Origin of the sequence: Stenotrophomonas humi, from assembly GCF_001431415.1 — a bacterium.
GTDB classification, from domain to species: Bacteria; Pseudomonadota; Gammaproteobacteria; order Xanthomonadales; family Xanthomonadaceae; genus Stenotrophomonas; species Stenotrophomonas humi.
The window spans coordinates 114124-169553 of the sequence record NZ_LDJI01000004.1 but is presented as its reverse complement, the minus strand read 5'-3'; the positions used below and the strand labels follow the sequence as shown (position 1 = coordinate 169553).

The window sequence follows — 55430 nt, the reverse complement described above, 5'->3', positions numbered from 1 at the left end:
ATCGTCGATGAAGATCTTGGTTTCCTTCAGCATGCGGATGGCGCCGGTGACACGGCTCCAGTCCTCGTCTTCCAGCTGGCCGGTACGCAGGCGCTGCGCATTGATGCGGCCGTTGGAGGAGATCAGACGCATGGCCAGCTGCGAAGCAGACATTTCCATCGAGAACACCGCCACGCCCTTCTTGGACTTGATCGCGGCGTACTCGGCGATGTTCAGCGCCAACGTGGTTTTACCCATCGCAGGACGCGCGGCAAGGATGATCAGGTCGGTTGGCTGCAGACCGGCGGTCATCGCATCGAAATCGGTGTAGCCGGTTGGCAGGCCGGTGATGTTGCCGCCGTTCTCGAAGCGGTTGCGCAGCTCCTCGAAGGCGTCCTTCAACGCGCCGGGCATGGCCACGAAGTCGGTACGCCCGCGTGCGCCCTGTTCGGCGATGGCGAAGACCGACTTTTCCGCGGTCTGCAGCAGCTCGGAGCTGTCGCGACCTTCGGGCTGGAAGCCGTCGTTGACGATGTCCGTGCCCACCTGGATCAGCTGCCGCAGCACCGCCTTGTCGCGCACGATCTCCGCATAGGCGCCGATGTTGGCGGCCGATGGCGTGGTGCTGGCCAGTTCGATCAGATAGGCACCATCGCCCACCTGGTCCATCTTGCCCTGCGACTCGAACCACTCGCCGAGTGTCACCGCATCGAACGGACGGTCGCGCTCGGACAGTTCGCGGATGGCACGGTAGATGAGCTGGTGATCACGACGGTAGAAATCTTTCTCGGTCAGCGCCTCGTTGACCCGGTCATACGCCTCCGGCGCCAGCATCAAGCCACCCAGCACCGCCTGTTCGGCTTCCACCGAATGCGGGGGGACGCGCAGGGCGTCGATGCGCTGTTCACTGCGCTCGGAGCGGTCATTGCGGTCGGATCGGAAACCAGTACGAGCGGGCATGAAAAGCGTTTTTCCTACAGTAAGGCCGTGCGGCCATGGTAGGTGGGCGTCGGCCACCGGGGTACGGACAACTCTGTGGATAACCTGTCCACAACTCAAGCCCCGGACGGATGCCCGGGAGGCGCGGATTGGGTGGTCATACAGAAAGACGCGCCCGGCACCATTGCGGCACCGGGGCGCTGATTATCGCAAATGCAGGCCCCGGGGGGCGACCCCGCCGCACCGCGGACACGCCGGGGTTCAGCCCTTGTGGTGAACCTGGATCCAGTCCAGAAAGGCGTCCATGTAATCCTGCAGGAACTTGCGCGTGCCTTCGTTGCTGATCGTACCGTCGGCTTCGATCAGACCCTCCTTGTAGTGCACGAAGGCCTCCGGCTGCGCCATGACCGCCAGGTTCACGAATACCAGCACATTGCGCAGATGCTGCTGGGCCAGCGCGCTGCCGATGGCACCGATGGAACTGCCGATCACCGCCGCCGGTTTGCCTGCGAATGCATTGTCACCATAGGGGCGTGATGCGGTGTCGATGGCGTTCTTGAGCACACCGGGAATGGAGCGGTTGTACTCCGGGGTGACGAACAGCACCGCGTCGGCCGCGCGGACCTGGCCTTTCATGCGCGTGCCCTGCGCCGGAAACTGCTTGTCGTGATCCTGGTTGTAGAGCGGGATGTCGTCGATCTTGATGTATTCGAAACTGGCGCGATCACCGGCCAGCTTTTCCAGTGCATGCGCCAGCTGACGATTGATCGACTCCTTGCGCAGACTGCCGACGAATACCGCGATCTTGTAGTGGCTCATGGCGACCTCACTGCGAATGGAGCCAACAGGCTAGCCAGCGAAGGCTTTGGACGGAGTGAAGGGGTTCGCCGTTTCCGCAGCTCCCCCCCGCTCCGCCGCCTGCCGTGTGCTGTCGCAAGCGCGCCCAGTGCGCCGCAAGCCTGACCGTCGCGTGCCCGCCCGACTCCGCCCCGCGAACGAAGGCGAAGCACGCGAACCCTCCCGTCATCCCAGCTCGGCCGCCGCAGCCACCACATCGGCATCACCCGGCAGCACCAGCAATGCCGCGCCGGCCAACGGCGTATAGGTATCGGCGCCGGTCACCCGCCGCAGCGGCACATTGCCCAACCCGGCTTCGACCAGTGCAGTGATCACGCCCTCGCCCACACCGGCACTGTGGCGGCCTTCATCCACGACGATGATGCGCTTGGCGCCCCGGGCCTGTTCGGCAATCCAGGCATCGTTGAGCGGCACCAGCCAGCGCAGGTCGATCACCCGCACCTTCCATCCATGAGCCTGCTCGATGCTGCGTGCAGCACGCAGGCTCATCGGTACGCCGTTGCCATAGCTGAAGATCACCAGGTCGTCATTGCCCTCGCCGTAAACGCGTCCTTCGCCCAGCGCGATGCTCTGCCCCGGCGCTGGATACGGAAACAGCCACTGGCCATCGCCGGCTTCATGCAGATCCTTGGTCATGTACAGCGCGATGGGCTCGAGGAAGATGCACACGCGACCGTCCACCTTGGCCAACGCCGCCAGGGTACGCAGCATCGCCGCCGCATCATCGCCGCGCGATGGGCACCCCACCACCAAGCCCGGAATGTCACGGATGGCGGTGATCGAATTGTCATTGTGGAAGTGGCCGCCAAAGCCCTTCTGGTAACCCAGCCCGGCAATGCGGATCAACATCGGGTTGCGGTATTGATCATTGGAGAAGAACTGCAGCGAGCACGCCTCGCCACGCACCTGGTCCACGGCATTGTGCAGATAGGCCAGGTACTGGATTTCCGGCAGCGGCAGCAGGCCCATGTTGGCGAAACCCTGGGCCATGCCCAGGATCATGGTTTCGTCCAGCAGGGTGTTGAACACGCGACGCGGGCCAAACGCCTTCTGCAGGCCCTTGGTCACCGTGTAGACGCCGCCCTTCTGTGCCACGTCCTCGCCGAACAGCAGCGTCTCCGGGTACTTGCAGAACAGGTCGTGCAGGGCCTGGTTGATCTGGATGGCCAGATGCCTGGGCGGCTGGCTCTCCGGCAATGCCGCTTCGCTGCCAAACACCTGCAGGCGGCGCTCACTGTAGTCGGCGCGGTTGGCTTCGGCATGCACCTTGTCCGGCGTGTAGGGCGCCAGCGGCGTCACTACTTCCTGCAGGCTCTTCAGGCGCGGGCGCTGGTCGGCTGCTTCGGCTGCCTCGAAACAGCGCTTGCGCGTGTGCTCGTACAGCGCCAGCACTTCTTCCTTGTCCATCAAACCCGACGCGATGGCGATCTGCGCCGAGCGCAACAGCGGATCGCCCGCTTCCACCGCACACAGCTCTTCCAGCGCGCGCCATTCGATCTCGAAATCGGTGCCGGCATGGCCCATCAAACGCGTGGTGCGCAGGTGCAGGAAGGTGGGCCGACGCGTGCGCCGGCAATGGTCGACGGCACGCTGCACATCGGCATAACCATTGGCCAGATCCAGGCCGTCGGCCTGAAAGTAGTCCAGCCCCGGGCGATGGCGGAAGCTCTCACCGATCCAGCCTTCCGGCGTCTTCACCGAGATGCCGATGCCGTTGTCTTCGCAGACGAACAACACCGGCGCCGGCAGCTTCTGGAAGCTGCTCCATGCCGCGGCATTGAATGCCGTCTGCGCGGTGGCGTGGTTGGCCGAGGCATCACCGAAAGAGCAGATGGCGATACTGTCATCGGGTATCGGCAGGGCGGAGCCCAAGCGCTTGCCCGCTTCGATTGCCATCGCAGTGCCCAGCGCCTTGGGCAGGTGCGAGGCAATGGTCGAGGTCTGCGGCAGCACCCACAACGGCTTGCTGCCCCACACCTTGTGACGGCCGCCACTGGCCGGGTCGTCCTTGCTGGCAGCGAAGGACAATGCCGAATCCATCACCGGGTCCATGCCCGGCAGCTTGCGGAAGCGCTCGGCCATGAAGCCGCCGGAGCGGTAGTGCAGGAACGCGGGGTCGGTGTGGCGGGTGGCTCGCGCCACCATCGCATTGCCTTCGTGGCCGGAGGAGCCAATCGTGTAGAAGACCTTGTTCTGAACGCGCAGCACGCGCGCCATCAGATCCAGATGGCGGCTGATCAACTGCGACTCGAACAGTTCGCGGAATCCTTTCGCATCCAGTGCGCTGCCCGGCAGTACCGGCGCCGCATCCTGCGGGCCCGAGTCTGGCCCCTGCCCCAGGCCTTTGACGTGATCGATGAAATTGGTATCGCAGATCTCAGCGCGGTTCAGGCCCTTCATGCGGGCCGGAATGGGATTCGGTACACGAGCGAACATGCAGACAGACTCCACAAGGCAGACAGGTATTGCGGGGGATTGGGATTCAACGCGAAGCGATAAAGCGGGCCTGCACCTCCGCAGCGGGCGGGGCCATCGACACGAAACCCGGCTGCTCATGCACGCGTTGCAACCAGCGCTGCAAGGCCGGATAGGCCGACAAGACCAGTCCACCGTCCTCGGCGACCGAGGTATAGGCATACAGTGCGATATCGGCGATGCCGTAATGCGGGCCGGTGAACCAGTCATGTGCAGCCAGATGCTGCTCCATCACCGACAGCGCTTCGTGGCCGCGCTCACGCAGCCTCGGCAGATCAGTACGACGGGGTGAATCGGCCGGCGTCCAGCCGCAGATGAAACGCGCCACTGCGATGTAGGGCTCGTGGCTGTACTGCTCGAAAAACATCCATGACAACGCCTGTGCGCGCTGCCAGCCGTCGACCGGGAGGAACGGCGTACCCTCGGCCAACCAGAACAGGATGGCATTGGATTCGGTGAGCACGCGGCCATCGTTTCGCCGAACCAACGGTACTTTGCCGTTCGGGTTCATCGCCAGGAATTCCGGCGTCCGGGTCTGGCCACCGGCACTGTCCACCTCGCACCAGTCGTAGCGTGTACCCAACTGTTCCAGCAGCAATCGCACCTTGTGACAATTGCCCGACGTGGACATGCCATACACCGTCAACGCAGCCCCAGAATTACTCACTGAACCGGTTCTCCCGCCTGCCGCGATGGCAGGTGACTGCGCTCATTTGACCGGACTTCCCGCAGCGGGGTAAAGCTGCAATTGCAGCAAATGTCGCGACCTTCCGGCCACATGGCGGCGCCACACTCCACTGCACGACCTCGCCGCCGCGCACAGGCTGGCGCTAGCGGCGTTGCGCCAACCACTGCGCACGCGATTGCCCCCAGACATCCACCAGTACTTCGCTCGGCGGCGGCAGGTGCGTGCTGCGCAGGATGCTCGAGCCCAACTTGCGCGCAACCACCTGTGAGTTGGTGTTATCCGGCGCAATGGTATGGATGACCTCACTCCAGCCCAGCGTGTCGAACGCCCAGTCGATGCTTGCCCGCGCCGCCTCCGGGGCATATCCCCTGCCCCAGAACTCGGAGGCGATGCTCCAGCCCACTTCGGTGCCCGGCCACCCATACGGTTGCCACGGCCCGACGCGCCCCATCCAGCGGCCGCTGCTCTTCTCGATTACCGAGAACATCGAGTAACCCAGCAACTGCCAACTTCCCACCAGCCCGGCGAAGCTGCGCCAAGCCACCGGCTTGGCCTGCACACCACCAAGGTGCTGCATGGTGATCGGGTCGGCGCAGAACGCGGCGAAGGCTTCGAAGTCCTGCACAGTTGGCGGGCGCAACAACAGTCGTTCGGTTTCCAGGCGCAGGTCGAAGACGCTCATGGTTGTCTGCTCCGTTGATGAGTCGTCTAACGCTAGCACCCGACAGGGGAACTGCATCCCCCCGAAACGCGGAAAGCCGGCTTGCGCCGGCCTTCCACATCGTCCTTCGATCCCACGCCTTACTGGCGGTTGCTGCTGCCGTCGACGGCTGCCGTCTGGGTCACGATCTGGCCATCCAGTACCGGCAGGCGATCGCTGGCCGGACGGTTGTCCATGCGCACGGTCTTTTCCTGGCCGTCATAACGGTAGGTCACGTCATACCCGATGGTCTGGTCGGCATTGCCCAGCGACACGCGCTCACCCGGCTTGCTGTCCATGCGCATGGTCCCGGTGCTGCCATCGGGCTTGCGGTAGGTGACGTTGTAGCCGGTGACGCGGCTGGATTCCGCCGTGCGCTGCTCGGTGTGGCACTGGCGTTCGGTACGATTGACCACACGGCCGCCCACATGGCGCTTGTCGACCTGGTTGCCGATCACACCACCTGCAGCTGCACCCAACGCGGTGGCCGCCTTCTTGCCGTTGCCGCCGCCCACCTGGTTGCCCAGCAGGCCGCCGATCACCGCACCGGCAACCGTGCCACCGACATTGCCATCGCGCTCGGGCAAGCGCTCCTGCACCACCACGTCTTCGCAGACTTCATGCGGGGTGCTGGTGCTCGAGGTCTCGCGGATCGGATCGCTGCCGGTCACGGTGCCGTAGATGCGTTCTTTCTGGGTCACCGGGGCGACCTTGAGCACGTCGGCGTACTCCAGCTTGTTGCCGGTTGCCGCGAGCGCATCGGTCGCTGCATCGTCGGCCGGGAGGCTACCGTCCACCATCGGGGCCGGTGTTTCAGCCGCCGGCAGCGTGGTGGCCTTGTCGCGGCCCTGCATGAAGGCGGCGGTGGCGATACCACCGACCAGCAGTGCGCCGGTTGCCACCAGGATGGTTGTCGTAGTGCTCTTCATAGGGGGCTCCCAGCGGCTTGGCCGCGCTCTGATATGGGGCGATTCCAGCACGATCAAGCTGAACAGAGGCCGGTACCTCAGGCGGCCATCTATCGAAAACGCTGCGACCGTCGCAATATCACGGCTGTTGGTCCTCCCTACAACAGGATTTGCCATGTCGACCATGATGCTGACGCCGTTCATGAACTGGGCGCGCAAGCTGCGGTATCCCACTCTGTTCAAGATCACTGCGGCCCTGTTTGCCATCAGCATGCTGCTGCCTGATCCGCTGCCGTTCCTCGACGAGATCCTGTTCGGCCTGAGCACCGTGCTCCTGGCCAACTGGAAGCGTCGCAAGGACCCGGTGGGCGAGCCGCCCACCCTGCCCCGCAAGCCCTGAACCGTGCAGCTGGTAGACAGCCATTGCCATCTGGATGCCGACGCATTCGACAGCGACCGTGAGGCCGTGCTGGCCCGCGCCCAAGCGGCCGGGGTACGCCAGCAGGTCATCCCGGCGGTAACCGCCGCCAGCTGGCCCAAGCTGCAGCAGGTATGCGCCTCCCGGCCGGGCCTGCATCCCGCATATGGCCTGCATCCGATGTTTCTTGCCGAGCACCGGCCTGAACATCTGCCGTTGCTGCGGGAATGGATCGAACGCGAATCACCGTCTGCCATCGGCGAGTGCGGCTTGGACTTCTTCGTCGAGGACCTGGACCCCGAACGCCAACGCTTCTTCTTCCAGGGCCAACTGGAACTGGCGCACAGCTACCAGCTACCGCTGGTGGTGCATGCCCGGCGTGCGGTGGACGAGGTGATCCAGCGCATCCGCCGGACCGGGGCGCTGCGCGGGGTGGTACACAGTTTCTCGGGCAGCCCCGAGCAGGCCCGACAGCTGTGGAACCTGGGCTTCATGATCGGCCTGGGAGGGCCACTGACCTACCCGCGCGCCAATCGCCTGCGCACCCTGGTGGCACAGATGCCGCTGGAATACCTGCTGCTGGAAACCGATGCCCCGGATCAACCCGATGCCGGCATCCGTGGCCAGCGCAACGAGCCCGCACGGCTGAGCGTCATCCTTGAAACCGTGGCCGAACTTCGCGGGCAGACAGCCGAAGAAATCGCGACGCAGACCAGCGCCAATGCCCAGCGCCTGTTTGGGCTCAAACCGCTGTAGCAGCGCCTTGCGCTGGCTTGGCTTCGCGCTTCTTGAGCAGCATTTCCAGCGCCTTGCCTACCGCGACGAAAGCAAACGCACCGGTGATGTGCGTTGCCGCCCCAAGGCCTGCGCCACAGTCGAGCTTCATCGCTTCATCAGGCCCCAGGTTCGGCCGCACGCCGCAGACGCTGCCATCGGCCTGCGGGTACTTCACGTTCTCCAGCGAATACACTGCCGGCACGCCGAAATAGCGTTGCGCGTTCTTGGGGAAGTTGAATTCGCTGCGCAGCTTCTTGCGGATCAGCGCCATCATCGCGTCATGTTCGGTGCGTGACACGTCACGCACCCGCACCAGGGTCGGGTCGGTACGACCACCGGCCGCGCCCACGGTGATCAGCGGCAATTTGCGACGGCGACACCAGGCGATGGTCTCCACCTTCACCCGGAAAGCGTCACAGGCGTCGATCACCAGGTCGAAACCACGGTCCAGCAACTGCTCCATGTTGGAGCTGGTGAGAAAGGACTCCACCGCATCCACGTCCACATCCGGATTGATCGCCCGGCAGCGCTCGGCCATCGCCAACGCCTTGTTGCGCCCGTACTGGCCGGCCATCGCCGGCAACTGGCGGTTGCTGTTGGACACACAGATATCGTCGGCGTCAATCAACGTGAGGTGGCCCACGGCCGAACGCACCAGCGCCTCCACCACCCACGAACCCACACCACCCATGCCGACCACCGCCACCCTGCAGGTGGCCAGATGTTCAATGGTGCCCGCTCCGTACAGCCGGTCGACGCCGGCAAATCGCTCACGCAGTTGTTCTTTCATCGGCGCATTTTAGCCTTGGCGGCATAATGAGCGAACATCACCCCCTCACTGCAACGTAGCCTCTGGAGCCAACGCAATGACCGACCCCGTCCGCCCGCCGTCCAAAGCCTCCCGTTATTTGTTCGTGCTCATCGCCGGGTTGTTGATCGGCGCAGTGACCACGGTGATGGGCATGCGCGCCCTGCAGGCCCGCCAGGACCACTTCCCGAGCAGCCTGATGACAGTGATGTCCAAGCAGGCGCAGTTGCTCAGCGACAGCCAGAAGCAGAATCGCTGCACCATCAACGACACCACGCCGCGCCTGCAGACTCTGCGCGCGCTGTCCAATGACCTGGAGACGGCGTTCCCCAGCCTGCGCGATGACCAGCGCTTCCAGCTGCACGCCAGCCGCTTCCGTGCCACGTTGAACGATGCCCTGGCCAAGCCGCCGGCGGACTGCGCAACGCTGGCGGTGGTGGCGCAGAAGATCGGCAACGACTGCAAGGCCTGTCACCAGGATTTCAAGTAAGTACAGGTTCTGAACATGTGGTTGGCCCTCCATTCACATGGAAAACGACACGATCTTCGCGACGGATATGCCCTCATACCGTCATCCTCATCTGGCAAGGACAAACACCATGAAGATTCGACTGATCGCCGTAGGCGCAATTGCCAGCCTGGCCCTGGCCGGTTGCGCCACCTCCCCGGGTTACAGCAACGGCGGCAATTACGGCGGCAACAGCGGCGGCGGTTACGACAACGGCTACAACCAGAACCGATGCAACGACTGCGGCATCGTTACCCGCATCAACACCGTCGCCTCCGGCCGCACCGCACCGACTGCTACCGGCGCCATCCTTGGCGGGCTGGTGGGCGCCGTCGCCGGCCATGAAATCTCCGACCACACCGGCGGCAGCAAGGGCAACCAGAACATCGCTGCCGTGGCAGGCGCTGTCGGTGGCGCACTGGCCGGCAACAAGATCCAGCAGAACGTCACCGGCAACTCTTACGACATCCAGGTGCGCATGGACGACGGCCGCGTGATCATGGTCAACCAGAAGGATCTGGGTGGCATCCGCGAGAACACCTACGTCCGCGTGGTCAACGGCCGCGTCGTGCTGCGCTGAGTTGTCGGCGCTGCCTTCCGGCAAAAAGAAAGGCCCGCTTGCGCGGGCCTTTCTTCGTTCTATGTGCGGCAGGTCTCAGACCGGCTGCACGGCGTCGGCCTGCAGGCCCTTCTGGCCCTGGACGACGGTGAAGGTGACCTGCTGGCCTTCCTTCAGGCTCTTGAAGCCATCGGACTGGATGGCGCGGAAGTGCACGAACACATCCTCGCCACTTTCACGGCTGATGAAGCCGAAGCCCTTGGCATCATTGAACCACTTGACGGTACCGGTTTCGCGATCGGACATCTCACTAACTCCCTGGTGCTCTCTCTCGTTTGATGGAACGCCCCTTAAGGCGGCTGATTGCAAGGAGGAAGCGAGGTGCAACGATGCAGCAAATCATTCGATCTACCCATCAGGCCACGATTCACGGTGACCTTGCCAAGCTCAGCGGCTGCAACTTAACCCGGGGCAAATCAAATTGCAATCCTGCTGAAGCACTAAAGTCAACCCCTATTCGTCCTTCCTCAGAGTTGACATGGACTATTCATTCATCTTCTATCTGATTGCCGCCCTGCTGGTCATCGTCGGCTTGGCCGGCATCATCCTGCCCGCCCTGCCGGGCGTCCCGCTGGTGTTCATTGGCCTGCTGGTGGCCGCCTGGACCGAGGGCTTCGAACGGGTCGGCTGGCTGCCCTTGGTGGTGCTGGGGGTGCTGACCCTGATCTCGGTGGTGGTCGATGTGCTGTCCACGGTGATCGGCGCGCAGAAGGTGGGTGCCAGCCGGATGGCCCTGCTTGGTGCAGCCATCGGTACGGTGGCCGGGCTGTTTTTCATGCCCATCGGCCTGTTTGTCGGCCCGTTTGCCGGCGCCCTGATCGGCGAGTATGTACACGGGCGCCAGCTCGGCCAGGCAACCAAGGTCGGCCTGGGCACCTGGCTGGGCATCGTGTTGGGCGTGGCGCTCAAACTGGGCCTGGCCATGGCGATGATCGGCCTGTTCGCGGCTGCCTGGTTCATGTGACCTGGCAGCATCACGACTCCCCCTCCACGGGACAATCATCGACAATCCCCTCAAAGCCAATTCGTTGCCCCGGGACACCCGCGTGTCCCGGGGCAACCCGGCCCCTCGTAGCGACCGGATGCACACCATGCGAAATACGCCCCTGCACTACGCCTTGCTGATTGCCCTGGGTGGCGCCAGCACCCCCCTCTTGGCCCAGGAAGCCGCTCCTGAGCCCGCCTCGCCGGAGGCCTGCTTCGCCCTGGATTTCGATGCTGCCCGCCTGGCCTGCTACGACAAGGCATTGGGTCGCAGCCCCGCCGACACCCGTGCCGCCGATGCCGCCGCCAGTGCCGCGCTCATGGCACGCAAGGAAGCCAAGGCCAGCGCCAAGGCACTGGACGAACAGAATCCCCGCCGCAACGAATTGTTCGCCCATGACGAACTGGATTCGCTGGCCGCCAATGCCGGCCGTGGCTCGCTGCTGGACAGCCGCTGGGAGCTGGCCAAGGACTCCAAGCTGGGCCTGTTCCAACTGCGTGCCTACAAGCCGGTTTACCTGCTGCCTGCATTCTGGAGCAGCAAGCCCAACGTGATGCCGCACTCGCCCAACCCCAACAACTCCGTCACCGCGCCGGAGGAACTGGACGGTACCGAGCTGAAGTTCCAGCTCAGCTTCAAGACCAAGGTCACCGAGAACCTGTTCGGCGACAACGGCGACATCTGGGTGGGCTACACCCAGAGCTCGCGCTGGCAGGCCTACAACAGCGAACTTTCGCGGCCCTTCCGCGAGACCAATTACGAGCCCGAGGTGATGCTGACCTTCCGCAACGGCTACTCGCTGTTCGGGTGGAATGGACGCATGACCGGCATCAGCCTCAACCACCAGTCCAATGGTCGCAGCGATCCGCTGTCACGCAGCTGGAACCGGGTGATCCTCAATGTCGGCCTGGACCGTGAGAACTGGGCGATCATGCTGCGCCCCTGGTACCGGATCCCGGAAAGCCGCAGCGAGGACAACAACCCGGACATCGAGGACTACATCGGCCGTGGTGACGCCACCCTGGTCTACAACCGCAACGGGCACGAGCTGGCACTGACCGGCCGCCACTCGCTGCGCAGTGGTGACCGCGCACATGGTTCGGTGCAGCTGGACTACGGCTTCCCGATCAACAACCTGCTGCGCGGCCATGTGCAGGTGTTCGATGGTTACGGTGAAAGCATGATCGACTACAACCACCGCGCCACTTACATCGGCGTCGGTGTGTCCCTGTTGGAGTGGTTCTGAGCGCATGAAAGCAACGATCTGGCACAACAACCGCTGCTCCAACTCACGCGGCGCCCTGACCCTGCTGCAGGAGGCGGGCGCTGACATCGAGATCATCAACTACCTCGACACCCCGCCTTCGTCCGCGGAGTTGCGGACGTTGTTGGGGGAAATGCGCCTACCCGCGCGCGACCTGCTGCGCACCAAGGAAGCCGCGTATGCCGAGCTGGGGCTGGCCATGAAGCTCGACAATGAGGCGGCGCTGATCGAGGCCATGGCTGCGCACCCGACGTTGATCAATCGTCCCATCGTGCGTACCGCCAAAGGCACGGCACTGTGCCGCCCACCGGAAACCGTGCATTCGCTGCTGGATTGACGTCAGACAGCTCCACCACCGGGCACGTCATCGACGCGTCCGGTGCGTTTCAGACGGCATGGGTGACCACCGCGTTGATCCGCTCGTAGAGCTCCTCGAAACTGCTCTGCGGCGTGAATATCTCGCCATTGACGAAGAAGGTCGGTGTACCTTTGACCCCGCTGCGCACCCCGCCTTCAATATCGTTCTGGATGCGCTGCATATAGGCCGGCGTCTCCATCGCCGCCATCATCGCGTCTGCCGACAGGCCCAGTTCGCGCATCAGTTCGCGGTAGACCACCTCGCCCAGCTGCTGCTGGCTGCGGAACAGCGCATCGTGCGCCGGCCAGAACTGGCCGTGCGCGGCGGCATGCTCAGCCACGATGGCCGCCGGCAATGCCTGCGGGTGCGACTGCACCAGCGGAAAATTGCGGAACACCACGCACAACGCATCACCGAAGCGCTGTTGTAAACGCTGCACCAGCGAGAACACCTCGCCGCAATGCGGGCACTGGTAGTCGGCGTACTCCACCAGCACCACGGGGGCATCCAGGCTTCCCTGGACATGGTCATTTTTACTTGCAGCGACACTGAGGACAGCCATCTGCACACTCCGAAACGATCGAGGGGAGCGTCGGGCGTGGCCAGGACCCACCCCCGTTGCCTTTGCCCGCGGCAGCCTACGCCGATGACTGCACAGCCAGCGTGAAGTGCACCGGCGCGAGCATTCGCCACCGTGCTCCGGGGCTTTCGGAGGGCCGTTCCGACAGGCAGAATCCCCGGGTCACAGACAGGAAGTCCGCGCATGCTCCGACAACACCGTTCGTTCTTCGCCTATGGCTCGGCACTGCTGGGGCTGTTGAGCCTGATGGCCGTGGCGTGCTTCCACTTCCCGGAACTGCTCACCAGCCGCGAGTTCCGGGCGGTCTACAACGAGCACTTCGCCCGCCACCTGCTGCTGGTTGGCCTGGCAGCGGCGTTCATCATGGGCACGACGGCGATCCTGCGAGACCGCAACAAGCGCATCGCCACCATTGGCGTCGCCAGCGCGACGCTGGCGGTGCTTCTGGGCGGCACCAATGTGCAGTTCGACAGCGTAGGACAGACACCCTACTCGCTGGGGTTGGACTGGTTCGTGCTGTCGCTGTTCTTCTCGGCGCTGGTGTTCGTGCCACTGGAGCGCTACCTGGGCAAACGCATGCTGTCGCCGCTGCGCCCCGGCTGGCGCACCGACGTGGCCTACTTCTTCATGAGCCACGTGCTGGTGCAGTTCATCCTGATCCTGGTGACGGCCTCGACTTCGACCATTGCCGGATTGGCCGCATTCCCATCGCTGAAGATGGCGATCCAGTCATTGCCGGTGTGGGCGCAGTTCCTGATCGCGGTGTTCGTCGCCGACATGGCGCAGGCGCTGCTGCACCGCGCATATCACAACATTCCGTGGCTCTGGCGCTTCCACGCCGTGCACCACTCCAGCCGCCACATGGATTGGCTGGCCGGTTCGCGCATCCACCTGGTCGAGATCGTGATGACACGCAGCGCAGTGCTGCTACCACTGTTGATCCTTGGGTTCTCAACCCCGGCGGTGAACGCCTATGTGATCCTGGTCGGACTGCAGGCGGTGCTGGCACATGCCAACCTCGGCATCCGTTTCGGCTGGCTGGAATACCTGCTGGTGCTGCCGCGTTACCACCACTGGCACCACGCACGGCAGCAGGAATACGTGGATGTGAACTACGCCATCCACCTGCCGCTGGTGGACATGCTGATGGGCACCTTCAAGCTGCCGCGTGATCAAGCACAGTGGCCGCAGGAATACGGCGTGATGAAGCTGGAGACGGTGCCGAACGGGATCGTCAAGCAGCATCTGATGCCGTTCCAGGGTGGGCGCAAGTTCGAGGATTACGTGGATTGAGGGCTGGGTTGGCGGACCCGGTTGCGATGACCTGCATTGCTCCCCTATCCCCCGGCGGAAGAAGGTACCCACAGAGCGGATGAGGGCGCCCTGCTTCTGCTGGCTTGATGCATCCGTTTTCCCAAACCCCTCTCCCCCAAAAAGGGAGAGAGCCGTTGAAAGTGCAGCAACTCACGTCCAGTCAGTGATGCCTTCGCGTCGATAGACTTCGGCAAACGCCGGGCGCGCCTTCATCAGCGCCGCATGTGCAGCCAATGCCGGCCAGCGGTCACTCGGCCGCGGCATGTTGCGGCTCCAGCGCATCAGCATGGTCAGCAGGAAATCCACCACCGATATGTTCTTACCCAGTGCGTAAGGACCAGCGGCAGCAAGATGGTCAGCCATCTGCTGCCAGGCCGTTTCCAGTTGCACACGCGCACGCTCCTTGACCTCGGCGACGTTCGCCTCGCCCGCCGGTTCGTCCGGATAGAACCACGCACGATAGGCCGGCATCAGGGTGTACACGCAGAAACAGATCCAACGGTAGTAGTCACCGCGTTCATGGCTGCCCGGTGCCGGCGCGAAACCTGCCTGCGGATGCAGATCCGCCAGATGCATCGCGATGGCAGCCGATTCGGTCAACACCTGGCCGTCGATGATCAATGTCGGTACACGGCCAGCGGGATTGAGGGCGAGGTATTCGGCCGACTTCTGCTCATGCTGGTCGAAATCCAGCTGATGCAGTTTGTGCTCGATGCCCAGTTCGATGAGCAGCCAGTGCACGACCAGTGAAGCGGTGCTTTGCGATCCATACAGCACGACGGACATGGGCGACCTCCAGAGTTGGACAGGCCCGCATTCTACTTCCGTAGGTGACCTCGGCCGCGAAGCTCGAACGCGCCCCATTTCACCGGCTTCGCGCCTGGAGCGCTCCTGCCGTTGCCGCCGCCTTCATCGCCAAGATGCGGGTTCCTTACGCGCGTCCCGGAGCATGGCTCGGCACTATCGGCGACTCAGTTGCAGCTGGCCATGCAGCTGTTGAGCCGCTCGCCACACACCGCTGCGGCCGAACGATTCTGGCAGAAGGCCTGAGACGTCTGGCAGGCGCCGCGCAGTTCCGGATTGGTGATCTTGTCGCACTGATTGTTCCGGCTCGCCTCAGCACAATCACCGAAGCTGCGGGGGTTGGCGTTGCAATCCTGGTAGCGGGCCTGGCAGTAGTTCACACAGACCGCAGGGTCGTTCCGCGGCGCCACCTCCCGGTAGCTAGCGCACCCCAGCAGCAAAGCTGCCAGAAGCCCCGACAGCACGATGGAAGCTCGCATGACTTTTTCCTTCCTGATGGCGGTGACCGCAGTCAGCGCTCGATCACCCGACCGCCGCACTCAACCACACAACTACGCCAAGACGCCTCGCATGGCCCGGTACTGGCAACCACGCCCGGACAGAACGAGCCCCCACCGTTGACCACTTCGCACCGCTCGACGTCCTTGTCCTGCACATAAATCCGCTCACACTTGTGTTCGACCCTTTCAGCCCTGCTCTCACATGAGGATGCCTCGTTTCGGGCGACTATTTCGGCATCGCGGATGCACATCGTCTTGCGGCTCGAGCATTGATCCGCACAGATCCGCCCTGCGGCCGTCTCCGGCATGACCACCTCATAGGATCTGCAGCCAGTGACCAATACGGCAGAGACCACTACTACTGCCCACATCCAACGATGGCGCCAAACATGATCTCGTGACATGCATCCTCCCTGGCCATGTCATACCGGCAGTCAACCTGCCCGAAAACGACGACGGCCCGAGCATAGCCCGGGCCGTCGTGGCATCACCAGTGAAGGGCGCGGATTACTCGACCACCACCGGAATCTTGCCGATGCGGGCCTGCCACTCACGCGGGCCGGTCTTGTGTACCGACTCGCCGGTGGAGTCCACCGCCACGGTCACCGGCATGTCCTGCACGGTGAACTCGTAGATGGCTTCCATGCCCAGATCGGCGAAGCCGACGACCTTGGAGGCCTTGATCGCCTTGGACACCAGGTAGGCCGAGCCGCCGACCGCCATCAGGTAGGCCGACTTGTTGTCACGGATGGCCTCGATCGCGGCGGGGCCACGCTCTGCCTTGCCGACCATGCCCAGCAGGCCGGTCTGCTCCAGGATCTGGCGGGTGAACTTGTCCATGCGCGTGGCGGTGGTCGGGCCAGCCGGACCCACCACTTCGTCGCGCACCGGATCGACCGGGCCCACGTAGTAGATGAAGCGACCCTTCAGGTCGACCGGCAGTTCCTCGCCCTTGTTGAGCATCTCGACCATGCGCTTGTGCGCGGCGTCGCGGCCGGTCAGCAGCTTGCCGTTGAGCAGCAGGGTCTGGCCCGGCTTCCAAGCGGCCACTTCTTCCGGGGTGATGGTGTCCAGATCGACGCGGGTGCCCTTGGAGGCGTCGTAGGTCAGCTTCGGCCAGTCTTCCAGCGACGGCGGGTCCAGCATCACCGGGCCGCTGCCATCCAGGGTGAAGTGCGCATGGCGGGTAGCCGCACAGTTCGGGATCATCGCCACCGGCAGGTTGGCGGCGTGGGTCGGGAAGTCCTTGACCTTGATGTCGAGCACCGTGGTCAGGCCGCCCAGGCCCTGCGCACCGATACCCAGTGCGTTGACCTTTTCGTACAGCTCAAGACGCAGCTCTTCGGCACGGTTGGAAGCGCCGCGGGCCTGCAGATCGGCGATGTCGATCGGCTCCATCAGCGATTCCTTGGCCAGCAGCATCGCCTTCTCGGCAGTACCACCGATACCGATGCCAAGCATGCCCGGCGGGCACCAGCCGGCGCCCATGGTCGGCACGGTCTTGAGCACCCAGTCCACGATCGAATCGGACGGATTGAGCATGGCGAACTTGCTCTTGGCTTCCGAGCCGCCACCCTTGGCAGCCACGATCACGTCGACCGTGTCACCCGGCACGACCTTGACGTTGACCACACCGGGGGTGTTGTCCTTGGTGTTGGTGCGCTTGCCGGCCGGGTCGGCCAGCACCGAGGCGCGCAGCTTGTTGTCCGGGTAGGCATAGGCGCGGCGGATGCCTTCGTTGGCCATGTCCTCGACGCCCATCGTGGCGTCATCCCAGCGCACGTTCATGCCGATTTCCAGGAACACGGTGACGATGCCGGTGTCCTGGCAGATCGGGCGGTGACCTTCGGCGCACATTCGCGAATTGATCAGGATCTGCGCAATCGCCTCCTTGGCGGCCGGCGACTCCTCGCGCTCATAGGCGGCAGCGAGGTTCTTGATGTAGTCGACCGGGTGGTAGTACGAGATGTACTGCAATGCGTCGGCGACGGACTGGATGAAATCTTCCTGCTTGATCGATGTCACGGCTTGCTCGCTTGCTGAAGGCTGGCGGGGGTTCAGCCGGCCATTTTACGCCTTGCCGGCGGGCCGTGCTTCCTGGCCCTGCCCGGCCTTGGCAGGAGCGGCCTCGGCCGCGAAACGATGGCGATCCGGGGCACCGCGAGCCTCGTGTCTGAAAGCGCTTGTGCGGGTGGGGCTTTTACACTGTCACGCCGGCCCGGCTTGCTGCGTCCTTGCCTCATGAACGCCGAAATCACTTTCCAGACCCACCGCCCCCGCCTGCAGGCCCTGGCCTACCGCCTGCTGGGCAGCCGTACCGACGCCGAAGATGTCGTCCAGGATGCCTGGCTGCGCTGGGCCAATGCCGATATCAGTGCCATCCGCGACGCCGAAGCCTGGTTGGTCACCGCAACCACCCGGCTGGGCCTGGACCGGCTGCGTGCACTCAAGCGGGAACGCCTGCAGTACGTCGGCCCCTGGCTGCCCGAACCGCTTGAAATCCACCTGGAACCGGACACCAGCAGCGACCCGGCACAGGTATTCGCGCTGGCCGATGACGTCTCCGTCGCCTTCCTGGCCCTGCTCGAACAGCTGGGGCCGGAAGAACGCGCCGCGTTCCTGCTCAAGGAAGCCTTCGACCACAGCTATCAGCAGATTGGTGAACTGATCGGGCATAGCGAGGCCAACTGCCGGCAGTTGGTGCACCGGGCGAAACAGCGGTTGCAGGCGGGGCGTCCACGCTTCCAGGCCGCTCCGGACCAGCACCGCCGACTACTGGCGCGCTTCATGGAAGCGGCGCAGCGCGGCGACAGCGAGGCCATCCAGGCCCTGCTCCACGCCAATGCCACCCTCGTTTCCGATGGTGGTGGCGTGGTCACTGCCACGGTGCGACCGCTGCGGGGCGCAGAGCGTATCGGCCGCCTGTACTGGGCCATCGCGCGCCGTGGCGCGGCGTTGCCGGCGCGACTGGGTTACGTCAACGGTGAACTTGCGATCCTGCGCTTCGCACAGGGCAAGCTGGCCTCGTTCACCACCGTCGAAGTAGATGGTGATCGCATCGTCGCGCTGTACAGCGTGCTCAATCCAAACAAGTTGCCGCTGCTTGTCACGACCGCCGACGCTGGTGCGTCCCTGTAGATGAAAGGCGGCCATTCCGGCCGTCAGGAGATCCCCGATGTCCGCTGCTTCCCCCCGCGTCGCTTATACCCGCCTGGCTGCCGACGCCTTCAAGGGCCTGTTGGCCACCAGCAAGGCCGTACATGACAGCTCGCTCGAGCATGACCTGATGGAATTGGTGTTCCTGCGCGTGTCGCAGATCAACGGCTGCGGCTACTGCATGGACATGCACGGCACCGCGCTGCGCAAGGCCGGCATCGAACCACGCAAGCTCGATACGCTGCCAGCCTGGCATGAAAGCCGCTTTTTCGATGCCCGCGAGCGCGCCGCGCTGGGCTGGGCCGAAGCGCTGACCCGACTGCCGGACGGCGCCCCCTCCGATGCCGCCTTCGCGGCACTGGCACCGCACTTCGACGAAAAGGGCATCAGTGACCTGAGCATGGGCGTGGCGGTCATCAATGCCTGGAACCGCCTCGGCGCAGGCCTGCTGCCGCCCCTGCCGTAAACAGACCGGTCCGGCCCGGCGATATCCACGCCAGACCGGACCGATGGCCGCGGGCATGGACAGGCAGCACAATAGACCGCATGAACACGCTCGTCCTGATCCTCGACCTCATCGGCACCTTTGTCTTCGCCCTGTCCGGGGCGACGATGGGCGTGCGCCGCCGGCTGGATATCTTCGGCGTGCTGGTGCTGTCCTTCGCCGCCGCGCTGGCCGGCGGCATCACCCGCGACCTGCTGATCGGCGCCACCCCGGTAGCGGCGATCAGCGACTGGCGCTATCCGGCCATCACCCTGGCCGCCGGTGTTGTCACCTTCTTCTGGGCACCGCTGATCGAGCGCATGCAGTACCCGGTGCGCATGTTCGATGCGATGGGACTGGCGCTGTTTGCGGTGGCCGGGACGCAGAAGGCGTTGTCCTACGGCATCGACCCGCCGATGGCGGCGGCCCTGGGCATGTTGACCGGCATCGGCGGTGGCATCGCCCGTGACGTGCTGCTGGCGCAGGTACCGCTGGTGCTGCAGGCCGAGCTGTACGCCGTGGCCGCTTTGGCCGGCGCATCGATCGTGGCCATCGGCTACTGGCTGGGCCTGCCGCCCCTGCCCTGCGCCCTGGCCGGCGCCGGCCTGTGTTTTGGCCTGCGGATGATGGCGATGCACTTTGGCTGGCATCTGCCGGTAGCCCTTCAGTCCTCCGACCCATCGCCGCCGGAGGGCCCCCGCTCGTAGCTGCCGCTTGCGCCGCAAGACTGGTAATACCCCAGGCAGTTCTTCGCCCGTGTTTGCTGGGCGCTCCCCGAAGGTGATCGACCTCTCCTTGCGGCGGCCACGTCAGCCTCCCCCTTCGGCATCGGCCCCGGGTGACGTCACACTCACGGCGTCTGCGCCATCGTGCAGGTCCCACTCCCACTGGAGATCGCAATGGCCACAGAACGCCCTGACACACTGATCGCCGACGAAGTCGTGCATACGCTGGGCCAGCACAGCCAGTCCTCGCAGGTACTGGTGCAGGTGAAGGATGGCGAGGTCACGCTGTCCGGCGACGTGCCCGACGCGGCCGCCAAACGTGCTGTCGAAACACTCATCGCCGGTATCGAGGGCGTGCGCAACGTGCGCAGCCATCTGCATGTCGATTCGGGAAACAGTTCGTTCGGTTCACGCGGTGAAGCCGTGCGCGACAATCCTGATGGTCGCGATGATGCGCAGATGGGCGATATCGATCTCGACAAGGACGGCTGAGGCCGCGCGCATCAGCCATTGATGCACCACGCTTTGCAGGTACCCTGAACACGCACCCCCGCTGTTTGAGCCGCCCATGCCGCACCCCTCCGCTGTACCCGCCAAGCCGCAACCCAGCCTGCGCGAACGCATGAATGCCATGCGCAACCTGCCGCCTTTCCTGCGGCAGGTGTGGCAGACCAGCCGCGTATTGACGATGACCAGCCTGGGCCTGCGCCTGATCCGCGCCGTGATGCCGGTGGCGATGCTGTACGTGGGCAAGTTGATCATCGATGAGGCCGTGCATCTGGCCGGCGCCGGTGGCATGCCGCCGCTGGGCGAAGCACTGTCCAGCGGGCACCTCAACACCCTGCTCGAACTGTTGCTGCTGGAACTGAGCATCGCCATCGGCTCGGACCTGCTTGGGCGCATGGTCAACTACGCCGATTCCCTGCTGTCGGAGTTGTTCACCAACGCCACCAGCGTGCGCCTGATGGAGCACGCCGCCGAGCTGGATCTGGAAGACTTCGAGGACCCGGAGCTGCAGGACAAGCTCGACCGCGCGCGGCGCCAGACCATGGGCCGCATGAGCCTGATGAGCCAGTTGTTCGGGCAGGCGCAGGATGTCATCACCGTGATCAGTTTCGCCGCTGGTCTGGTGATGTACGCGCCCTGGTTGATGCTGCTGCTGGCGGTGGCACTGATCCCTGCATTCGTCGGCGAATCGCACTTCAACACGCTGGGGTACTCGCTCAACTTCAGCTGGACGCCCGAACGCCGCCAGCTGGATTACCTGCGCCAGGTCGGCGCCAGCGTGGAGACCGCCAAGGAGGTGAAGATATTCAACCTCCACCGCTTCCTGATTGACCGCTACAAGCTGCTGTCCGAGCGTTTCTACCGCGCCAACCGCGCGCTGGCGCGCAAGCGCGCCGTGTGGGGCACGCTGCTCGCCGCGCTGGGCACGCTTGGCTACTACGCTGCCTACGCCTACATCGCCTGGCGCACCATCCGCGGTGATTTCAGCATCGGCGACCTGACGTTCCTGTCAGGCAGCTTCATGCGCCTGCGCCAATTGCTGGAAGGCCTGCTGACCGGCTTTTCGCAGGTGGCCAGCCAGGCGCTGTACCTGGACGACCTGTTTTCATTCTTCGCGATCAAGCCGGAAATTCACTCGCGCGAGAACGCGGTCGCGATACCGCGCCCCATTCGCGAGGGCTTCGTGTTCGAGAACGTCGGCTTCCGCTATCCCGATGCCGAGCGCTGGGCGGTGCGCCATCTCGATTTCCAGCTGCAGGCCGGTGAGGTGATTGCACTGGTCGGCGAAAACGGCGCCGGCAAGACCACCTTGGTCAAGTTGCTGGCACGGCTTTATGACCCGGACGAAGGTCGCATCCTGCTCGATGGTCGCGACCTGCGTGACTACGACCTGGACGACCTGCGTGCCAACCTCGGCGTCATCTTCCAGGACTTCGTGCGTTACCACCTGACGGCCGGCGAAAACATCGGCGTGGGCCTGGTCGAGTCCATGCAGGACGCGACACGCATCCGGAATGCCGCCCGCCGCGCATTGGCCGATGAGGTCATCGATGCACTGCCGGGCAGTTACGACCAGCTGATCGGCCGCCGCTTCAAGACCGGTGTGGATCTGTCCGGCGGCCAATGGCAGAAGATCGCCATCGCCCGCGCCTACATGCGCGATGCGCAGGTGATGATCCTGGACGAACCCACCGCCGCACTGGATGCGCGCGCCGAGTTCGAGGTGTTCCAGCGTTTCAAGGAGTTGTCGGACAACCGCACCGCGGTACTGATCTCGCACCGCTTCTCGTCGGTGCGCATGGCCGACCGCATCCTGGTGCTGGCCGACGGCCGCATCGAGGCCAGCGGCACCCACGAGGAACTGATGATCGAGGGCGGCCGCTACGCGGAGTTGTTCGAACTGCAGGCGGCCGGCTATCGCTGATGCAGTTGCAGCCGCCCGTGCTCCCGGCCAGACACCGCGTCTGTCCGGCTGCGAAGGCCCCCGCAGGGGTCAGTCGGTAACGTCGATCGACCTTGACCGGGATCCACTCCCCGCATCTGGGCAGCGCCCACTGCTCGGATTCTCTCCCGCTCTGTCATGCCACGCAGGGCCAGGCATGGGCTTCTTGACGCAGTGCAAGCCGAGCGCGGCTCTCCCTGCCTGATACTCTTCAAATGAGATTCATTCCTATTTGATCAGGATCGGATAGAATGCAACGGTCATCCATATAACGACCTACGGCATGTCTTCCGCTTTTGGCGCCGAAACGGTGCTTGAAGTCCGTCACTGGACGGACGCCTACTTCAGCTTCTCCACTACCCGCGACAGCGGCTTCCGCTTCGACAATGGCCAGTTCGTGATGATCGGCCTTGAAAACGAAGAAGGCAGCCGGCCGCTGATGCGCGCCTATTCCATCGCCAGCGCCAACTGGGAAGAGCAGCTGCATTTCTTCAGCATCAAGGTGCAGGAAGGCCCGCTCACCTCGCGCCTGCAGCACCTCAAGCCCGGCGACAAGGTGCTGGTCGGCAAGAAGCCCACCGGCACCCTGCTGATCAGCGACCTGCACCCCGGCAAGCATCTGTACCTGCTGGGCACCGGCACCGGCCTGGCGCCGTGGCTGAGCATCGTCAAGGATCCGGAAACCTACGAGCGCTTCGATAAGGTCATCGTCTGCCACGGTGTGCGCTTCGAGAAGGACCTTGCCTACCGCGACTACTTCGAGAAGGAATTGCCGGAGGATGAGATCCTCGGCGATATCGTTCGTGACAAGTTGCTGTACTACCCGGCTGTCACCCGCGAACCGTTCCCCAACCAGGGCCGCCTGACCACCTTGATGGAAACCGGCCTCATGCAGCAGAGCCTCGGCCTGCCGCCGCTGGACCCGGCCAACGACCGCTTCATGATCTGCGGCAGCCCGCAGATGCTGGCCGACCTGCGCAGCGTGCTGGATGCGCGTGGCTTCGAGGTTTCCTCGCGGATCGGCACGCCCGGCCACTATGTGTTCGAGCGCGCCTTCGTCGAGAAATAAGCGCCCTGTAAGGGATTCACCTACAGCGTGCTGCTTTGAAGCATTGCGTTGATCGTTTAGCTTACCGGCCGGGTCATGATGATCCGGCCGTTTTCAGTACAGGGGATAGGATTCATGAGTTCCAGCAGTCCACGCAGCAGCTTCATCGACAAACAGCGCACGGTGCTGCTTCAGGAACTTGCGACATGCCAACAGCGGGCCGAGATCGCCAAGCAGGCACTCGGCGCGGCCTACCCTGCCGCCTGCCAGGCCGCGCAGACCATGCGCCCCGCGTTCGAGCAGGGGCTGGCGCAGGCCCGCCGCGATGCGATGGACAACGGTCGCAAGGGCACCTGGGGCCCGGCCCTGAGTCTGGGCGCGACATTGGGCAAGGGTGGCTTCCGCACCATTTTCTGGTTGGTGCTGATCGCCAGCCTGCTGTTCTACAGCCCGCTGCGTGACCTGTACCGCCAGTACTCCTACAGCCTTCCGTTCCCGGTCAGCCTGCTGTTCTCGCTGAGCGTGCTGGTCCCGCCGGGGCTGATGCTCTACGCAGGCCTGGTGTGGCTGGGCCGTCGTCTGCTGTCCAAGCGCAACGCCGCTGGCGCGCTGGCGTCGATCGACGAACTGGGCAAACGCCAGCTGCAGTTGAACGCGTTCGGCAAGAAGCATGAGGACGGCCGCACGCATCCCTATCCTGTGGTACGCGCTCCGGCGCCCTCGGTGGAGAAGCTCGGCCTGAGCTGGCAGCTCTCCGAAAAGCATGACAACTCAAACTCGGTGATGGTCGGCCTGAGCCTGGACCTGGCCGCAGACAAAGACCCTGATCTTTTCATCCGCCTGCCGTTGAACGGCCAGCCCGCTGGTTATCTGCGGCTGAGCGCCAACGTGGACAATCACACCGCCGTGTGGAGCCCACTGGCGGTCGAACTGGCGCCGCTGCTGGCACCGTTCGCCCAGCCCATCATTGATCTGCAGCAGCTCAGCGCGCCGTACGAACGCGAGTTGCTTGTGCAGAAATCGCTGCTGGGCCGGCTCGCCTCGCTGGACAAGCTGGAAGCAAATTGGCAGGACGTGGCCATTCCCGAGGAAACTCTGGAGCAGGTGATCAAACTGGTGGACCGGTTTGCCGCCGGCACCCCGCCTCTGCCCAAGGGCATGTTGCTGTGGGGGCCGCCCGGCACCGGCAAGACCCTGATCGCGCGCAAGCTGGCGCAGCATGTGAACTGCAATTTCGTGGCACTGACCATCGCCGATCTGAAGGGCGAGCACATCGGCCAAACCGGTCCCAAGGTCAAGAAGATCTGGGACAGCGCACGCAGCAGCAGCCCCACCATCCTGTTCGTGGATGAATGTGAAAGCGCCTTCGCCCGCCGCGGCAGCCGCGATACCGACAACTTCGGCAACGAGCTGGTGCAGACCTTCATCGCCGAGTGGGATGGTTTCAACCAGGGCGGCGGCAATGTACTGGTGATCGGTGCGACCAACCGCCGCGAGTTGATCGATGACGCCGTGCTGTCGCGCTTCACCGTGTCCATCGAACTGCCGGCACCGGATGCCGCCGCACGTGAGCGCATCCTGCAGGCCGAGTTCGGCAAGGCGCAACTGGCACTGCCGGTGACCGAAGCACTCGTCCGCGAGACATCCGGCATGTCCGGTCGCGACCTGTCCACGCTGGTGACCAGCGTGGTCGCCACGCACCCGGCCGGGCGTCCTTCGCACGAGAATTTCAGCACTGCCATCGCGCGCCTGCGCGGCAAGAGTTCGACCTCGGTGGAAGTGCTGGGCTGGGACGATGTGATCCTGCCCACGTCCACCCGCAACGAGTTCGAGAGCCTGGGCAAGGAACTGCTGCACGCCGAAGAGCTGGCCCGGATGAATATTCCGGTTCCGCGCGGCATCCTGCTGTACGGCCCACCCGGCACCGGCAAAACCCAGATCGCCCGTGTGCTGGCGAGCCAATCCGGGCTGTCGTTCATTTCGGCCTCGTCGAGCGACGTCAAAGGCCAGTTCATCGGCGACGGCGGTGCAAGGGTCAAGCAGTTGTTCGAAACGGCGCGCGCGCAGGCGCCGTGCATTCTGTTCCTGGATGAGATCGACACCATCGCCCCGCCACGCGGCAGCAGCGGCTCGGACAAGCTCAACGCCGAGATCGTCGCCCAGCTGCTGCAGGAGCTGGACGGTGTGACGACCCGGAAGGGCCAGGTGTTCCTGCTCGCCGCCAGCAACCATGTCGACAGCATCGACAGTGCCCTGCTCTCACGCCTTGAGCGCAAGATCCAGATCGGCCTGCCCGATGCCACGGCACGCGCGGCGATCCTGCGCCTGCAGCTGGCCGGCAAGCCGCTGGGCTTCGCCGTCAATGACGTACTGGAGGATCTGGCTGCCGCCACGCACGGCAAGTCCGGTCGCGACCTGCAGTCGCTGGTCACCGCTGCCACCCGTCGCGCATTGCAGCGGGCGATGATGCAGGACGGCGACCCGACCAAGGTGCTGGTCCAGCATCAGGATCTGCTCGACGAAGTGGCTGCCTGCGCGGCGCCGGCCTGATCGACAACGTCCGTCGCGCGCCGGCGCCTGCATGGCCCGGCGCGAGAAACCGGATTCAGCCCAACGCCGCCCGGATGTCGCCTTCCAGCGATTCCGGCTTGGCGGTGGGTGCATAGCGGTCGATCACCTGCCCGTCGCGGCCGACCAGGAACTTGCTGAAATTCCACTTGATCGCGCCAATGCCCAATGCGCCGCGCTTCTGTTGTTTGAGCCACTGCCACAACGGATGCGCATTGGCACCATTGACTTCGACCTTGGCCGACATCGGGAAACTCACCCCGTAGTTGAGCGCGCAGAACGACTGGATGTCGGCCGCTTCACCCGGTTCCTGGTGGCCGAACTGGTCGCACGGGAAGCCGATCACCACCAGCCCCTGCGGACCCAACTCGCGCCAGAGCCGCTCCAGTCCTTCGTACTGCGGGGTGAAACCGCATTTGGAGGCGGTGTTGACCACCAGCAGTGCCTTGCCTGCGTAGGCCGCCAGATCCAGCGGCCGGCCATCCAGCGCGGTGGTCTTGAAGTCGAATGCAGTGGTCATGGCCAGCTCCCGGGCAGAGCCACAAGCGTACGCCATCGCTCAGTCGGGTACGGTGTTTTCCGTTGCAACCATGCCGTTCGACACACCCGGATGCCGGCCCGCGCGGGTTAACCTTCGCGATCAGTATTTTCACGGAGCTTCCGCCTTGAACACCCGCCTCGCCCTTGCCCTCGCCGCGACCCTGGGCCTTGCCCTGCCGGCCTACAGCGTGACCGCAAACGCCGCTGCCACCCAGTCGGCCGAACAGGCCAATCCGTTCTTCGCCGAAAGCCCGCTGCCGCTGCACTACCCGCAGTTCGACAGGATCAAGGATGCCGACTTCGCACCGGCCTTCGACGCAGGCATGGCACAGCAGCTGAAGGAAGTGGAAGCAATCGCCAACAACCCGGCGGCTCCGACCTTTGAGAACACCCTGATCGCGCTTGAGAACAGCGGCGCCGTCCTCGACCGTGCCACCACCGTGTTCTTCTCGCTGATCGGCGCGGACACCAACGACACGCGCAAGAAGCTGCAGGCTGACTACTCGGCCAAGTTCGCCGCGCACAGCGACGCCATCAACCTCAACGGCAAGCTGTTCCAGCGCATCGAGAAGCTCTACAACGACCGCGCCACGCTGGGCCTGGATGCCGAAGGCCTGCGTCTGGTCGAGAAGTACCACGACAACTTCGTGCGCTCCGGCGCCAAGCTGGGCGACGCCGACAAGGCCAAGCTCAAGGCAATGAACGCCGAGCTGGCCAACCTAGGCACCAAGTTCAGCCAGAACGTGCTGGCCGAGGTCAACGGCTCGTTCATCGTGGTTGATGACGTGAAGCAGCTGGACGGCCTGTCGGCCGAACAGATCGCTGCCGCCGCCGAAGCCGCCAAGGCCCGCAAGCTGGACGGCAAGTACGTCATCGCCCTGCTCAACACCACCGGCCAGCCGTCGCTGACCAACCTGACCAACCGCGAGCTGCGCCAGAAGATCTACGAAACCTCGGTTTCGCGTGGCAGCCGCGGCGGTGAGTACGACAACACCGCGCTGGTCTCGCGCATCATGACCCTGCGCGCCGAGAAGGCCGCGCTGATGGGCTTCCCGAACTTCGCCGCCTATTCGCTGGGCAACCAGACCGCCAAGACCCCGGAAGCCGTCAACGCGATGCTGGGCCAGCTGGCGCCGGCCGCCGTGGCCAACGCCAAGCGCGAAGCCAGCGACCTGCAGGCAATGATCGATGCCGAGCAGAAGGCTGCCGGCAAGCCGACCTTCGAACTGCAGCCGTGGGATTGGGCCTTCTACAGCGAGAAGGTCCGCCAGGCCAAGTACAACTTCGACGAATCGCAGCTCAAGCCGTACTTCGAGATGACGAAGGTGCTGGAAGACGGCGTGTTCTTCGCCGCTGGCAAGGAGTTCGGCCTGAGCTTCAAGCAGCGCACCGATCTGCCGGTCTACCACGCCGACGTCACCGTCTACGACGTGTTTAACGAAGACGGCAGCCAGCTGGCGATCTTCATCTTCGACCCCTACGCACGTGAGTCCAAGCGTGGCGGTGCATGGATGAACGCCTACGTTTCGCAGTCGGGCCTGACCGGTGACCTGCCGGTGGTGGCCAACCACCTCAACATCCCGAAGCCGCCGGCCGGCAAGCCGACCCTGCTGACCTGGGACGAAGTGACCACCACCTTCCACGAGTTCGGCCACGCCCTGCACGGCATGTTCTCGGACGTGAAGTACCCGTACTTCGCCGGCACCGCCGTGCCGCGTGACTTCGTCGAGTTCCCCTCGCAGGTCAACGAGATGTGGTCCGACGAGCCGACCATCCTGGCCAACTACGCCAAGCATTACCAAAGCGGCGCCGCCATGCCGCAGGCGTTGCTGGACAAGGTGATCGCCGCAGCCAAGTTCAACCAGGGCTTCGCCACCACCGAGTACCTGGGCGCCGCGATGCTGGACCAGAACTGGCACCAGATCGGCGTCAAGGACGTGCCGGCTCCGGCGGACGTGATCAAGTTCGAACGCGCTGCACTGGAGAAGGACGGCATCTACTACGCGCCGGTTCCGCCGCGTTACCGCACCACCTACTTCAGCCACATCATGGGCGGCTATTCGGCCGGCTACTACGCCTACATCTGGTCGGAAGTGCTGGACGCCAACACCCAGAAGTGGTTCCGCGAAAACGGTGGCCTGACCCGTGCCAACGGCGACCGCTTCCGTGAAACCCTGCTGTCCAAGGGCGGCAGCGTTGATGCGATGGAGCTGTTCCGCAACTTCGCCGGCCATGAGCCGCAGATCGAGCCGCTGCTGGAGAAGCGTGGCCTGACCACGGGCGCAGCCAGCAACTAAGCGTTCGCAGCAACGTGGCTTGAATGAAAACGCCCGGCGATTGCCGGGCGTTTTCTTTTGGAGCCAGGATGAAGCTGGAGCCCCCCTGCTTATCCGTGCGGCTCCACCACCACCGTCGCGGTCATGCCATTGGCCAGCACCACGCCGTCGCGCGTGCTGTCGGCATCAAGCTTGATCCGCACCGGAATGCGCTGGGCCAGGCGCACCCAGTTGTAAGTCGGGTTGACGTTGGCCAGCAGGTCACTGCCGGTTGGGCTGTCCGCATCGGTAATGCCGTGGGAGATGCTCTCGATATGGCCATGCAGTTCCTGGCCACTCATCAACTGCACCCTGGCACCGTCGCCCACATGCAGCTGCGACAGCTTGGTTTCCTCGAAGTAGCCGTAGACCCAGAACGATGCCGTATCGATCAATGCCAGGCGTGCGGCACCGGCGCTGGCGTAATCACCGGCTCGCACTTCCAGATTGGTCACATAGCCATCCACCGGCGCGCGCACCTGGGTGCGCTCCAGATTCAGCTCGGCGGTATCCAAGGCGGCCTGCGCCTGCTCCACCGCGGCCAATGCCTGCTGCTGCGAAGCGCTGGCCTGTTGCCGGTTGGCCTGTGCCTGCGCCACACCGGCGCGTGCGGCCTGCGCTGCACTGAGCGCGTCGCTGCGGGACTCTTCGGAGATCAGGCTGCCTACGATGCGTTGGCGACGCTGGTACTGCAGCTCATAGCGATTGGCGTTGACGCTCTGCTGGGTTGCACCGGCCGCGGCAGCCTGGATGCTGGCACCGGCCGCACGCGCGGCTGCCCGTGCGGCATCAAGATTCGCATGCGCCTGTGCCACCGCGTTGCGGTAGCGCAGCGGGTCGACGGCGAACAGTACATCGCCACGCTTGACCAACTGGTTGTCACGCACCGCCACGTCGGTGACCAGCCCGGACACGTCCGGCGCTATCCGCACCACCTCCGCACGCAGGCGTCCTTCGCGCGTCCATGGCGAGTACATGTAGTGACGCCACATCGCCATTGCGATCAGCACGGCCACCACCACCACGACCGCGGTGATGGAAAAACGAAGCAAGGATTGGGTTTTGGGGGACATAGGAATATCTCAGAACAACAACAGGCCAAGCCCGGCGAACAGGCAGACAAACACCGCGATACGGAACAGCGACGGGTGCCACACATAGCGGTACCAACCGCGCCGCCCCGCCACTGCATCCAGCGCCCACAGCAACACGCATACCACGCAGAACAACACCAGCAGTCCCGGGAACAGGGCACCACCGAAAGCCATTTCAATCGGCATTGATCACGCCCTCCTTCGACGCATCTGAAACCACGATGTAAGGCGCCATCACCGAGCGGTCATCGACCATCGCCAACCGCACCAGTCGCAGGTGATAGAGCACCTGACGCGAAATTTCAGGCGTTTCGGTATCTGCGCGTGCAGCGTCGCTGGCCCGGCGCAGCGCGCGGTCGGCGTCCTGCCATGCCTGCCGCGACGGCTGCCCAAAGAACACCGCCAGTGCGTTCACCGCCGCATCCACATCCCCATGCAATGCCGTCGACAACGGCTGTCGGGCAACGTCATGACGCAGGTGGATCAAGGCGCGCCCGGTCTCGTTGACCGCCAGCGCCCAGGCCAACAGCGAGCGCGAATCGTCGCTGCCCGGCACGGTATGGGCGACAACCTGGTGCACCAGATCGCTGCTCATGCTCTCGAAGTGATGCCGCAGACCCGGCAACGGGGCCTGTGCCGCCAACCGCACCAGTGCACGCAACGCCGCCATCTGACGTCGCCGCAACCAGCGGCTGCCCGCCGCAGGCGGTAGCAATGCAAAACCCACAGCTGCCGCACCCAGTCCCACTACCTGCGACAGTGCGTCGTTGAAGAAATGCTGCGGATCGAAGGCCATCGGATTGGTGATGGCCAGGATATTGACCAGCCCCATCGTGTAACCCAGCCCGATGATCGCCAGCTTGGGCCGGGTGGTCAGGTATGGCCCGACGATGAAGAATGGCAGCACGCTCGCCACCAGCAGGGCGTAGCCGTCCATGCGCGTCAGCACCATGAACTCACAGGCATACCCGGCCAACAGGCCCGCGATATAGCCGGACAGCACCATGCCGGTCAGTCGCGCCGCGTTGGGCGCGGTGGCGAACAGTCCTGAAAAAATGGTCGCCAACAACATCACGTTGGCACCCATCGGCCAATCCGTCACTGCCCAGAAAGCACCGAGCAGCAACATCGTCATCGTGGTGCGGACAAACGCCAGCATCGCCCCGGCACGGTCGTTGCCGCGTACGAAGCGCACCCGCTCCACGCCCTTGGAGGGCGCCACCCGGTGCAGCAGCTGGCCACGCGCGCGGATGTAGGACTCCAGTTCCTGGCTGAAACGCCGCAACAGGCCGGTGCCAACCTCGAAGTCCTCCGCCTGGCCGGCATCGTTGATTTCCGCACGCAGCGCCTTGCCGCGCGCCGGCAACTCCAGTCGCACCTGACGGATACGCGCCGCCAGCTCTTCTGCCGGCAGTTCCTGCGGCGATGATTGCAGGGCCTCGCCCAGCGGCCGATACAACACCAGCAGCGCCTGCGCCGCGACCGGCGCATCCTGCCGCATCAGGCGATTGATCAGGTGATGCAGCGACTGGAAGCTGGTGGATGCGGCCATGAACCCCTGGTTGAACTGCAGCAGGTGCAGGCTGCGTGCGCGCGCTTCCGGGTCCTCGAAGATCACCGAGCTGCGCAGATCCTCCAGTGCGATCGCGTCGCGCACCATGCTCAGGTGCTGCTGCTCCATGCGCTCGCGCGGCAGCTGCCCCATCAGCGCTTCCCTGACGAACTCCAGGAAGTTGGCGTACTGGTTGCGTACCGCATTGCGCAGGTTGTCCCGCAGACGCACCGGCAGCACCGTGTCACTGATCACCGCGCTGACCACCAGCCCCAGCATCACCTCGGTGATGCGGGCGACCGCCGAATCAAACACGTTGCCCGGGTGGGTGGTGATGACCGGCAGCGCAATGATCGCCGCGGTATAGCCGGCCAGCACGAACGCATAGGATTTGAAATTGCGATGCAGCGTGGCACCGGCCGCACAGGCGCCGATCCACAAGGCCATCACCAGCAGGAACGGCTCACGCTGCTGCGGAAACATCGCCACCACCGCCAATGCCGCAGCCGCGCCGATCAACGTGCCCAACACACGGTAGAAGCCTTTGGCCAACACCATGCCACTCTGCCGGTGCATGACGATGACCGTGGTCAGCATCGCCGTGCCCGGCTGCGGCAACTGCATGCGCATGGCCAGCCAGCCGGTGATGAAGAACGACAGCGTCACCCGCAGAACGAACAGCCAGGCGTCGGCCTCGCCGCCGAGAAAACCACGGAAACCGGAGAACCAGGTTGCGGCCCCGCGGTTGGGCGTGGCCGTTGAGGAGACAGTGGACATAGGTGACTCAGATTTCGTCGATGCCGTCGAGCATCTTCTTCAGCAGGCCTTCCAGCTGATGCTGCTCGGCATCGCTCAGGCCCTTCATTTCCGTCAGCAACAACTCGGACATGCGCGGCAGCAGGCTCTCGACGCAGGCAATGCCTTGCATTGTCAGGCGCAGCTCCAGCTTGCGACGGTCTTCGGCGTGCGGGATGCGTTCGATCAGCGCCTTGCGACACAGCAGGTCGGTCAGGCGGGTGATGTTGGCCGACTTTTCCGTCGCGGCCTCAGCCAGTTCGGACGGCCCCAGCAGACGATCCGGCGTGCCGTACAACATCATCAGCACGTTGTATTCGCCATGGCACAGGTCGAAGTCACGCAGTACCGCGTTGGCGTGGTCGTGCACGCTTTTGTAGAGCCCCTTGATCAGCCGGACCAGCACCGCCGGCTCGCGCGGGAACCCCGGCCATCGCCGGCAGGTGGCATCGATGCGGGATTCAGTGGGGTCGAAGCTGCTCATTGGTCGGCCGACGGGGAGTTCGGCAATATATTACACAAATGAAATATCAATGAGTGAACTAATTTTCACGACTGCGGGTTGGGGCCGGCCATGCGGAGTGAATCCGGCAAAATCTCATCCACTCTGAGACTAGAAACCCCTGCCCGAGACGAAAGGGCATCAAACCGCCGCAATTGCCTGATTGCTTCAACTGGCCCCACAGCCGCCCGTCACCCTTGCGGGCGATATCTCATCGAGCCGCTACATATCCCCCACGCAGGCCGCGTGGCGACAACACCAACTGCCAGAGCTGCGAATGCCGGGTGCGGAACGTGGCCATGGAGGCGGCCAGATAGAACCGCCACATCCGCCGGAAACGCTCGTCGTAACGCGGATCCAGCCGCTCCCAGGCTGCCTCCACGTTGCTGCGCCATGCCTGCAGCGTGCGGTCATAGTCGGTACCGAAGTTGTGCCAGTCCTCCAGCACGAACAAGCCCTCCATCGCGGCGGTGATCTGCGCGGCCGAGGGCAGCATCGAGTTGGGGAAGATATACCTGGCGATCCACGGGTCGGTGTGGTCACGACTGATGTTGCTACCGATGCTGTGCAGCAGGAACAGCCCTTCTTCGCCCAGACAGCGGCGGGCTACCTCGAAATAGGCACGGTAATTCTTGACCCCCACATGCTCGAACATGCCTACCGACAGAATCGCGTCGAACGACTCATCCAGCTCGTGGTAATCCTGCAGACGGATGTCCACCGGCAGGCCGGCACACAGTTCGCGCGCAAACGCGGCCTGTTCGGCGGAGATGGTCACGCCCACGCCCTGCACGCCGTAATGCTTTGCCGCGTACTTGAGCGCCTCGCCCCAGCCACAGCCTATGTCCAGCACGCGCATGCCCGGACGCAGGCCAAGCTTGCGGCAGATCAACTCCAGTTTGGCTTCCTGGGCATCGTCCAGGTTGTCAGCATCGCGCCAGTAGCCGCAGCTGTAGACCAGCCGCTTGCCGAGCATCGCCTGGTACAGATCATTGCCCAGGTCATAGTGGCGCCTGCCGACTTCGTAGCTGCCCTGCCCGGCCTGCAGGTTGAACAGCTTGGCCTTCAGCGCATCCCACACTTCACCGCTGCCATGCACGCGCTCGTCCAGCCGTGCATCCAACAGGTGGGTCAGCAGGCCATCCAGCGAATGCGCCTGCCACCAGCCATCCATGTAGCTCTCGCCCAGCCCGAGTGAACCGTTGGCCAGCACCCGCGCGTAGAAGCGCGGGTCAAGGATGTCGATATCCTGCGGACGGGCTCCCCCGGGGATGATGTCCGCTTCCTGCAGCAATGCTTCGACACGTCGTTGCAACCCTGCATCCATCGCTGGCCTCCACGATTCAGTTACGCGAGAACAACTCCCGGTAATCCGCCGCCACGTTGGGCAGCAGCGCTGCCGCCGGCACGTCCACGAACTGGGTGCCGTCGGAATACGGGCCCACCTGGTACGGCGGGAACACAAAGCGCAGGGCACTGATGTGGCCGGCGGCATCCAGCACCGGCTGGAACTGCGAGAAGTTGGCCGGCTCCGGCGCGGTGCCTTCGTCGATCATCCGCGACAGGTTGCGCACCTGCTCCTGCTGTTCTTCCGGCGACAGCTCCTCGCCCTGGGCGCGGACCGTGGCCTGCTCCAGCAGCTTGTCTTCCACATAGTCACTGACCGCCTGCCAGCCCTTGGCCGTGTTGATCAGGTCTTCGGCCTTGAGCAGCTTCTGCTGCTCCGGCAACCATACAAAACGCGCCACCAACGGCTGGCCATGCGCGCCACCGGTATAGCTGCTGCCATCGGCCGAGACCGCAACCACCTTGGGCGTGTCGGTCAGCATGTCGAAGGACAGCGACAGTTCGTAGGGCGCGGTGGGCTTGTCGTTGCCCAACTCGCTGGCGGCCTTGAGCAACTCGGCCTTGGCGTGCTCGGCGTAACTCGTCAGCTCCTGGGCCAGGCCCGGGTACTTGGCCGCCGCCGGCGGATAACTGATGCCCACCACGTAGCTCGGGGTATGTTCGATGACATCACTCAGGTTGACCGGCGCGGCGCCCGGCGCGGTTTCAACCGGCGTTGCCACTTGTTCCGGCGTCGCCGTCACCACGTCCTGCTGCCCGTCCTTCTTGCATCCTGCCAACACCAGCAGCAACGCCGCTGCGGCAAACGATCCCTGTGCAAACCTGTTCATTCGTTCTGTCCTCGGTGATCCTGCCGAACCCCCCATGGGTCGGCCGCCCGCGCCGATTATCCCAGCAGATCCGTGTACTCGGAATGACGTTGCATGAAAGCCGCAGCGTAGGCGCAGGCTGGCACCACTTTCAAACCGGCCGCGCGCGCATGCGCCAAGGCAGCACGGGTAAGGTCGGCGGCGATTCCGCGCCCACCGATGGCCTCGGGCACGCCGGTATGGGTGATGACCATGACGCCGCTTTCAAGCACGTATTCCAGCACCGCGCGGTGGCCATCCACCGTGGTTTCGAAGCAGGCCTGCGCCGGATTGTGATGGACGGTATTCGGAAGATTGCTGGTGGATGTCATTACCGGTTTCCATGGCTGCTGATGAAGGGCGCACCCGGCTACGACGGCAGGGCTCCGCCAGGTACTGTGCGTGATTGTGATTGATGATCAGGTCAAGACAGCACACCGGCCGCCCGATGCGATGCCATCCGCCGCCGCGCGGGTCCGGAAACGAACAAGGCGGTGCAAGCACCGCCTTGTCCATCAGCTTGCCACGCCGGGATTGCTCAGCGGCCGAAGCTGGGGTTCATCAGGCTGGTCATGAAGTGCTGCAGCAGGTCCGGTGACATGAACAGCATGAACATCACGCCGAACGCGGCACCGGCCAGGTGCGCGCTGTGGTTGACGTTGTCCGAGCCCTTCTTGTCCATCCAGATGCTGTAGCCCACATAGAACAGGGCATACAGGATGGCCGGTGCCGGAATGAAGAGCACGAAGATCAGCGACCACGGCGAGACCAGGATGAAGGCGAACAGCACCGCCGACACCGCGCCCGACGCACCGAGGCTGAGGTAGTTCGGGTTCTTCTGGTTCTTCAGATAGCTGGGCAGGATCGAGATCACCAGCGCCGCCAGATAGAACAGCGGGAACACCCACCAATGCCCGGTCAGCCGCCCCATCAATGCTTCGATGGGCCGCCCGAAGAAGAACAGCGTGACCATGTTGAACAGCAGGTGCGAGAAATCCGCATGCAGGAAACCGTAGGTCACCAACCGGTCGTACTGCTTGTGGCGGTCGATGGCCGGCGGCCACAGGATCAGCCGGTCGGCCAGCTTGCGGTTGTTGAAGCCCTGCCACGACACCAAGCCGGTGATGGCAATCAGGATCAGGGTAAAGATTCCACTCATGGGTTATCTGGCTCAGGCTGCCGCGCGGTAATTGTCGACCACCTTGTAATTGCGTGCGTACCAGCCGAATGCAAGGGCCGCCAACAGCGCGAACCCGGCAAAGAAGAACATCTGGAAGGCGGTCACGCTCAGGCCGGTCGTGGCGATGTTACCGGTCACCGTGTCATTGCGCACCGCGAAGTTGGCCAGCAGCACCCACAGGTTGCCGATGGTGGTGGTCAGGTTCCAGAAGCTCATCACCACGCCCTTCATCGACTGCGGCGCCTGGCTGTAAGCAAACTCCAGGCCGGTCGCCGAGACCAGCACCTCGCCGAAGGTCAGCAGCGCATACGGCAGCACCTGCCAGACGATCGACATCGGCTCGCCACCGTCCATCACCACCTGGATGCCGCCAATCACGATCCAGGCCAGGCCGCTGAAGGCGATACCGGCGGTCATGCGGCGCAGTGCGGTCGGCTCCCAGCCGAACTTGGCCAGCATCGGGTACAGCACGAGGTTGTTGAACGGAATCAGGATCATCACCAGCGCCGGGTTCAGCGCCTGCATCTGCGAGGCCACGAACCACGCCGGCTTGGTCATCTCCTCGCCCTGCAGCACCCAGGTGGAGGCCTTCTGGTCGAACAACGAATGGAACGGCGTCACCAACGCGAAGATCACCAGCACCCGCAGCACGTTGCGCACGCCATTGACCGCTTCATCCGGGTGGATGCCACGGGCGCGATCCAGCTGCAGCCATGCGCCGCCGCCCACACCGGCAATGATCAGCACCAGCGCGATACACGCGGCAATCACGAAGCCCAGCACCGGCGTCATCGCCAGCGACACCACCGCAGCCACCACGCCCAGACCGGCCAGCAGCATGCCCGGGCGGCCCTTGCCGTCCTTGCGTGCGAACAATGCGGTGCGGATCACCTTGCTGAAGGAATGCGGGTTCTCGGCGGTATCCGGCTTGATCAGCACGTACTTCTTGCGGCCCAACCAGAACACGAAGGTCGCGATGAACATCAGCAGGCCGGGGATGCCGAACGCGATCGACGGGCCGAAGTTCTTCAGGAACAGCGGCATGGTCAGCGATGCGAACAGCGAGCCGAAGTTGATGATCCAGTAGAAGGCGTCGAACACCTTCTTGGCCAGGTGCTTGTTGGTCTGGTCGAACTGGTCACCGACAAACGATGCCACCAGCGGCTTGATGCCACCGGCGCCAAACGCGATCAGGCCCAGGCCGGCGAAGAAGCCCATGCGGCTGTCCTCGAACACCGCCAGGAACGCGTGGCCCAGGCAGTAGATCAGGCTGAAGGACAGGATGGTGTTGTATTTGCCGAAGAAGCGGTCGGCGACCCAGCCGCCCAGCAGCGGGAAGAAGTACACACCAATCATGAAGGTGTGCATCAGATCCTTGGCAGCCAGCGCGCGCTCACCCGAATCCAGGATGTGCTGCAGCAGGGTGGAGGTGATCAGGAACTGCACCAGGATGTTGCGCATCCCGTAGAAGCTGAACCGCTCACAGCCCTCGTTGCCGATGATGTAGGGAATCTGGCGGGGCATTTTGCCGGATGGGGCGGGAGTTGCTGCTACGTGATTGGTCGTCATCTGGAGGCGATCAGTTGATACAAAGGTTGCAAGCGTAACCCATCGTGCCGCCATCACGCGCCCCGTCCGTACCCGTATTGCAGCGCATTGGCGCTGCCGTGCACGCGGCATGGACGGCGCCCGGATTACGATATGTCCCTCCCTTCCCTGAGCCGTTGCAATGTTGCGTCTGGGCTGTTTTGGACTGTTGGTGCTTTCCTTCTCCGTGCTGGCCGAGCCGACGATGCCGGTGATCAAGATCGCGAGCCTGCGCCTGCCGGCGACCGAAAGCGGCTGGACCGGCAACCGCGACCGTATCGCCGCACTCATGGAGGAGCTGCATGCGGACGTGATCGTGGTCCAGGACGTAAGCCAGGCCAACGGCGGTTCCAATCCTGCCTGCTGGCTCGGCAGCCGCCTGAAGTACAGCTGCGACTTCATCAGCGCCGACCGCCCCAGCCAACCCGACCGCCATGGCCACGCCGTGCTGTCGCGCCTGACCACCCTGGAAGACGCCGTCACCCTGCTGCATGGCGATCTGGCGCCCTCCGCTGCCGGCATGCAGCGCCTGGAACTGCAGCGCGCGCGCCTGAATCTCTATGCGGCCACCATGCGCCCCGCCGACAACACGCCGATCGCGCGCGGCCACCAGGCTGCCGATCTGCGTTCCTGGATGGATGCCACCAATGACGGCCTGCCCTCGTTGATCGTCGGCGATTTTGCCGCCCCTACCGAAGAACTGGTGCGACAGCTGCCCGGCTTCCAGCCGGCACGCCGCAACCCGTCCATGCGCCATGGCGATGCGCGCTCTCGCAACGGCAATGATGAGCACGGCATGGACGTGCTGTACCAGGTCCGCAGCTTCGCCGACATCCGCCAGCAGCCCATCGAACTGCCCGCCGGCGATTCCAGCGAGGCGCAACGGCTTGGCGGGATGGCTACCCTGCGCTTGACCCGGGCAGTACCAGCCGACGCGAACGAAGAAGCGCAAGCCGCGCCTCAGACACCCTGACCCAACGTGTGCCGTTGAGCGGAAAAGCAAAGGCCGGGCAATGCCCGGCCTTTGTACTTCACCCTGCTACAGCGCCGTCGCGGCGCAGCAGCAGGTTCATCGACCTTCTCAGGCGATGGCTTCCTGGTAACGACGCTCGACTTCATTCCAGTCAACGACGTTGAAGAACGCGCCGATGTATTCCGGACGACGGTTCTGGTACTTCAGGTAGTAGGCGTGTTCCCACACGTCCAGCGCCAGGATCGGCGTGTTGCCGTCCATCAGCGGGCTGTCCTGGTTGGCCGAGGATTCCACGACCACCTTCTTGTCCGGGGTGACGCTCAGCCACGCCCAGCCGCTGCCGAAGCGGGTCAGGGCTGCCTTGGTGAAGGCTTCCTTGAACTTCTCGAAACCACCCAGCTGCGAGTCGATGGCCTTGGCCACGTCGCCGACCGGCTGGCCGCCGCCATTCGGGGACATCACCGTCCAGAACAGCGAGTGGTTGGCATGGCCGCCACCGTTGTTGCGCACCGGGCCCTGCAGGTTTTCCGGCAGCGACTTGGTCTTCTTGACCAGCTCTTCAACCGGCAGGTCGGCGTACTCGGTGCCTTCCAGCGCCGCATTGACGTTGTTGATATAGGTCTGGTGATGCTTGGAGTGATGGATTTCCATCGTCTCGGCGTCGATATTCGGCTCAAGGGCGTCGTAGGCGTAGGGAAGCTTGGGCAGGGTGTAGGCCATGAGGGATCTCCGTCTGATTGCCTGGGTTCTGCGCCCGGTGGAAAACCGGGCGATGCGCAGTGAATAGTAGGGACGAAGTCGCAACTTACCAAGGCCGGTGTAAAGGAAACTTTGTCCCGCTGTTGGGCCTCGCATTGCCCGGCGTAACAACTGCCACCGTTGTTACCTCGACGTGAAGCACCACCGATAAGCCCGCCGTTCAAAAAAAACGACGTACGCACGTGATAATCATCGTCTTGTCCGCTGAACCCAGCCACGCCGATGCGCAAGCCTCAACTACTGGTCATCGCTGTAATCCTGCTCATCGTCGGGCTGTGGGGAATGCGCGCGCTGCAGCAGCCCTCGCCTCCGAAGTTCGCCCCATCGTTGACCCAGGGCGTTGCCGACAGCGCACCGGCGCCGCAACGTTCTGAAACAGCACACCGGGACGCGCTGCCTGCCTTCCTGCCGCCTGAAGCGCGCGCGACGATCGCGCTGATCCAACGTGGCGGGCCTTACCCGCACAAACAGGACGGCAGCGTGTTCGGTAATCGCGAGCGTCAGCTGCCACAGCGCCCACGCGGCTACTACCGCGAATACACCGTGGACACACCCGGACTGAACCATCGCGGCGCCAAACGCATCGTCACCGGCGGGGATCCGCCCGATGCCTGGTATTACACCGACGATCACTATGAGAGTTTCCGCAGCTTTGAAGTACCCGCCACCGGAGAACGCCATGAGTGACAGCGGTTTCGACATGGGGCTGGAAGACGCCGGCCAGGCGGGCGTCTATGGCGTCAGCATCGGCGACCTGGGTGGGTTGGCTGCCGCTGCACGCGATGCAGGTCTGAAAGTGTTGCGCGTGGACCTGGAGGGCTGTACCGACAAGCGCACGCTGCTGATGCGCATTGGCACGCAGCTGGATTTCCCGCCGGGCTGGGGCCGCAACTGGGACGCGCTGTCCGATGCCCTGCGCGACCTGTCCTGGTTGCCGGCCAACGGCTACGCCCTGTTGTTCAACGATGCCGATGACCTGCGCCAGCGCAGCAGCGGCGACTTCGACACGCTGCTCGACATCCTTTCCGAAGCCACCGCTCGCTGGACCGAGGACAAGGTGCCGTTCTGGGCATTTCTGGAGCTGCGCGATGCGGACGCCGGGGCGCCCGGAACCGACGCCTGAGACAGTCGACGGAGCGGTCTCAACGTGGCCGCGCCATCCACTCGACCAGCCCGTTGAGCTGCTGCGCCTGCACCTTGTCCACCACCGGGGCAATGCCTGACAGATCGTCGGGCGTGTAGCCGCCCGCCCGATAGCGCCATGTCACCCGGGTTGTGTTGCCCTCGGCCGACAAGGTCCATTCGGCCATGCCATGCAGGCCCATGCCCTGCATCGGCCCAAGCCCGCCGGACATCCGCAGCGTTTTTCGTGGATCGACGAATACCACTTCCAGATGTTGCGCCTGCTGCTCACCCGCCATCTCGCAGAAGCAGCCACCAGCGCGCGTCTCGATGGAAAGCGTGGAGGCGGCGCCCCACCAGGTGTGGTCCTTCGGCCACCAGTGATCGACGTCGGCCGTCATCGCCCGCCACACCTCGGCAGCGGGTGAGTGGATCAAAGCGCTGTTTTCAACCGTGAAACCGCCGGGTGTGCGGTCCCTGATCTCGGCCTGGGCCGGGGCCACCAAACCCAGCGCCAACAACGCGATGCAACCTGATGCGTAGCGCATGCGTGCCCCTCCCTTGCCGGAAAGGGGCAGCATGCGCGGCGCCACATGCCGCCGGCAAGCCTCAGCTGTCCAGTTCCTGCCAGCGTGCATACGCCGCATCCAGCTCGGCCTGCACCTTGGTCAGCTTCTGCGTGTGCGCGGTGACTTCGGCGCTGGAGCGTGTGTAGAACGAGGGATCGTTCATCGCGCTGGTCAGGCCTTCCACGTCCATTTCCAGCTGTTCGATCTTGGCCGGCAACTGCTCCAGCTCACGCGCGTCCTTGAAGCTGAGCTTGCGCTTGGCCGCTGCCGGCTCGGCCACCGGCGCCGCCGACTTGGCTGCAGGCGCGGCGGTCGCCGAAGCCTTGGCCACGGCCATGCCGCTCATCGTCGGTGCCGGGCGCTGGCGCAGCGAGTCGCTGTAGCCGCCGATGTAATCGCCCACCTTGCCCTCGCCTTCCAGCACCAGCGTGGAGGTCACCACGTTGTCGAGGAAGTCACGGTCATGGCTGACCAACAACAAGGTGCCGGTGTAGTCACCCAGCAGCTCTTCGAGCAGCTCCAGGGTTTCCACGTCCAGGTCGTTGGTCGGTTCATCCATCACCAGCAGGTTGGACGGCTGTGCGAACAGCTTGGCCAGCAGCAGGCGGTTGCGCTCACCGCCGGACAGGCGGGTGATCGGCGCGCGTGCACGCTCCGGCGTGAACAGGAAGTCCTGCAGGTAGGCGTGCACATGCTTGCGCTTGCCGTTGAGATCGATGAAGTCCGCGCCTTCGGCCACGTTCTCGATCGCGCTCCAGTCCTCGCGCAACGTGGCGCGGTACTGGTCGAAATAGGCGATCTGCAGGTTGGTGCCCTGCCGCACTTCGCCGCTGTCCGGCTGCAGCTCGCCCAGCAGCAGCTTGAGCAGGGTGGTCTTGCCGCTGCCGTTGGGGCCGATCAGGCCGATACGGTCGCCGCGCAGGATGACGGTCGAGAAGTCCTTGATCATCGTCCGCTGACCGAAGGAGAAGTTCACGTCCTTGATGTCGATGACCTTCTTGCCGGAGTTCTCCGCACCAGCCGCTTCCAGCTTGACGTTGCCACCCAGCTCGCGGCGCTGCACGCGCTCGCTGCGCATCGCCTTGAGCCGGCGCACGCGGCCTTCGTCGCGGGTACGGCGGGCCCTGATGCCCTGCCGGATCCACACTTCTTCCTGTGCCAGCAGCTTGTCGAAGCGGGCGTTTTCCTGCGCCTGCGCGTTGAGACGCTCCTCACGGCGGCGCTCGTAGTTTTCCCAGTCGCCCGGCCAGCTGGTCACCTGGCCACGGTCGATCTCGACGATGCGGGTGGCCAGTGCACGCAGGAAGCGACGGTCATGGGTGACGAACACCACGCAGCCGTTCCAGCCCTTGAGGAAACCTTCCAGCCAATCGATGGCTTCGATGTCCAGGTGGTTGGTCGGTTCGTCCAGCAACAGCACGTCCGGCCCGGCCACCAGCGCGCGCGCCAGCAGCACGCGGCGCTTCATGCCGCCAGACAGACGGCTGAATTCGGCGTCGCCGTCCAGCTCCAGTTTGGTCAGGGTTTCAGCTACACGCTGGTCCAGACCCCAGCCGTCAGCGCCGTCGATCTTGGCCTGCACGTCGCCCATGGCGTCGCCATCGAACACCTCGGCATGGCTCAGGCGGTGGAACTCGGCCAACCAATGGCCCAGTTCGCCCAGGCCTTCGGCGACCACGTCAAACACGCTGCCGGCCGCGCCATGTGGCACCTCCTGCTCAAGCCGGGTGACGCGCACGCCCTGCTGGACGCGCACTTCGCCGTCGTCGGGCTTGAGCTCGCCGGCCATCAACTTCATCAAAGTGGATTTGCCGGCGCCGTTGCGGCCGATCAGGGCGATACGCTCGCCTGCTTCGATCGACAGTTCGGTTTTTTCCAGCAACAACGGGCCGCCGACGCTGTAGTCGACGTTCTGCAGAGTAATCAAAGACATCCGCCTATTGTACGGGACTCAGGCGTCGGCGAAGACGTCCCCGGGCAGCGCCAGCAACTGACGCAGGCTGGCCGGCACCCGTTTGCCGGGGTGCCGCACCAGCCACAGCCGTCGACTCAGTGGCGGCAACGGGGTGACCAGCACCTGCAGCCTGCCCAGCGCCACCAGGTCGGCCACGGCATGCCGCGACAGGCAGGCCAGCCCCAAACCGGCCACCGCGCCCTGTTTGATCGCCTCCGTACCGCCCAGCTGCAGCACCTGGGAAAAGCCATGCAGATGCGGCAGCAAGGCCTGTTCAGCGGCTTCGCGGGTACCCGAACCCGGCTCGCGCAACAACCAGCAGGCCTGGCGCAGCTGGGCCATGTCGGCACCGTGACGCAGCTCGGCCGCCATGGGATGACGCTCGCCGAACACGATGACCAGCTCATCGTCCTTCCATTCGGCAACCTCCAGCCCCGGCTCGTGGTTCGGTCCTTCGATCAGGCCGATATCCACTTCCAGCCGCTGAACGGCGGTGGTCACCTCGCGGGTGTTGCCGATGACCAGATCAACGTGCGCCTGGGTGTTGATTTCCAGCAGGTCGGCGATGCGGGCCGGCAGCAGGTAGTTGCCGATGGTGGTGCTGGCCCCCACCCGCCAGCGCACGGGCGCGACATCTTCCCGCCCGAGGCGGAAGCGACGTTCGATATCCGCCATGCCCGCCAGCAGCGCCCGTGCCTCCGGCAGCAGCGCGCGGCCGTGGCCGTTCAGCACCAGCCGACGCCCGACCCGATCAAACAGCGCCAGGCCCAGCAGGTTCTCCAGTTCATTCAGGGCAGCACTCACCGCCGACTGCGACAAACCAATGGCCTCGCCGGCGGCGGTGGTGGTCCCGGCCTCGGCAATGGCCGAAAAGATCTGCAGCTGCCGCAGGGAAAGATGCATGAATTACCCGTAAAACAGGTTGAATTTACAAATACTATCCGTTTTACAGCTTATACCTCCCGGAGCAGGATGGGCCATCTTCTGATAACCCACTGTCATGAATACCGCCACACAACACTTGATCCGGCCGACTCCCAAACTTCTCCCCGGCCTGCTGCTGACCGCCGCGATTGCGGGCGTGTCGATTTGGCTGGGCACCCTGCCGTGGATGCAGGCGCACGGCATCAGCGCGCTGACGCTGGCGATCGTGATCGGTATCGCCGTGGGCAACTCCGTCTACGGCACCCTGGCACCGCGCGCCGCGACCGGGGTGGGGTTTTCCAAAGCCACCCTGCTGCGCGCCGGCATCATTCTCTACGGGCTGCGCCTGACCCTTCAGGACATCGGCCAGGTCGGGCTGACCGGCGTGGTGATCGACGCGCTGGTACTGTGCTCCACCTTCGCCCTGGCCTGGTGGCTGGGCACCCGGGTACTGGGACTGGATCGCAACTCGGCGCTGCTGATCGGTGCCGGCAGCTCGATCTGCGGTGCTGCTGCCGTGATGGCGACCGAGCCGGTGGTCAAGGGCCGCGCCGAGCAGGTGGCGGTCGCCGTGGCCACGGTGGTCGTGTTCGGCACGCTGGCGATGTTCCTGTACCCACTGTTCTACCAATGGGGCGTCAGCGCTGGTTGGATGCCACTGGATGAAACCGCCTTCGGCGTGTTCACCGGCGCCACCGTGCACGAGGTCGCCCAGGTGGTCGCCGCAGGCCGCGCGATCGGCGAGCCCGCCGCCGATGCGGCGGTGATCACCAAGATGGTGCGGGTAATGATGCTGGCGCCGTTTCTGGTCGGCCTGTCGGCGGTACTGGCCCGTGGCAAGCGGGCGGGAAGCGATGAGCGCTCGAAGATCACCATCCCCTGGTTTGCATTCGGCTTCATCGCCATGGTCGCGTTCAATTCGTTGCAGCTGCTGCCGGCCCACCTTGTAACCCTGCTGGTGGATCTGGATACCGCGCTGTTGGCGATGGCGATGGCCGCACTGGGTTTGACCACACATGCTTCTGCATTGCGTCAGGCCGGGCCCAAACCAATGCTGCTGGCGTTGCTGTTGTTCGCCTGGCTGCTGGTTGGTGGGATGGTGATCAACCTGGGAATCCGTGCGGTGTTGTGATGACCGCGGCGCCTGTACTGACAGACCGCGGATGCTCCCTTCCCCCGCCTGCGAGGGAAGGTGCCCGGAGGGCGGATGGGGCTTCGCTTTTTGCTTCTGCTCTAGATGCCCCCAAAGCGCCCTCACCCCAACCCCTCTCCCGCAAGCGGGAGAGGGGCTCAAGCGGGCGAGCACCGGCCTTTTCTGCGAAAATGCCCCATGAATGATTTCTCCTCCCTGCCGCTGTCCCCGGCACTCGCTCCCGGCATCGACGCGCTGGGCTACACCTCGATGACTCCCGTGCAGGCACTGAGCCTGCCGCCGATCCTGGAGGGCCGTGACGTGATCGCGCAGGCCCCCACCGGCAGCGGCAAGACCGCCGCCTTCGGCCTGGGCCTGCTCAACCGGCTTGATCCGGCCACCAGCCGCACCCAGGCACTGGTGCTCTGCCCCACCCGCGAACTGGCCGACCAGGTCGGCAAGCAGCTGCGCAAGCTGGCAACCGGTATTCCCAACCTCAAACTGCTGATCCTCACCGGCGGCATGCCGCTGGGTCCGCAGCTGGCCTCGCTGGAAGCGCATGACCCGCAGGTCGTGGTCGGCACGCCCGGCCGCGTGCAGGAGCTGGCACGCAAGCGCGCGCTCAACCTCGGCCAGGTGCGCACCTTCGTGCTGGACGAAGCCGACCGCATGCTCGACATGGGCTTCGAGGAGCCGATCCGCGAGATCGCCGGCCGCACCCACAAGGAGCGCCAGAGCCTGCTGTTCTCGGCCACCTTCCCCGAAGAAATCCGTGAGCTGGCGCGCGCGCTGCTCAACGAGCCGGTGGAAGTGACCATTGATGGCCAGTCCGAGGCACCGGCCATCCAGCATCTGTTCTTCGAAGCCGAGCCCGCACAGCGGCAGAAGGCACTGGGCGGCCTGCTGCTCAAGTACACGCCCGAATCCGCCGTGGTGTTCTGCAACACCCGCAAGGACGTGGATGAAGTGGCCAACTCACTGTGCCAGTTCGGCTTCTCGGCGCTGGCCCTGCATGGCGACATGGAGCAGCGTGACCGCGACGAAGTGCTGCTGCAGTTCTCCAACCGCAGCTGCAACGTCTTGGTGGCCAGCGACGTGGCCGCGCGCGGCCTGGACGTGGAAGACCTCGCCGCCGTTATCAACTACGAGCTGCCCACCGATATCGACACCTACCAGCACCGCGTGGGCCGCACCGGCCGTGCCGGTCGCCGTGGTCTGGCAATGAGTCTGGTCAGTGGCCGCGAACGCAACCGCGCCGACGCACTGGAAGCAGCACAGGGCAATCCGTTGAACTGGCAGAAGACGCCGCTGGCCACCGCGCGCCCGGCCGAGCTGCCGCAGGCGGCGATGACCACGCTGCGCATCGATGGCGGCAAGACCGACAAGCTGCGTGCCGGCGACATCCTCGGCGCGCTGACCGGCGATGCCGGCCTGCCGGGCAAAGCCATCGGCAAGATCGATATCTTCGCCACCCGCTCCTATGTGGCCATTGCCCGCGAACAGGCTGGCAAGGCGATCTCGCGCCTGGAAGCAGGCAAGATCAAGGGCAAGCGCTTCCGCGTCCGCAAGATGTAAGCGACGGCGCCGCCCAGGCGCCGCGCCACAGCCCAGATGCAACCGGCATCCACTGCCAGCACCGACCATGCACCGCGCCACGGGACGCTCAACGTTCCGTGGCGCTGGATCATTGCCGGCTGGCTGCTGCTTACCCTGCTGACCTTGCCGGCCGTACACCTCACCAGCCCCTCCAGCGACAAGCCGCTGCTCGTTTCGTTGCTCACGGCCTGCATCTTCCTGCTTGGCATCTACCTGCCCTGGGTGCTGGCCACGCCGGTGTTGTGGCGGTTGTGCAACCGCTGGCCATTGGGACTGGGCAAGGATGCCAGGGCCATCAGCCGATTGCTGTTGATCGGCGCGCTGGCGATCCCCGTGCTATCAACCAGCGGCTGGCTGTTGGGCTTTTTTCTGTCTCAACAGCTGCAGCCCAACGCACTGCCCGCAGGCTGGCAGCGCGCGGTGCTGGCAACCAGCCTGTTCGCGTTGCCGACCTACTTCGCCGTCATCGGCATCGGCCAGACTTTGGCCTATGTGCAGCGGTACCGGCGTCGCGGCGAACTGCTGGCGCAGGCACGGCAGGAAACCCTCGCGGCACGCCTGAACCATCACTTCCTGTTCAACGCACTCAACGCAATCGGCAGCCTCGGCTACCGCGACGCGGCCCGTGCCGATGCCGCGTTGGCGCAACTGGGCGAACTGCTGCGCAACCTGCTGGACAGCGCGCCACTGATCACCTTGCGCGAGGAAGTGGCGAACACCATGGCCTTCGTGGAACTGCAGCAACTGCTGCAGGATCATCCCCGGCCATTGCAGTTGAGCGCGACCGCCGACGCCTGGCAGGCGACGGTACCGACGCTGTTGCTGCAACCGTTCATCGACAACGCGCTCCGCTTCGCGGCTGCGCCCGGCGCACCGGACGACGCCATCACACTGGCGATGGATGTGCAGGACGAAACACTGCAAATCCTGCTCACCAATCCGTGTGGCGACGCCGGCACCGGGCTGGGCATCAGCCTGCAGGACAGCCGCGAGCGGCTGCAGGTATTGCATGGCGAACGCGCTTCGGTGCTGATCCAACGCAACGGCCAACACTGCCGCACCTGGATTCGCCTGCCACTGCAGGCTGCAGCGGGGGCCACATGATCCGCGCGCTGCTGGTGGATGACGTGCCGCTGGCACGCGACAAGCTGCGCCACCTGCTGGCCGCACACTGCGACATCCATATCAGCGGCGAAGCAAGTGACATCGCGCAGGCCCGCCAACTGCTCGCACAGGCACCGGTTGACCTGGTACTACTGGACATACAGATGCCGGGCGACAACGGCCTGCGGCTGGCCGAACAGCTTTCCGCGCCCACGCCGTTGATCATCTTCACCACCGCCCATGCCGAGCATGCAGTGGCGTCTTATGCCGTGGGTGCGGTCGATTACCTGCTCAAGCCACTGGATGCCTCACGCCTGGCCCTTGCGCTCGACCGCGCCCGCCAGCGCCTGGCGCGTGATCGCATCAACACACCGCAGCCGCTGTGTGTCCGCAACGCCGGCAGCGTCACCTACATCGCACTGCACGACATCGACTACATCGACAATGCCGGCCACTACGCCTGTGTACATGTCGGCCGCCAGGTGCACCTGCTGCGCGATAGCATCGGCCGCCTGGCCGAGCAACTGGCTGACGCCGGCTTCATACAGATACAGCGTGCGGTGATCGTCAACCGCGCTCGGGTCCGCACGCTGGAACCTCGCCGCAACGGCGATGCCACGCTGGTTCTGATCGACGGCACCAGCCTGCCGCTCAGCCGCATGTACCGCGCTGCGTTCGATGCGGGCATGCAGGAACCCGCGCGAACCTGATGCTGTCCGCACGGCTCGTGCCAACCGCCGCACGACTCACGCCAGAAATGCCGTAGACCACTGTGAAGCAACTGCCTGCACCGCCACCATCTCGGCTCTCCAACATTACACATCGTCATGCGCCGATTTCTGTTCGCCTCCCTGCTGCTGTCCTGCACGGCCCCCGCCCTTGCCGCGCGCCTGATTGCCACGCCCGTTGACGGACCGGCTGATCAGCCTGTGCACATGAGCGTGGACGGCCTGTTGCCGACGCAGCCGGTGCAGTTGCGTCTTTCAATGCGCGACGGTCGCGGTGTCGAGTGGACCTCCCAGGCCCGCTTCCGCGCCGACATGACCGGCAGCGTGGATACGGCAAACGCGGGCGCCGAGGCTGGCAGCTATGCGGGCGTCGATGCGATGGGCTTGTTCTGGTCAATGCAGCCGGAACACGGACGTGGCCAACCCACTCCGCTGCCCATGGTCGCCAGCGCGGATGGCCTGCTGCATGAATCTGCGCGCTTCCATCTGCAGGCGTTCGTCGACGGAAAACTGGTCGGCGAGCAGACCCTGCTCCGCCGCATCAACAGCCCGCTAGTGCGCGCCGAGCCGCTGCAGCTGGAAGGCGTGGTCGGCAATCTCTATTACCCGGCCGGCGCACTGGAGGATGGCAACCCACATCCGGTAATCATTACCCTGGGCGGCGCGGAAGGCGGCATCAGCACCGCCAACTACTACGCGGCGTGGCTGGCCTCCAACGGCTTTGTGGCCGTGGCTGTCGCGTACTACCGCATGCCGGGCCTGCCGAGTGATCTGGTACGGGTACCGATTGATCCGGTCGGCCGCGCCGTGGACTGGTTGCGCACGCAGCCGTTCACCGGCCGCGTCGGAGTGATGGGCGGTTCATGGGGCGGCATCGTGGCAATGGCCGCCGCCGCGCATGATCCGCGCCTGCAGGCGGTGGTGTCGTGGGTCGGCAGCCCGGCCCCGTTCCGTGGCATCCGTCGCGACGTACCGCCGGCCGACTTCAGGGCGGTGGATCTTCCGGCGCTCAGCTTCAAGGGCCGCGACCTGCCCTTCCTGCCGTATCTGGAAGACATCGACTGGAACCAGCCGGGAGTGCACGCAGCCGCACTGGAACACGCCACCCTGCCCATCGAACGCATCAACGGCCCGTTGCTGCTGGTTGCCGGTGGCGATGACCAGCTCGGCGCATCCGGCGAGATGGCCGCGGTGGCACAACGGCGGCTGCAGCGCCGTGACGCGCCGCAACCGGACGTGTTGCTTTACTACTCCGATGCCGGCCACCTGATCTCGCAGATGTACCAGCCCACCACCTTCCGGCACGACACCGGACCCTACGTTCCGGTCGGCGGCACGCCCGCCGGCTACGCACGGGCAGATCGCGAAAGCGGGCCGGCGGTGTTGGCGTTTCTTCGCAAGGCGCTCACCGGGAAATCGGAGTGAACGATCAGGCGATGGTGCGGCGCCTACCCGCCGCACCCATCACGACGGCATCAATGACGAGCAGCGCCGCCAGTGCGACTCCCTCGCCCACGCCGCGATGGATCAACAACAGATACACGCCAACGCAGGCGGCCAGTCCACACAGGCCCCAGCCCCAGCGGACCCGATTACGGGATCGCCAGGCCTGAATCCAGCCCAGTACCGCCACCAGCCAACCGAAGGCCAAGGCCCATCGATCCAACGCCGGGGCGAACTCATAGACATTGCAGATCACGAACCAGCCGCTCCAACCAAGCATCGCCATCAACAGCATCAACGTGCCGAAAACCCGCATGTCCTCTCCCCATGGAATCCCGCGCCGATCATTGCCCGTCGCACGCGGTCAGGCAAATACCGCCACGCTCTGCCGGCCACGCATCAGCAACTGCCCTTCTTCATTCCAGACATGCATGTCCTGCGACGAATAGCCGTCACGCGCATGTTCACTGAAGGAACGCAGCAGGAACCATTCACCTGCCGGCACCGGTTCCAGCAGATCAAAACTCCAGTTGATCGAACTGATCGGCGCAGGCGCGGTGAAGCTGGTGAATGCGGCGGGCGGCAGCGCATCGGCCATGGCCACCAGCGCCACGGCCGGATCCACGCCGCGGGCGTCGTCGTGCCGCATCCAGATCAGCAACTCCGGATGCGCCGCACCTGAAACCGGCAACGCGCCGCCGGCCGGGCGCATCTGGAAGTTCTGGGTGAACGCCGGTGCGAACGGCATTTCCGACAGTTTGAACTCAGGACAAGCCAGGGGCCTGCCAACGGGCGGCTGCGCGCAGAAGTCATGGGCGATGGCACTGTCACGCGCGCGGCCAAATACCAGAATCAACCGCGCCGCCAGCACCCCGTCGGCATGCACGTCGACGCCGAACGTCACCACCGATTTACCCTCACGCAGCACCTGCGGCACGAACGTCAGCAGCCCAACCGCCGGCCCGATGAAGGACACCTGCACTGATCGCAACGGCGGCATCGACGTCGGATACGTCCGTATCGCCGCGACCACACCCAGAGCAGTGATGATGCCGCCATACGCGGTGCGCCCCTGCCGCCAGCTGTCGGGCAACAACAGTCCCTGCGTCGGATCGAAGGACGACAGCAGCTCACTCAAACTCGGCATGGCGACTCCAGTGAAATCAGGGAATACGTAAGGCTCAGTAAACCAGCGTGGCCTGCAACGGAACACTGGCAGGCAGGCGTGCACGTCCGCCAAGCCCATCCAGCTCCACCAGCACCGCCGCGCCCAGCACCTCGGCTTGCAGCTGCCCGGCCAGCAACAACGCCGCAGCCAGCGTGCCGCCGGTGGCAAGCACGTCGTCAACCAGCACCACGCGGGTGCCCGGGGCAATGGCACCGGCACAGACCTCGATGCGGTCGCTGCCGTACTCCAGCGCGTATTCCTGCTTCAACGTCAGCCCCGGCAACTTGCCCGGCTTGCGTACCGGCACGAAACCGGCATCCAGCTCCAGCGCCAATGCCGCGCCAAGGATGAAGCCACGTGCCTCCACGCCAAGCACCGCCTGTACACCGGCATCACGCCATGGCGCGGCCATCGCCTTGATCGCCGCTCGCAGTCCGTCGGCATCGGCCAGTAGTGGCGTGATGTCCTTGAACAGGATGCCGGGCTTGGGGAAATCGTTTACGTCACGGATTGCGTGGGACCACGCAGGGTAGGAAGTCGTCATATCGAATCACTAAGAGAAGAGATCAGGAACTGCACGAAAGCATCGAGCAGCCTGCACGTTCGCGCGCCCATTCCGGGCGCTTGCGGGCGTAGGCCTCGCGACCGGGTTGTTCGTCACAAGGATGCCGCATCACGTCGAGCAACTCCGTGATGCCGGCCGGATCGCCACGTTCGGCACGATCAATGGCTTCCTGTGCCAACCAGTTGCGCAGCACATATTTGGGATTGGCGGCATGCATGATGCGACGGCGCTCGTGCTCGGACTGCCCGGATTCAAGCACGCGGTGCGCATGGCGCTGCAGCCACTCCTGCAACGCAGGCAATACCTGCGCACGCGCCTCGGGCGAGTAGAAGGATTCGTCCAGCACTGCCACGTCCGGCGCAGCCGGCGCCACATCCGCCAGCGCCCGGAACGCGAGGGTCATGTCCATCTCGCCCTGCTGCAGCAACTCGCGGAACTGCGCCATCAGTGTTTCGTCACCGTCACGAAATTCACCCAGCCCCAGCTTGGCGACCAGGTGTGCACGGTCTTCGACCTCATAGCGCTCACGGAAGGCATCCAGCCCCGCCTGCAACGGCTGTGCCTCGGCGAACAACGGCGACAACGCCTGCGCCAGACGCACCAGATTCCAATACGCCACCTGCATCTGCGTACCGAAACGGTAACGACGGCCCTGCGCATCGGTGGTGTTGGGGGTCCAGTCCGGGTCGTAGTTTTCCACCCAGCCGTAGGGGCCGTAGTCGATGGTCAAACCGAGAACGGACATGTTGTCGGTGTTCATCACGCCGTGCACGAAACCCACCCGCATCCACTGCGCCACCATCACTGCGGTACGCGTACAGATCAACTCGAACCAGCGCGCGAAACGCTCCTCACCCGCATCGGTCAGTTCAGGGAAATCACGCGCGATGCAGAACTCGGCCAACTGCCGCAGCAACGCAACATCACCGCGCGACGACGGCAACTCAAAACTGCCAAAACGGATGAACGACGGTGCCACCCGGCACACCACCGCGCCCGGCTCGGCCTGCGGATGGCCGTCATAGAACATATCGCGCATCACCGCCTCGCCGGTCGCAACCAGGCTCAAGGCGCGTGTGGTCGGCACGCCGAGGTGATGCATGGCTTCGGAGCACAGGAACTCGCGGATCGACGAACGCAACACCGCGCGACCATCGGCACCACGCGAATACGGCGTCGGCCCCGCGCCCTTGAGCTGCAGCTCCCAACGCTGCCCATCGACCACCAGCTCACCGAGCGAGATCGCACGGCCATCGCCCAGCTGCCCGGCCCAATGGCCAAACTGGTGACCGCCATAGTTCGCCGCCCACGGCTGCATGCCGGCATACAGCGCATTGCCGGCGAACACCTCGGCGAACTGCGGCGCATGCACCATTGCCGCATCAAACCCCAACAGCGCGGCAACTTCCGGCGAATGGGCAAGCAATTTCGGCGCAATGACAGGCGTGGGCGCAATCTGCGACCACGCCGCACCCAGCACCTCACGCCGACGCGGCCCGGTCTCGGTATCGCCGGGCAATTCACGCAGGAAACGGTTATCGAAATGCAGGTTCACGTTACTCATCAGATAGATGTGGGTGGGGAACACCCGGGTTCAACGTCCAGCCGCTGCCAGATCCAACGGGCCACCGCGCAGTTCCGCGCGCTGGTAGGCCGGACGCGCGACGATACGTGCAATAAAACCGCGCAGACGCGGATATTCATCCAGGCTCCCATTGCGCGACGCAGCGGCCTGGATCGGAAAACTCATTTGAATATCGGCAGCGGTGAAGCGCTCGCCGGCAAACCACTCCGACTTGCCCAGTTCGGCCTCCATCCAGTCCAGATGCAGCTTCAACTGCGGGCTGATGAAACCCTGCATCGCCTTGTCGGCAATCATCCGCGCGACCGGCTTGATGAAAAACGGCATCGGTGCCTTGCGCAGACGCGCGAATACCAGCGCCATCAGCAACGGCGGCATCGCCGAACCTTCGGCGTAATGCAGCCAGTAGCGGTAGCGCAGTCGTTCGGTGGCCTGCGGCGGCATCAGCTGCGGCGACACGCTGCGCTCGCTGTCATAGCGATCGGCGACGTATTCGAGGATCGCCCCGGACTCGGCCAACACCAGTCCCTGATCTTCCAGCACCGGCGACTTGCCCAACGGGTGCACAGCGCGCAACGCCTTGGGCGCCAGCCATGTCTTCGGGTCGCGCTGGTAGGTCACCAGCTCATACGGCAGGCCAAGCTCTTCGAGCATCCACAGCACCCGCTGCGAACGCGAATGGTCCAGATGGTGCACCTTGATCATGAGCAGTCCTGCGATTGCCAGCGGCCATCGTACCCGCCCGGCCGGAACAGCAGCGTCGTTGCTGCGCAAAGCACAATAGAAAACGCCGGAAGCTTTCGCTTCCGGCGTTCTTGGCTACCTTACGGTGGCGGGGGGTCGATTAGACCGCCTGCACCTGGTCAGCCTGCATACCCTTCTGACCCTGGACGGCGACGAAGGTAACCTTCTGGCCTTCCTGCAGGGTCTTGAAGCCGTTGCCCTGGATGGCACGGAAGTGCACAAACAGGTCCGGGCCGCTTTCCGGGGTGATGAAGCCGAAGCCCTTGGCATCGTTGAACCACTTAACCGTACCGGTCTGACGATCAGACATTTACAAACTCCTGAAACATTAGTTGAAAAAATCGCAGCCACCGGGTATCGGGGCCGAGACTGAGTTGCAGGCGTTGGTAAAGCGGATCGATGAGCGGATCGGTTAGATCAACTGCATCAGGCCACGATTCACGGTGACCCTTGCAAGCACAGTGGGATGAAAGATACGCGGCTTTTGCCGAAAAAGCGATAAATACCGTATTCATCTACTACGACTTGTTCATCACAATCAATAACCCACGCAAATTCATTGACTTGGCCGCGTTTTCGTCAATTTCCCGACGCCTCTCCCAAACCGCGCCAACCGATAGACTGCGCAAATGGAACTCCCAACCCCCGCTCCCCGCATCTGGGTGGACGCCGATGCCTGCCCGGCCGTGATCAAGGAAATCCTGTTCCGGGCTGCCGAACGCGCCCGGATCGAAACGGTCCTGGTCGCCAACCAATGGCTGCGCACCCCGCCGTCCCGCTTCATCCGCTCCCTGCAGGTGGCCGGCGGCCCGGATGTGGCCGACGACGCCATCGTCGAACGCCTCGCTGCCGGCGACCTGGTGGTAACCCAGGACATTCCACTGGCGGCTCGCGCATTGGAGAAAAACGCCGTGGCGCTCAATCCCCGCGGCGAGCTTTACACCGCCAACACCATTGCCGAACGTCTGTCGGTCCGCAACTTCATGGAGGAGCTGCGCGGTGCCGGGGTTCAGACCGGCGGCCCCGCCACCTTCCACCCGCGCGACCGCCAAGCGTTCGCCGCACAGCTGGATCGTTGGCTTGCGCAACAAAACCACTGACGCCTCGGCGCTCAACCCGCCGGCATCACCAACCCCAGACCGCTGCTGAAACGCCGGGATTCGCCAGTCAACGGGTCAACGAACGCCAGCTCCCGCGCCAGCAGCTGCAACGGCACGCTGTAGTCGGTGGCATCGCGCGGGCGATATGCCGGATATAGATCGTCCCCGGCAATCGGCGCCCCAAGCGCCGCCATATGTACGCGCAACTGATGCTTGCGGCCGGTGATCGGCTGCAAGCGGTAACGCCAGAGCGGGCCGGCAGTCCCGATCACGTCGATGCCGGTCAGCGCATTTG

58 protein-coding genes (2 of these 58 only partly in view) are annotated in these 55430 nt (G+C 64.4%); 25 read left to right on the top strand and 33 right to left on the bottom strand.

Going from position 1 to position 55430, the window contains the following annotated elements; translation table 11 throughout:
• From ABB26_RS02140 to ABB26_RS02115, 6 genes are all read right to left on the bottom strand, one after another.
• Positions 1–939: the 5' portion of a replicative DNA helicase gene (locus ABB26_RS02140; RefSeq protein WP_057631927.1), read on the bottom strand. Its footprint begins 477 nt before the window's first position; the window shows 939 of its 1416 coding nt (coding positions 1–939); its start codon is at positions 937–939; its stop codon lies off the left edge, out of view.
• A 240-nt stretch (positions 940–1179) separates the two neighbouring features.
• Positions 1180–1737 carry an NADPH-dependent FMN reductase gene (locus ABB26_RS02135; protein ID WP_057631926.1) on the bottom strand — a complete coding sequence of 186 codons (558 nt, stop codon included), beginning with the start codon at positions 1735–1737 and terminating at the stop codon, positions 1180–1182.
• Positions 1738–1941: 204 nt separating this feature from the next.
• A complete protein-coding gene (locus tag ABB26_RS02130) occupies positions 1942–4212 on the bottom strand; it encodes a thiamine pyrophosphate-dependent enzyme (protein WP_057631925.1) in 2271 nt (756 codons plus the stop codon).
• Positions 4213–4258: 46 nt separating this feature from the next.
• The gene (locus ABB26_RS02125; protein ID WP_057631924.1) at positions 4259–4918 is read right to left on the bottom strand and encodes a glutathione S-transferase family protein; all 660 of its coding nucleotides are present in this window, start codon (positions 4916–4918) and stop codon (positions 4259–4261) included.
• A 163-nt stretch (positions 4919–5081) separates the two neighbouring features.
• A complete protein-coding gene (locus ABB26_RS02120) occupies positions 5082–5621 on the bottom strand; it encodes a GNAT family N-acetyltransferase (RefSeq protein WP_057631923.1) in 540 nt (179 codons plus the stop codon).
• A gap of 119 nt (positions 5622–5740) precedes the next feature.
• On the bottom strand, positions 5741–6568 hold the full coding sequence (locus tag ABB26_RS02115) for a glycine zipper 2TM domain-containing protein (RefSeq protein WP_057631922.1): 828 nt from the start codon (positions 6566–6568) through the stop codon (positions 5741–5743).
• A 154-nt stretch (positions 6569–6722) separates the two neighbouring features.
• Between ABB26_RS02115 and ABB26_RS02110 the strand changes: the two genes are divergently transcribed.
• Together ABB26_RS02110 and ABB26_RS02105 are read left to right on the top strand one after the other, a co-directional pair.
• Positions 6723–6947 carry a DUF6116 family protein gene (locus ABB26_RS02110; RefSeq protein WP_057631921.1) on the top strand — a complete coding sequence of 75 codons (225 nt, stop codon included), beginning with the start codon at positions 6723–6725 and terminating at the stop codon, positions 6945–6947.
• Positions 6948–6950: 3 nt separating this feature from the next.
• Positions 6951–7721, top strand: coding sequence for a TatD family hydrolase (locus ABB26_RS02105; protein WP_057631920.1), 771 nt, complete (start codon positions 6951–6953; stop codon positions 7719–7721).
• Here ABB26_RS02105 and ABB26_RS02100 read toward each other — a convergent pair.
• Positions 7708–8532, bottom strand: coding sequence for a tRNA threonylcarbamoyladenosine dehydratase (locus tag ABB26_RS02100; protein WP_057631919.1), 825 nt, complete (start codon positions 8530–8532; stop codon positions 7708–7710). The genes ABB26_RS02105 and ABB26_RS02100 overlap by 14 nt on opposite strands.
• A 76-nt stretch (positions 8533–8608) precedes the next feature.
• Between ABB26_RS02100 and ABB26_RS02095 the strand changes: the two genes are divergently transcribed.
• Positions 8609–9040 carry a hypothetical protein gene (locus tag ABB26_RS02095; protein ID WP_057631918.1) on the top strand — a complete coding sequence of 144 codons (432 nt, stop codon included), beginning with the start codon at positions 8609–8611 and terminating at the stop codon, positions 9038–9040.
• Positions 9041–9149: 109 nt separating this feature from the next.
• Positions 9150–9638, top strand: coding sequence for a glycine zipper 2TM domain-containing protein (locus ABB26_RS02090; protein WP_057631917.1), 489 nt, complete (start codon positions 9150–9152; stop codon positions 9636–9638).
• A 75-nt stretch (positions 9639–9713) separates the two neighbouring features.
• On the opposite strand, the gene ABB26_RS02085 is transcribed toward ABB26_RS02090, so the two are convergent.
• Entirely contained in the window at positions 9714–9923 is a 210-nt protein-coding gene (locus ABB26_RS02085; RefSeq protein WP_057631916.1) for a cold-shock protein, read from the bottom strand.
• A gap of 232 nt (positions 9924–10155) precedes the next feature.
• Here ABB26_RS02085 and ABB26_RS02080 point away from each other — a divergent pair, with 232 nt between their 5' ends.
• From ABB26_RS02080 to arsC, 3 genes are all read left to right on the top strand, one after another.
• On the top strand, positions 10156–10641 hold the full coding sequence (locus tag ABB26_RS02080) for a DUF456 domain-containing protein (RefSeq protein WP_057631915.1): 486 nt from the start codon (positions 10156–10158) through the stop codon (positions 10639–10641).
• A gap of 127 nt (positions 10642–10768) precedes the next feature.
• Positions 10769–11908, top strand: coding sequence for a phospholipase A (locus tag ABB26_RS02075; RefSeq protein WP_057631914.1), 1140 nt, complete (start codon positions 10769–10771; stop codon positions 11906–11908).
• A 4-nt stretch (positions 11909–11912) separates the two neighbouring features.
• A complete protein-coding gene (gene arsC / locus ABB26_RS02070; RefSeq protein WP_057631913.1) occupies positions 11913–12263 on the top strand; it encodes an arsenate reductase (glutaredoxin) in 351 nt (116 codons plus the stop codon).
• A gap of 49 nt (positions 12264–12312) precedes the next feature.
• Here arsC and ABB26_RS02065 read toward each other — a convergent pair whose 3' ends face one another.
• Positions 12313–12846, bottom strand: a complete 534-nt coding sequence (locus ABB26_RS02065) for a DsbA family protein (RefSeq protein WP_083490633.1) — start codon at positions 12844–12846, stop codon at positions 12313–12315.
• A gap of 201 nt (positions 12847–13047) precedes the next feature.
• Here ABB26_RS02065 and ABB26_RS02060 point away from each other — a divergent pair, with 201 nt between their 5' ends.
• The gene (locus ABB26_RS02060) at positions 13048–14157 is read left to right on the top strand and encodes a sterol desaturase family protein (protein ID WP_057631911.1); all 1110 of its coding nucleotides are present in this window, start codon (positions 13048–13050) and stop codon (positions 14155–14157) included.
• Positions 14158–14328: 171 nt separating this feature from the next.
• On the opposite strand, the gene ABB26_RS02055 is transcribed toward ABB26_RS02060, so the two are convergent.
• The 3 genes from ABB26_RS02055 to ABB26_RS02045 form a co-directional block, all read right to left on the bottom strand.
• Positions 14329–14964 (bottom strand): glutathione S-transferase family protein, encoded by a 636-nt coding sequence (locus ABB26_RS02055; RefSeq protein ID WP_057631910.1) that lies wholly within the window; start codon positions 14962–14964, stop codon positions 14329–14331.
• A gap of 185 nt (positions 14965–15149) precedes the next feature.
• Complete coding sequence (locus ABB26_RS02050; RefSeq protein WP_057631909.1) at positions 15150–15461, bottom strand: hypothetical protein; 312 nt, start codon at positions 15459–15461, stop codon at positions 15150–15152.
• 528 nt (positions 15462–15989) lie between these two features.
• On the bottom strand, positions 15990–17507 hold the full coding sequence (locus tag ABB26_RS02045) for a fumarate hydratase (RefSeq protein WP_057631908.1): 1518 nt from the start codon (positions 17505–17507) through the stop codon (positions 15990–15992).
• A gap of 216 nt (positions 17508–17723) precedes the next feature.
• Between ABB26_RS02045 and ABB26_RS02040 the strand changes: the two genes are divergently transcribed.
• The 7 genes from ABB26_RS02040 to ABB26_RS02010 all read left to right on the top strand — a co-directional run bounded on the left by ABB26_RS02040 (position 17724) and on the right by ABB26_RS02010 (position 25894).
• The gene (locus ABB26_RS02040; protein WP_057631907.1) at positions 17724–18620 is read left to right on the top strand and encodes an RNA polymerase sigma-70 factor; all 897 of its coding nucleotides are present in this window, start codon (positions 17724–17726) and stop codon (positions 18618–18620) included.
• A gap of 37 nt (positions 18621–18657) precedes the next feature.
• The gene (locus ABB26_RS02035) at positions 18658–19104 is read left to right on the top strand and encodes a carboxymuconolactone decarboxylase family protein (RefSeq protein WP_057631906.1); all 447 of its coding nucleotides are present in this window, start codon (positions 18658–18660) and stop codon (positions 19102–19104) included.
• 80 nt (positions 19105–19184) lie between these two features.
• A complete protein-coding gene (locus tag ABB26_RS02030; protein ID WP_057631905.1) occupies positions 19185–19829 on the top strand; it encodes a trimeric intracellular cation channel family protein in 645 nt (214 codons plus the stop codon).
• A 192-nt stretch (positions 19830–20021) separates the two neighbouring features.
• Positions 20022–20339: a BON domain-containing protein gene (locus ABB26_RS02025; protein WP_057631904.1), complete on the top strand. Its 318-nt coding sequence runs from the start codon at positions 20022–20024 to the stop codon at positions 20337–20339.
• Between the two features lie 76 nt (positions 20340–20415).
• Complete coding sequence (locus ABB26_RS02020; protein WP_057631903.1) at positions 20416–22278, top strand: ABC transporter ATP-binding protein; 1863 nt, start codon at positions 20416–20418, stop codon at positions 22276–22278.
• A 301-nt stretch (positions 22279–22579) separates the two neighbouring features.
• Positions 22580–23365 carry a ferredoxin--NADP reductase gene (locus ABB26_RS02015; RefSeq protein ID WP_057631902.1) on the top strand — a complete coding sequence of 262 codons (786 nt, stop codon included), beginning with the start codon at positions 22580–22582 and terminating at the stop codon, positions 23363–23365.
• A 114-nt stretch (positions 23366–23479) separates the two neighbouring features.
• A complete protein-coding gene (locus tag ABB26_RS02010) occupies positions 23480–25894 on the top strand; it encodes an AAA family ATPase (RefSeq protein ID WP_057631901.1) in 2415 nt (804 codons plus the stop codon).
• Positions 25895–25949: 55 nt separating this feature from the next.
• Here the strand turns inward: ABB26_RS02010 and ABB26_RS02005 are convergent, their stop codons facing one another.
• Positions 25950–26432, bottom strand: coding sequence for a glutathione peroxidase (locus ABB26_RS02005; RefSeq protein ID WP_057631900.1), 483 nt, complete (start codon positions 26430–26432; stop codon positions 25950–25952).
• Between the two features lie 145 nt (positions 26433–26577).
• On the opposite strand from ABB26_RS02005, the gene ABB26_RS02000 reads away from it, so the two are divergent.
• Positions 26578–28749: a M3 family metallopeptidase gene (locus ABB26_RS02000; protein ID WP_057631899.1), complete on the top strand. Its 2172-nt coding sequence runs from the start codon at positions 26578–26580 to the stop codon at positions 28747–28749.
• Positions 28750–28838: 89 nt separating this feature from the next.
• Here the strand turns inward: ABB26_RS02000 and ABB26_RS01995 are convergent, their stop codons facing one another.
• The 9 genes from ABB26_RS01995 to ABB26_RS01955 form a co-directional block, all read right to left on the bottom strand.
• Positions 28839–29840, bottom strand: coding sequence for an HlyD family secretion protein (locus tag ABB26_RS01995; protein WP_057631898.1), 1002 nt, complete (start codon positions 29838–29840; stop codon positions 28839–28841).
• Between the two features lie 9 nt (positions 29841–29849).
• Positions 29850–30047, bottom strand: a complete 198-nt coding sequence (locus ABB26_RS01990; protein ID WP_057631897.1) for a DUF1656 domain-containing protein — start codon at positions 30045–30047, stop codon at positions 29850–29852.
• Positions 30037–32190: an FUSC family protein gene (locus tag ABB26_RS01985; protein WP_057631896.1), complete on the bottom strand. Its 2154-nt coding sequence runs from the start codon at positions 32188–32190 to the stop codon at positions 30037–30039. Before ABB26_RS01985 ends, ABB26_RS01990 begins: the two co-directional genes overlap by 11 nt.
• Positions 32191–32197: 7 nt before the next feature.
• Complete coding sequence (locus ABB26_RS01980) at positions 32198–32692, bottom strand: MarR family winged helix-turn-helix transcriptional regulator (protein ID WP_057631895.1); 495 nt, start codon at positions 32690–32692, stop codon at positions 32198–32200.
• A gap of 229 nt (positions 32693–32921) precedes the next feature.
• Positions 32922–34037 (bottom strand): cyclopropane fatty acyl phospholipid synthase, encoded by a 1116-nt coding sequence (gene cfa / locus ABB26_RS01975; RefSeq protein ID WP_057631894.1) that lies wholly within the window; start codon positions 34035–34037, stop codon positions 32922–32924.
• A gap of 16 nt (positions 34038–34053) precedes the next feature.
• The gene (locus tag ABB26_RS01970) at positions 34054–34887 is read right to left on the bottom strand and encodes a DUF3298 and DUF4163 domain-containing protein (protein ID WP_057631893.1); all 834 of its coding nucleotides are present in this window, start codon (positions 34885–34887) and stop codon (positions 34054–34056) included.
• Between the two features lie 56 nt (positions 34888–34943).
• Positions 34944–35237, bottom strand: a complete 294-nt coding sequence (locus tag ABB26_RS01965) for a GNAT family N-acetyltransferase (protein ID WP_057631892.1) — start codon at positions 35235–35237, stop codon at positions 34944–34946.
• A gap of 206 nt (positions 35238–35443) precedes the next feature.
• Positions 35444–36055: a rhomboid family intramembrane serine protease gene (locus tag ABB26_RS01960; protein ID WP_152982516.1), complete on the bottom strand. Its 612-nt coding sequence runs from the start codon at positions 36053–36055 to the stop codon at positions 35444–35446.
• 21 nt (positions 36056–36076) lie between these two features.
• Positions 36077–37654, bottom strand: a complete 1578-nt coding sequence (locus tag ABB26_RS01955; protein WP_057631890.1) for a POT-type proton-dependent oligopeptide transporter — start codon at positions 37652–37654, stop codon at positions 36077–36079.
• A gap of 190 nt (positions 37655–37844) precedes the next feature.
• Between ABB26_RS01955 and ABB26_RS01950 the strand changes: the two genes are divergently transcribed.
• Entirely contained in the window at positions 37845–38645 is an 801-nt protein-coding gene (locus ABB26_RS01950; protein ID WP_245626111.1) for an endonuclease/exonuclease/phosphatase family protein, read from the top strand.
• A gap of 108 nt (positions 38646–38753) precedes the next feature.
• Here ABB26_RS01950 and ABB26_RS01945 read toward each other — a convergent pair whose 3' ends face one another.
• A complete protein-coding gene (locus tag ABB26_RS01945) occupies positions 38754–39365 on the bottom strand; it encodes a superoxide dismutase (protein WP_057631888.1) in 612 nt (203 codons plus the stop codon).
• 261 nt (positions 39366–39626) lie between these two features.
• On the opposite strand from ABB26_RS01945, the gene ABB26_RS01940 reads away from it, so the two are divergent.
• Positions 39627–40091, top strand: coding sequence for a guanyl-specific ribonuclease (locus ABB26_RS01940; protein ID WP_057631887.1), 465 nt, complete (start codon positions 39627–39629; stop codon positions 40089–40091).
• Complete coding sequence (locus tag ABB26_RS01935; RefSeq protein WP_057631886.1) at positions 40084–40527, top strand: barstar family protein; 444 nt, start codon at positions 40084–40086, stop codon at positions 40525–40527. Before ABB26_RS01940 ends, ABB26_RS01935 begins: the two co-directional genes overlap by 8 nt.
• Positions 40528–40546: 19 nt before the next feature.
• On the opposite strand, the gene ABB26_RS01930 is transcribed toward ABB26_RS01935, so the two are convergent.
• The 3 genes from ABB26_RS01930 to ABB26_RS01920 form a co-directional block, all read right to left on the bottom strand.
• Positions 40547–41074, bottom strand: coding sequence for an SRPBCC family protein (locus ABB26_RS01930; RefSeq protein WP_057631885.1), 528 nt, complete (start codon positions 41072–41074; stop codon positions 40547–40549).
• Between the two features lie 61 nt (positions 41075–41135).
• Positions 41136–43028, bottom strand: a complete 1893-nt coding sequence (locus ABB26_RS01925; protein WP_057631884.1) for an ATP-binding cassette domain-containing protein — start codon at positions 43026–43028, stop codon at positions 41136–41138.
• 18 nt (positions 43029–43046) lie between these two features.
• Positions 43047–43952: a LysR family transcriptional regulator gene (locus ABB26_RS01920; protein WP_057631883.1), complete on the bottom strand. Its 906-nt coding sequence runs from the start codon at positions 43950–43952 to the stop codon at positions 43047–43049.
• A gap of 97 nt (positions 43953–44049) precedes the next feature.
• Between ABB26_RS01920 and ABB26_RS01915 the strand changes: the two genes are divergently transcribed.
• From ABB26_RS01915 to ABB26_RS01895, 5 genes are all read left to right on the top strand, one after another.
• Entirely contained in the window at positions 44050–45105 is a 1056-nt protein-coding gene (locus ABB26_RS01915; RefSeq protein ID WP_057631882.1) for a YeiH family protein, read from the top strand.
• A 198-nt stretch (positions 45106–45303) separates the two neighbouring features.
• A complete protein-coding gene (dbpA, locus tag ABB26_RS01910) occupies positions 45304–46680 on the top strand; it encodes an ATP-dependent RNA helicase DbpA (RefSeq protein ID WP_057631881.1) in 1377 nt (458 codons plus the stop codon).
• Positions 46681–46716: 36 nt separating this feature from the next.
• Entirely contained in the window at positions 46717–47805 is a 1089-nt protein-coding gene (locus ABB26_RS01905) for a histidine kinase (protein ID WP_057631880.1), read from the top strand.
• Entirely contained in the window at positions 47802–48515 is a 714-nt protein-coding gene (locus ABB26_RS01900; RefSeq protein WP_057631879.1) for a LytR/AlgR family response regulator transcription factor, read from the top strand. The genes ABB26_RS01905 and ABB26_RS01900 overlap by 4 nt, the downstream gene beginning before the upstream one ends.
• Before the next feature lie 117 nt (positions 48516–48632).
• Positions 48633–49958: an acyl-CoA thioesterase/bile acid-CoA:amino acid N-acyltransferase family protein gene (locus tag ABB26_RS01895; protein WP_057631878.1), complete on the top strand. Its 1326-nt coding sequence runs from the start codon at positions 48633–48635 to the stop codon at positions 49956–49958.
• A gap of 4 nt (positions 49959–49962) precedes the next feature.
• On the opposite strand, the gene ABB26_RS01890 is transcribed toward ABB26_RS01895, so the two are convergent.
• The 6 genes from ABB26_RS01890 to ABB26_RS01865 form a co-directional block, all read right to left on the bottom strand.
• Positions 49963–50292, bottom strand: coding sequence for a hypothetical protein (locus ABB26_RS01890; RefSeq protein ID WP_057631877.1), 330 nt, complete (start codon positions 50290–50292; stop codon positions 49963–49965).
• 48 nt (positions 50293–50340) lie between these two features.
• Positions 50341–51123: a thioesterase family protein gene (locus ABB26_RS01885; RefSeq protein WP_057631876.1), complete on the bottom strand. Its 783-nt coding sequence runs from the start codon at positions 51121–51123 to the stop codon at positions 50341–50343.
• 34 nt (positions 51124–51157) lie between these two features.
• Positions 51158–51688: an adenine phosphoribosyltransferase gene (locus ABB26_RS01880; protein ID WP_057631875.1), complete on the bottom strand. Its 531-nt coding sequence runs from the start codon at positions 51686–51688 to the stop codon at positions 51158–51160.
• A gap of 22 nt (positions 51689–51710) precedes the next feature.
• On the bottom strand, positions 51711–53273 hold the full coding sequence (locus tag ABB26_RS01875; RefSeq protein WP_057631874.1) for a protein adenylyltransferase SelO: 1563 nt from the start codon (positions 53271–53273) through the stop codon (positions 51711–51713).
• Positions 53274–53303: 30 nt separating this feature from the next.
• Positions 53304–53996, bottom strand: coding sequence for a glutathione S-transferase (locus tag ABB26_RS01870; RefSeq protein ID WP_057632015.1), 693 nt, complete (start codon positions 53994–53996; stop codon positions 53304–53306).
• Positions 53997–54135: 139 nt separating this feature from the next.
• The gene (locus tag ABB26_RS01865) at positions 54136–54345 is read right to left on the bottom strand and encodes a cold-shock protein (RefSeq protein WP_057631873.1); all 210 of its coding nucleotides are present in this window, start codon (positions 54343–54345) and stop codon (positions 54136–54138) included.
• 319 nt (positions 54346–54664) lie between these two features.
• Here ABB26_RS01865 and ABB26_RS01860 point away from each other — a divergent pair, with 319 nt between their 5' ends.
• Entirely contained in the window at positions 54665–55135 is a 471-nt protein-coding gene (locus tag ABB26_RS01860) for a YaiI/YqxD family protein (protein ID WP_057631872.1), read from the top strand.
• A gap of 11 nt (positions 55136–55146) precedes the next feature.
• Here ABB26_RS01860 and ABB26_RS01855 read toward each other — a convergent pair whose 3' ends face one another.
• Positions 55147–55430, bottom strand: the end of a protein-coding gene (locus ABB26_RS01855; RefSeq protein ID WP_057631871.1) for a pseudouridine synthase. Its footprint extends 616 nt past the window's final position; only the last 284 of its 900 coding nucleotides appear in the window; its start codon lies beyond the right edge, outside the window; it ends in the stop codon at positions 55147–55149.

What these genes read in the sequence shown, in the direction of transcription:
- ABB26_RS02075 (WP_057631914.1), top strand. Translation starts at nt 10,769, where the DNA reads ATGCGAAATACGCCCCTGCACTACGCCTTGCTGATTGCCCTGGGTGGC.
- ABB26_RS02025 (WP_057631904.1), top strand. Translation starts at nt 20,022, where the DNA reads ATGGCCACAGAACGCCCTGACACACTGATCGCCGACGAAGTCGTGCAT.
- ABB26_RS01900 (WP_057631879.1), top strand. Translation starts at nt 47,802, where the DNA reads ATGATCCGCGCGCTGCTGGTGGATGACGTGCCGCTGGCACGCGACAAG.
- ABB26_RS01875 (WP_057631874.1), bottom strand. Translation starts at nt 53,273, where the DNA reads ATGAGTAACGTGAACCTGCATTTCGATAACCGTTTCCTGCGTGAATTG.
- ABB26_RS01935 (WP_057631886.1), top strand. Translation starts at nt 40,084, where the DNA reads ATGAGTGACAGCGGTTTCGACATGGGGCTGGAAGACGCCGGCCAGGCG.
- ABB26_RS01865 (WP_057631873.1), bottom strand. Translation starts at nt 54,345, where the DNA reads ATGTCTGATCGTCAGACCGGTACGGTTAAGTGGTTCAACGATGCCAAG.
- ABB26_RS01870 (WP_057632015.1), bottom strand. Translation starts at nt 53,996, where the DNA reads ATGATCAAGGTGCACCATCTGGACCATTCGCGTTCGCAGCGGGTGCTG.
- ABB26_RS02035 (WP_057631906.1), top strand. Translation starts at nt 18,658, where the DNA reads ATGTCCGCTGCTTCCCCCCGCGTCGCTTATACCCGCCTGGCTGCCGAC.
- ABB26_RS02080 (WP_057631915.1), top strand. Translation starts at nt 10,156, where the DNA reads ATGGACTATTCATTCATCTTCTATCTGATTGCCGCCCTGCTGGTCATC.
- ABB26_RS01980 (WP_057631895.1), bottom strand. Translation starts at nt 32,692, where the DNA reads ATGAGCAGCTTCGACCCCACTGAATCCCGCATCGATGCCACCTGCCGG.
- ABB26_RS02130 (WP_057631925.1), bottom strand. Translation starts at nt 4,212, where the DNA reads ATGTTCGCTCGTGTACCGAATCCCATTCCGGCCCGCATGAAGGGCCTG.
- ABB26_RS02055 (WP_057631910.1), bottom strand. Translation starts at nt 14,964, where the DNA reads ATGTCCGTCGTGCTGTATGGATCGCAAAGCACCGCTTCACTGGTCGTG.
- ABB26_RS01955 (WP_057631890.1), bottom strand. Translation starts at nt 37,654, where the DNA reads ATGACGACCAATCACGTAGCAGCAACTCCCGCCCCATCCGGCAAAATG.
- ABB26_RS01880 (WP_057631875.1), bottom strand. Translation starts at nt 51,688, where the DNA reads ATGACGACTTCCTACCCTGCGTGGTCCCACGCAATCCGTGACGTAAAC.
- arsC (WP_057631913.1), top strand. Translation starts at nt 11,913, where the DNA reads ATGAAAGCAACGATCTGGCACAACAACCGCTGCTCCAACTCACGCGGC.
- ABB26_RS01920 (WP_057631883.1), bottom strand. Translation starts at nt 43,952, where the DNA reads ATGCATCTTTCCCTGCGGCAGCTGCAGATCTTTTCGGCCATTGCCGAG.
- ABB26_RS01915 (WP_057631882.1), top strand. Translation starts at nt 44,050, where the DNA reads ATGAATACCGCCACACAACACTTGATCCGGCCGACTCCCAAACTTCTC.
- ABB26_RS02005 (WP_057631900.1), bottom strand. Translation starts at nt 26,432, where the DNA reads ATGACCACTGCATTCGACTTCAAGACCACCGCGCTGGATGGCCGGCCG.
- ABB26_RS01860 (WP_057631872.1), top strand. Translation starts at nt 54,665, where the DNA reads ATGGAACTCCCAACCCCCGCTCCCCGCATCTGGGTGGACGCCGATGCC.
- ABB26_RS02115 (WP_057631922.1), bottom strand. Translation starts at nt 6,568, where the DNA reads ATGAAGAGCACTACGACAACCATCCTGGTGGCAACCGGCGCACTGCTG.
- ABB26_RS01995 (WP_057631898.1), bottom strand. Translation starts at nt 29,840, where the DNA reads ATGTCCCCCAAAACCCAATCCTTGCTTCGTTTTTCCATCACCGCGGTC.
- ABB26_RS01945 (WP_057631888.1), bottom strand. Translation starts at nt 39,365, where the DNA reads ATGGCCTACACCCTGCCCAAGCTTCCCTACGCCTACGACGCCCTTGAG.
- ABB26_RS01990 (WP_057631897.1), bottom strand. Translation starts at nt 30,047, where the DNA reads ATGCCGATTGAAATGGCTTTCGGTGGTGCCCTGTTCCCGGGACTGCTG.
- ABB26_RS01965 (WP_057631892.1), bottom strand. Translation starts at nt 35,237, where the DNA reads ATGACATCCACCAGCAATCTTCCGAATACCGTCCATCACAATCCGGCG.
- ABB26_RS02040 (WP_057631907.1), top strand. Translation starts at nt 17,724, where the DNA reads ATGAACGCCGAAATCACTTTCCAGACCCACCGCCCCCGCCTGCAGGCC.
- ABB26_RS01925 (WP_057631884.1), bottom strand. Translation starts at nt 43,028, where the DNA reads ATGTCTTTGATTACTCTGCAGAACGTCGACTACAGCGTCGGCGGCCCG.
- ABB26_RS02030 (WP_057631905.1), top strand. Translation starts at nt 19,185, where the DNA reads ATGAACACGCTCGTCCTGATCCTCGACCTCATCGGCACCTTTGTCTTC.
- ABB26_RS01930 (WP_057631885.1), bottom strand. Translation starts at nt 41,074, where the DNA reads ATGCGCTACGCATCAGGTTGCATCGCGTTGTTGGCGCTGGGTTTGGTG.
- ABB26_RS02120 (WP_057631923.1), bottom strand. Translation starts at nt 5,621, where the DNA reads ATGAGCGTCTTCGACCTGCGCCTGGAAACCGAACGACTGTTGTTGCGC.
- ABB26_RS01940 (WP_057631887.1), top strand. Translation starts at nt 39,627, where the DNA reads ATGCGCAAGCCTCAACTACTGGTCATCGCTGTAATCCTGCTCATCGTC.
- ABB26_RS02095 (WP_057631918.1), top strand. Translation starts at nt 8,609, where the DNA reads ATGACCGACCCCGTCCGCCCGCCGTCCAAAGCCTCCCGTTATTTGTTC.
- ABB26_RS02100 (WP_057631919.1), bottom strand. Translation starts at nt 8,532, where the DNA reads ATGAAAGAACAACTGCGTGAGCGATTTGCCGGCGTCGACCGGCTGTAC.
- ABB26_RS01890 (WP_057631877.1), bottom strand. Translation starts at nt 50,292, where the DNA reads ATGCGGGTTTTCGGCACGTTGATGCTGTTGATGGCGATGCTTGGTTGG.
- ABB26_RS01970 (WP_057631893.1), bottom strand. Translation starts at nt 34,887, where the DNA reads ATGAACAGGTTTGCACAGGGATCGTTTGCCGCAGCGGCGTTGCTGCTG.
- ABB26_RS02135 (WP_057631926.1), bottom strand. Translation starts at nt 1,737, where the DNA reads ATGAGCCACTACAAGATCGCGGTATTCGTCGGCAGTCTGCGCAAGGAG.
- ABB26_RS02010 (WP_057631901.1), top strand. Translation starts at nt 23,480, where the DNA reads ATGAGTTCCAGCAGTCCACGCAGCAGCTTCATCGACAAACAGCGCACG.
- ABB26_RS02110 (WP_057631921.1), top strand. Translation starts at nt 6,723, where the DNA reads ATGTCGACCATGATGCTGACGCCGTTCATGAACTGGGCGCGCAAGCTG.
- ABB26_RS02020 (WP_057631903.1), top strand. Translation starts at nt 20,416, where the DNA reads ATGCCGCACCCCTCCGCTGTACCCGCCAAGCCGCAACCCAGCCTGCGC.
- dbpA (WP_057631881.1), top strand. Translation starts at nt 45,304, where the DNA reads ATGAATGATTTCTCCTCCCTGCCGCTGTCCCCGGCACTCGCTCCCGGC.
- ABB26_RS01885 (WP_057631876.1), bottom strand. Translation starts at nt 51,123, where the DNA reads ATGCCGAGTTTGAGTGAGCTGCTGTCGTCCTTCGATCCGACGCAGGGA.
- ABB26_RS01895 (WP_057631878.1), top strand. Translation starts at nt 48,633, where the DNA reads ATGCGCCGATTTCTGTTCGCCTCCCTGCTGCTGTCCTGCACGGCCCCC.
- ABB26_RS02050 (WP_057631909.1), bottom strand. Translation starts at nt 15,461, where the DNA reads ATGCGAGCTTCCATCGTGCTGTCGGGGCTTCTGGCAGCTTTGCTGCTG.
- ABB26_RS01905 (WP_057631880.1), top strand. Translation starts at nt 46,717, where the DNA reads ATGCAACCGGCATCCACTGCCAGCACCGACCATGCACCGCGCCACGGG.
- ABB26_RS02015 (WP_057631902.1), top strand. Translation starts at nt 22,580, where the DNA reads ATGTCTTCCGCTTTTGGCGCCGAAACGGTGCTTGAAGTCCGTCACTGG.
- cfa (WP_057631894.1), bottom strand. Translation starts at nt 34,037, where the DNA reads ATGGATGCAGGGTTGCAACGACGTGTCGAAGCATTGCTGCAGGAAGCG.
- ABB26_RS02060 (WP_057631911.1), top strand. Translation starts at nt 13,048, where the DNA reads ATGCTCCGACAACACCGTTCGTTCTTCGCCTATGGCTCGGCACTGCTG.
- ABB26_RS02090 (WP_057631917.1), top strand. Translation starts at nt 9,150, where the DNA reads ATGAAGATTCGACTGATCGCCGTAGGCGCAATTGCCAGCCTGGCCCTG.
- ABB26_RS01985 (WP_057631896.1), bottom strand. Translation starts at nt 32,190, where the DNA reads ATGTCCACTGTCTCCTCAACGGCCACGCCCAACCGCGGGGCCGCAACC.
- ABB26_RS02065 (WP_083490633.1), bottom strand. Translation starts at nt 12,846, where the DNA reads ATGGCTGTCCTCAGTGTCGCTGCAAGTAAAAATGACCATGTCCAGGGA.
- ABB26_RS02085 (WP_057631916.1), bottom strand. Translation starts at nt 9,923, where the DNA reads ATGTCCGATCGCGAAACCGGTACCGTCAAGTGGTTCAATGATGCCAAG.